Origin of the sequence: Planococcus plakortidis (assembly GCF_001687605.2) — a bacterium.
Taxonomy (GTDB): domain Bacteria; phylum Bacillota; class Bacilli; order Bacillales_A; family Planococcaceae; genus Planococcus; species Planococcus plakortidis.
On sequence record NZ_CP016539.2, the window covers coordinates 660,432 to 718,102 of the forward strand.

The window sequence follows — 57,671 nt, forward strand, 5'->3', positions numbered from 1 at the left end:
AATATATAGTTGTACAAAACTTTCTGAAAAAATGGAATGATAATCCTGAAATGGATATTAATACAGAAGACATAGATAAAAAGGTCTCAAGAAGAGTACTAGAGAAAATACCTTTATTTTTTATGGATGCACAAAGAGATATACAAGAGGATTTGAAAAATTCTTCTTCTTACTGGGGAAGACTAGCTTCCGATATCGGTTTAGATCTAGAATTAGTTGTAGAACTTGAAGGATCACTAAATGATGTGAATAGTAAAATAGTCGATGAAAGCGAAGTATTATCTCATATGAAAGAAGTTTTAGAGCAATTAAATCAATATACCAGTAGAAATGATAGTGGGATTCAAATATCTCCAATAACTAGAAAGATTCGCGATTTGAGTAGAGGCATGGATATCTTATTTAAAGATCATGGAAGTGAAAGCTTTCCTATATCTTTTCATGGTATGGGGACACGGAGTTGGGCAACCCTCTTAACTTTTCAGTCATACATATCTTGGTTAACTAAAAAGAATAGAAAAGAAAACGAAGAGTTCTTACCTATCCTTGCTCTAGAAGAGCCAGAGGCTCATTTACATCCTCAAGCTCAAAGAAACATTTATAACCAAATTAGTAAATTCGAAGGTCAAAGAATTATCAGCACACATTCACCTTACATACTTGGGTTAGCGGATCTCAAATCTATAAGACATTTCTATAAATTGTCGTCTGTCACTAGAGTGAAAGAAATAAGCTTAGAAGGAGTAGATGCGGAAGGGGAGAGAAAGATAAATAGAGAAGTATTAAATACAAGAGGAGAGATATTGTTCTCTAAAGCTATAATATTATTTGAAGGGGAAACTGAAGAACAAGCGTTACAATTATTTGCGCAAGAATATTGGGGATATCATCCATATGAATTAGGAATCAGCTTCATAGGTGTTGGTGGAGCGGGTAAATATTTACCTTTTATAAGGCTTGCGCAATTGTTAGAGATTAATTGGTTCATTTTTTCAGATGGCGAAGTACAACCTCTCCAAAGCGTTAATAGTGCTTTAATTCAGATTGGAAGAAGCATGGCAGATTCTAATATTATTATTTTGGAAGACGGATTAGATTTTGAAACGTATATTTTAAGAGATTATGAAACTGAACTTTCAGAAATGATAATAACAGAACATTGTAATGTTGCTTATAATGAACAGCATGCCGAAAGTATAAGAAGCAGAGGTATAGATAAAGAAGGCGTCTTAAGGGAGCTGAAAAATGGTAAAACTAAGTATGGACCTTTAATTGCCGAAAAGTTAATAGATATTACCGATAAAGAGAGAAGGATACCACAAAAAATTGATGATTTATTTAGAGAAGTATCTTCTGCTATAAACATTGAACGGAAAGGTGATTAAAGGATATGCAATACACTCTGACACGCAACCAAAAAGAAATTGTAGAATTTAATGAAGGAAGTTTATTAGTAATAGCAGGTGCAGGAAGTGGCAAAACTCATATTTTGACTGAAAGAGTACGTAAATTAATCTATGACAAAAGAGGTCATTATAGAGTCCTAGCCCTCACATTTACAAATAAAGCGGCTCAAGAAATGAAAGAGCGCTTAAATGACGTTGAAGAACTCGAGAATAAAGCATTTATAGGTACGATTCACAACTTTTGTTTAGATGTATTGAGTGCAAAGGGTGATGTAATTGGAATTAAAAATGATTTTCATATTTTTGGGAGTGATTCAGATAAAATTGAAGTATTAAGACAAATTGTTGAATCTACTCCTCAATTACAAAAGTATGTTCGACAACATCCGAATTATAATAATTTTCTTAGGCTTACTATAGATTATATTACTAGACAAAAGAGGTCTTTAAAATCGTCATATTTGGCTGAAGTTAGTAGTGCGATTTTTGAAAGCGATGAAAAAGCTTTTTCATATTTATATAGAGAATATGATGACTTATTAAGGAGTCAAAATGCTTTGGATTATGATGACTTAATTTTTCTAACTTATCGAATTTTTACAGAAAGACCAGCTATAGCAAAGCTATATAAGAAACTCTATAAATATCTGTGTATTGATGAAGCTCAAGACTTAAATTTCTCCCAATACCAATTAATAAAGTCGTTCTGCGGGAAAGATTATAATAATACAATGCTAGTTGGTGACCCGAATCAAGCGATCTTTGGATTCATTGGTTCGAGTAGTAAATTTATGTGTGAACAATATATAGAAGACTTTAGGCCCGAAGTATTTTATCTTAAGGAAAATTTTAGATCTGCAGAAAATATAGTTAAGGTTGCCAAAAGATTAGAGCCCGCAATGGAAATTGAGGCAGTTTTACCAATCCAAGGAGAAGTTAGTTTACAAACTTTTACTACTGAACTGGAAGAAGCAAAATGGGTTTATGATAATATAAAAAATGTTTATAAAAATGGCCATCCTGAAATAGATGGTGTAATACCATATGAAAATATAGCAGTTTTGGGTAGAAACAGATATGTCTTATCAGATTTGGAAGAAATACTTGAAAAAGATGGAATACCATATTACACAAAATTAAGCGATACTTTTGAAAGTGAGTCTGAATTTGCAAAGGCATTCGAATTGGGGGTTCGATTAATTATTAATCCAGTTGATATGCTGCATTTACAGCAATTATTAAATTTATTAAATATTAGTCATTTAAATGAAAAAATTAATGGCTCTAATAATACTAATGGTATAGAGTTGCTTAACGAAATATCTAAAGAAATTACTGGAGAATGGAAATCCCATATAGATATTATTAATCACGTACTTAAAGACTTATCAATTAAAAATCCTAAATTCAATGTTTGTATTGATAAACTAACTGAGTATGCAAATAAAACATGGAATGAAAGCGATGAGAATTTTTCGTTAGTTATTAATGATTTAAATATGTGGAAGGAAAAGTGGAGGTATTACGTTAAACAGACTAATTTAGATTCAAGAAATTTAATTCAATTTAGAAATCAAATATCTATGGGTATAACTCAAAAGCCAAGAGAAGGCGTGGCATTATTAACAGTGCATACAGCTAAAGGTTTGGAGTTCGATGTAGTATATATTATGGGGATGTGCGATGGAACATTCCCGGATTATCGTGCAATCAAAAAGGGAGAAGAAAGTTTACTTGAAGAAAAACACAATGCCTTTGTAGCTATTACAAGAGCTAAAAGGGTTGCTTATTTGACATATCCGTTAGAAAAGCAGTTTAAGTGGGGTACAAAAAAACAAATACCTTCTAGATTTTTAAAAACTATGGGTTTTATTTAAGGAATGGATATTAGGAATCTTGAAGTATTTAACATGTAGACTTGCAAATTAGGCTCAAGAGTCTAAAAGATAATTGCTTGAGGAAGTAAAGGGAGAATCAATATATAGGTGAGGATGCCAATACTTAAGTAAAAAATTTGAAATCGACTAATCGAGCTTTTGTTCCTTCATTATTTTCTGGCTTATCATGTTTTAGAGAGCTATGACATACTCAAAAGGAATACACATTCGATGGAAGGAGAGAGGTGTGTGCATATTGCAACTTGTAAACTATGCAACAAAGAAAGTGAACTTCAATTAAGTCATATAGTTCCCAAATTTATAGGGAAATGGCTTAAGCAAACTTCGGCTGCTGGATATATGAGAAATATAGTAAATCCTAATATACGAATACAAGATCTTCCAAAAGAATATTTACTTTGTAAAAGTTGTGAATTAAAATTTTCGGTATGGGAAAAACGTTTTGTAGAAGAAATCTTTCATCCCTATCAGAATGATGTGAAAAGAAAATTTGAATACAAATCTTGGTTAAAAAAGTTTGTTGTCTCACTTAATTGGAGGATAGGTATATCTCGATTTAATCGGAACTTTGACGCTAATCATGATAAATATCCGATCTTAGACAATACATTAGAAGAATGGCGAAAGTTTCTAAATGAAGAAACTAAGGAACCTGGACATGCAGAACACCATATACTTTTTATTGGGATGACGAATTTAGACGATTTTGGAAAAGTAGCTACAAATGGTTTTAATCATTTTATAAATATGAGGATATTAAGAAGTGTGGATCTGGCTACATATATTGACAGCAAAAACAGATTATTTATATACACATGTATTGCAGGAATTGCATTTGTTTCTCAAATTTCTCCTTATAGATTTGAGGGATGGACTAATCAAACGAGAATCAAAAAAATAGGTAGTACACAAACAATTCAAAAGAATGCTGATTTTATTTTTGCGGAATTTATTAGTGAGAGAATGGCAATTATGAATTATTTAATTGAAGAAAAGACTAGCTTAAAACAAGGAGAAATAATTAATAACGGTGTTCTAAATAATCTTGAAAAAACTTTGAACTCGAAATCTTTGGGAATAATGAATAAGTTGGGTAAACCCACTTAAATTGTATTCATAAATTTTTTAGAAACGGGACAATATTTATTACTTGATAAAATAGTCAATTGATGAAAAGTAAAATAATATAGCAAACTAATTGAGCAATGATAAAATCGCGTCCCTGGGAAAGAAACAATTCTAAACGATTTTGACAATACACTAAAATTTATACTCCATGCATGGCCACACCGTCTACATCAATATTTCGGTAGTGGTTTTTTCTGTTTATACATCTGTATAAATTGTTTGTGAATTGTGTCGCTCCCTGGGAAGCAAAGCTAAAACCAATTCTGCGGAAGATTGCGGAGTCGCTGTCGATTCCGATAGTAAACGGGAACGGTAATCCTTATAATACCCGGCAGCTTGATGCAGTGATTATTCGAGCGCTGCAGGTTGAGAAAGAAAGGTAGTTTAATTGTGTTGTTTTCTGGGAAGCGCAATTTCAAGCAGCTTTTAAAACGAACTTCCCTCAAGAAACAGATATGCAACAAATTGAAAGTGGGCTCAAGGTGAAGAAAACAGGGGAAGAAAAATTTATCAAACAGAATGCTGAAATGAGTATGCGTCTCCTGGAGTTTTGGCAATGGAGCCAATCTGATCTTTTGAATAATGCACTCCGGGGCACAATTGCGGAATTTATTGTGGCAAAAGCAGTGAATGCAACAAATGAAGTTAGAGTCGAATGGGATGCTTTTGACCTTATAACACCCGAGGGACTTAAGGTTGAAGTGAAATCGTCTGCCTATTTACAGTCGTGGAAACAAGATAGAGACTCCACTATTTCATTCAGTATCCGTTCTGCTAAAGGATGGGATGCCGCTACAAACATATCGTCTACCGAAAGCATTAGGAGTGCAGACGTCTATGTTTTTTGTCTCTTAAAGGAGAAGGACCGAAGTTTAGTAAATCCATTAAATTTAGATCAATGGCAATTCTTTATTCTTTCCACAGAGCAACTCAATCGGGAGAAAGGAACGCAGAAAACAATTGGCATTAACAGCTTGCTTAAAATGAATCCTATTGTTGCGGGGTATGATGAACTTGCATCAGCAGTCCAGCATGCAGTAGATAGATGAAGAGAGAATAGTTTCAAAATTGCGCCCTTTGGAAAGTAGCAATTCTAAACGATTTTGACAATACACTACAATTTATTTTCTATATACTACCACACCCGCTATATTAACAATTCGGGTGTGGCTTTTTCATTTTATTCATCTCTATAAATTGTGTGGGATTTGTGTTCAGCACATGGATAATATGGAGACTGCCGGAAAAACGTATCCATTATTAATGAACTGGTTGAAGAGACGATAAGAAAATTAATTTCTTAGTTCGGCTTTTTTTGTTTCTATAGTCCTTTTTCACCCGTTATTAATCAGGAGATTGTGGTAAAATTATGAAATAATGATAACTATTGTGCTTGTCTGAAATTATGCTTTCTTAAATATATAGAGGTGAGAAGATGAAACAAGAATTAGTCCATATGCGAGATAAATTGAATAATATCAGCAAGCGAAATCGCTCAATCGTATTGAAGAAGCTTTACGATAAATGGAGTTTTGATTTGACACGTAGTTCTGTTGAAATTACGGAATCAATTGTAGAAGGGTTAAAGAAGAATTCGACAAAGTCTTTTTCATTACTGACAAAAGATGAAGAGAAGGACGCTGCTAATACCCGTAAACTGACAACACTTTACAGAAATATAAAAGGCATTGTAAAATCGTCTCCCTAGGAAAGAAACAATTCTAAAAGATTTTGACAATACACTACAATTTATACTCCATACATTGCTACACCTGCTGTATCTACATTTCGGTTGTAGTTTTTTCTTTTTATTCATCTACATAAATTGTTTGGGAATTGTGTCGCTCCCTGGGAATCGAAATCAATAGGCCAGCAGCTGTTAAGATTATTTATCGTAGCGTCTTTTCATAACCTGAGATTTATTGTTTTGAACTGGAAATTTTATGTATTTCAAATTTCTCTTTTATGGTACTATTTACTCAATAGATGAAATAGTGAAAAAGTTTGGGTGGAAGAAAGGAGAGATTTTATTGACTAGCGTAAAAAAGATTCGCACAACTGCTCGGGAGGAAATTTTAACAGCTGTAAAAAGCATTACTGAGGAGCGGGAAGAAAAACACTTTCATTTAAGTGAGGTACTGCAATATATGAAGAATAGTGAAATAAGTTACAAAGAAAGTACGATCCGTACGCATGTAACTTCAAGATGTTGCTCTAATTCTCCAGATCATCACGGTTCAATTTTTAATGATTATGAAAGAATCGGTAAGGGTTTATACCGTCTGATTTTATAAATTTTAAAGACTGGGTTTGAAGTTGAAACTGCAAATGATTGCTGTTCATATTATTTCTTTTTAATGAACAGCAAGCTAAAAGGAAAGACTCCAAATTATTGTTGTAGTTTAATCGACTGCTGGCGGGTAATTTGACAGGATTTTTCCTGAAAGGGTTCGATAATTATATTGAACTCTGAGTGTCGGGAGCAATTGTATTATCTCAAATTTTATACGGAAAGCGGGACTGAATAATCATGGGTTTATCTGAAGGATTTAAAATGGGACTTGAACTCATGTGGGGGATAGTGACCGCGGAGCCTTTATTGACTGGTTTTCTTGTCTTATTTATTGCAGGTTCCCTATTGCTTACATTTATCATCAATACCTTAAGATACCAGAAACTGAAGAAATCAGGCATCTTGAAAGTTGATGAAATGACAGGAAGGGAATTTGAAGAGTACCTTCGGGTTCTATTCCGTGAAAGAGGGTACCAAGTACAATTAACACCAGCTACCGGTGATTACGGAGCTGATCTCATTTTATCGGCCAAAGGTCAAAAGGTTGTTGTGCAGGCAAAACGCTATAAAAAGAATGTGGGATTAAAGGCAGTACAGGAAATCTCGACTGCCAAAAACCACTTCAATGCAGATGAATGCTGGGTGGTTACAAACAGCCACTATACCGAACCAGCAAGAAAATTAGCTGCGTCCAACCGAGTGCGTTTGGTAGACCGTGAGCTGCTGATGAAATGGATGCTGGAGATGAAGAAGGATAATGAGACTCAAAGAACGGCTAGTGTGGGGAAAGTGGAATAGATAGGAAAAAAAGCGTCCCTCTGTCCCTCTGTCAAACACAATTCAACTTATACAATAAACCTGCATAAGAAATCCGCGTTATTCAACGATAGAGCGGATTTTTTTTACATGAATATCGAAAAAGTTAAGTAGTCATGATTGTTTTGAACGCAAGGAATATTCGGGAATCTGCTGGAAGTGAACGGAGCAACAAAAGATTTTTCTTCCAAATCTATATCAGGCTTCACAGCAAACCTCTCACCACTCAAAGTCTTCCGGATACTTCTCTTTAAAACGGATTTTCGATTCATGCGCATTTAATTCGCGAGCGGCATTTTGGACAGCCTCTTTGGCTCCAATATAGTTGTAATCCAGTTCGCCAAGTCGCTTTGCCATGATGTTGATGTTGGCCAGCCGTTTTTCCGGTTTCATTTTCAGGAATTTTGAAAATGTCGCTTTCCAAGGAATGAAAAAATTCCAAACGATTCTGAATATATATGACAATTTATGATTTATGAATTGACTATCTATAGAATCAACGTTTCTAACTATAACCGTTAAGTTTTATTCAGTTTTATAGATTGTTTGAGGATGGCGCCGCTCACAGGGATGCGAATTTACAGAACAGATGGCAATATAGATCACTTAATGCTGAGATCAATGTCGAATGCTGATATTACAATTGTCGGTTTCAATGTCAAAGAATATTACCACGATATCGAACTTAGCCAAGAGCAGAAAGCTGCACTGAAGAATGTATTGAATCCTTGTTTTGTACAGGTTGCAAAATATAAGTACAGGTTACTGAATTAATCTGTAAAGTATGTAGTCAGTAATTTTGGTGGTATGAGAAGAAAATTACCTATCTTAGAAATGGAGATTATTATGAAAAAAATACTGCTGTTCCTGTGTTTATTGATTGTCCTGACTATCGTTTCAGCTTGTTCCGATGAACCGGACCCTAATGTGTTGAAAATAAGTAAATCTTCTGACGAGATAGTTGGAGAAAATTTTGAAACAGTCATATCAGAACTGAAAGCAACAGGATTTACTAATGTTGAGACTGTGGTTCTGGATGATTTAATTACTGGTTGGCTAACTAAAGATGGAGAGATTGAAAAAATGGAAATTAGTGGGGAAGACGAGTTTAGTGCAGAGGACAGTTTTCAAAAAGACTCCAAAATAGTCATTACCTATCATACGTTTCCAGCAGATGAGAAAGAGGAAAAAGAAGCCACAGATGAAAAAAGTTCTGAGAAGGCTGAAGAGTCAGTCAAGGAATAAGTAGTAGAAGAAACTGATGAAAAAAAAGCTGGTGATGAGTCGAGCAAAGATAAATCAGATAAAGAAGCAAATGATAGTGCGTCAGATGAAAAAACAAAGGTAGAAAGCAATCAGCAAGTATTAACGACAGAAAATAATGAAGAACTGGCAGCACTTCTAGCAATAAAGGATGAATATGACCCGATTATCAGTGAATTTTCAAGCAAGTATGTTGGTAGAACAATTGAAATTGATGCGAATATAGTGAACTTGACGAATCATGGAAGTGCTAAAACCAGATATGACATCTTAATGTTTTCAGGAGATTATAGTGAAACTACATTTAGCGGACCTAATTTCAAGTTCGAAGATGTTAATATGAATGATTTAAATCTTACTGGCACTGATATACCGGATAGCTTAGGAATGGGGCAAAATCTTCGTATAAGAGCTGTAGTCGAAGAATTCGATGAAAACTTAGGAATTATCTTCCTTGATCCAATCGTTACTGAAATAAGATAGAAGTTTAGAATCGCCTCCTTATTCAAAGATATAAAAAGCACCTGCCTAGTTGGATGAATCCAATTAGGCAGGTGCAAATTGTTAAATTATCAAGCCCATGTTTTCTTCGCACGATCCAGTTCATAACGGATACGCTCAATATGCGGCTGTTTGGTCAACAGACTGACTACAATCGTTACGATTGCAGAGATGAAGATGGCAGGCAATGCTTCTGTCATGATCCAACTGATTTCAGGTGCAATACTCTTCCAAACAACTACAGTAATGAAGCCCGAAAGCATACCGGAAACCACTCCGGCATTGGTCAAGCGGTCCCAGTAAAGTGAAATTACTAATACTGGAGCAAATGTCGCTGCAAGCCCGGCGGATGCATACACCGTAATCCAGAAGATAGATGTTGTATTGGTAATCGCCACAACAGTTGACAGAATTCCGACAATGACGATGAAGAGGCGAGTGACCATTACGATTCGTTTATCTGAAGCATTTTTATCGATATACTTCTTATAGATGTCCTCTGCAAAAGTGGAACCGGCAGAAAGCAGCTGGGAATCGGCTGTAGACATCAATAATCCAAGGAACACGGAAATCATGAACCCAGCAAATAATGGGTGTGTCAATTCCACAAGGGCAATAGGGAAAATATATTCTGGGTTTTCAATGGCAGGGAAGATGACTCTGCCGGAGTAACCTACGAGGAATGCACCCCAGTAAGTGATACTTAAAGCAGTCAACGTAATTGCGAAAGACTTTTTAATTTCAGATGAACTTGAGATGGCAAAGAAACGGATCGTATCATGCGGACGGCCAATGATGGCAACTCCAAGTGTCAGGAATCCGAATATCATTCCGAATAATGTGGATCCGCCAGCTCCCATACTCGCTGTAGTGAGACTGGCGTCTGAAGCGGCAACTTGCGCTACGACTTCCGACCAGCCGCCGGCATGGATTATCATATAGATTCCAAGAATTGCCGTCCCTATTACCACTAGGATTCCTTGGAAATAGTCAGTAAGAGAAACACCCGCAAATCCACCAAACAGGCAGTAGAAGGTAACGACAATGCCCGCAATGATGATGGCGACCAGTGGGCTGACACCAAATACGGTTTCGATTGTCATACCGCCTGCAGCCAATTGGGAACCAACGTAAGCGGACATGAAAACTACGATAGAAAGTGCGGAAATAGCGCGAATGATATGTGCATTTCCTCTTACGCGTTTAACGAAATAGTCTGTATATGTGTAGGCTCCGACAATTTCCGAATAGTTTCGGATCCGTTTAGCGATGAACAGGTATGAAAAAGCAAATCCTAAATTATAACCGATTAATGTATAGAAGGAAGATGGCCCCATTGTATAGACCATGCCTACAAAACCAATTAGAACAAAAGCACTCATTCCGGAGAATGCATAACTGATGGCTGTTACCCAGCTGCTCATTTTTCTGCCGCCAAGATGGAAGCCTTCCCGGGAGTCGGTGAAGCGGTATGAGTAAACACCAATTCCGACAATAAAGACAAAATAAAGGATTATAGGGGCAAGAAGCATCCAGTTCATTGTTCATCCCTCTTTTCTGTAAGGTTATGCTGGACATCTTTATCGCCTTTCAGGTAAAACAGGATAGAAAACAAAGTAATAGCAAGTGGTACAATCACTACAACAAGCCAAGCACTTAAATCCCAACCCAACAACATATGAATCACTCCTCAATCTTTTTTCTTCGTTTAATTCTTCGGTTTACAAGAATGCGCAACTTCAGCAGGATTGGTTCAAGCGATAAGCTTGAACAATTCATCCAAGTTCTTTTCATCAATTTCCCGTTTGCCGTTCTCGATTTCCGTTATCAGCTGAACCAGTTGCTGGAGGAGTGGCATTTCGAAACCGAGCGCCTGTCCTTCCGCAATAATCGGATTCAATTGCTGCGGAACTTCTGTTTTCCTTTTTCTTACAGCCAGGTCGCGCCAAATTCCGGTGCGGGTTTTTGTATAGCTTCTAAGACGTGCAATCAGCGGAGCAAATGGATTATTTTCGGGATGATGCTCCGGGTACACACTGGAAGGTTTCCAGTCATCGAATTCTTCCGGCTCGACGCCTTTGCTATCAGCAACCTTTAAGACCTCCTGGCCAAGAGCTACGACAAGTGGGCGATATTCCATGTCTTCGATAAATTCTGCAATCGTCAGATTCGTGGTGGCTGAAGCGGTTAGGATGGAACCGTAAGCAAGCTTGCTCCATAAATAGCCGAGAATATTGTCGGTAATTTTTGCGTCTCCCCAGGACTGTAAAGCCTGATGGAGTTCCTGGATTCTTTCGGTTTTCTGGCCATCCAATTCACCGATATACAAGCTGCCGACGCCGCCATAGGAGATGACGCCAGGTTCCAGGTAATCTGCAAAAAGGTTGATGAAACAGCCCAGTGTGCGATGTTCCCCGATAATTTTCGCTATCAATTCTTCATTCAGGCCGTTTTGGAATGAAGCGACATAGCCGTCTTCATCCAATAGATCGGCGAATCCTTTTACAGCTTGTTCGGTATGCAGCGCTTTTACGGCCAGCAATACTTTCTTGAGCGTTTTTCCTTCTGCCCTGTATTGCTCCAGCGTATATGCTTTAGCGGAAACATTGAACTTATCGTCTTTTTCTTCGATGGTGATGCCTTGTTCATTGATTTTTTTGACATGTTCTTCATTTACATCGATGAATGTGACATCATGTCCCCTTTAATCAGATAAGCTCCAACGACGCCGCCGATGGCACCGGCTCCTACAATGGTCAATTCAATTGTTTCAGTCATGGGACTGCTCCTTTCAATATGCAAGATTGTAAACACCGGGCAGTTTAAGTTCAGCACCCAGTAGGGCAGCTGCTTCTTTCGTCCAATAAGGATTGCGGAGCATCCCTTTGCCAATGGAGATGAGGTCTGCCATTTCTTCCTGCAGGACCATCTCTGCAACTTTCGGATCCTGCAATTCACCGACGGAGATGACGGGAACGTTATATAAATCCTTCAGTTCTTTGGCGTAAGATGTCTGATAAGCAGGGTATACTTCCGGCCTGACCGGAGCATCTCCGCCCGTTGATACGTCGAGCATATCAACGCCGGCTTTCAGGAAACGGCCAGTAAATTCTTTTGCAAAGTCGAAGTCATACCCGCCGGCACCGTATTCTTTTGCTGAAATGCGAAGGATCAAAGGCATGTCCGCGGGCATTTCACTTTTCACTGCTTCAATCACGCGCAGCGGGAAGAGATAGGGATCACCATAGAGATCCTGCCGTTTATTTGATGCTGGTGACAGGAATTGATGTAATAGATAGCCGTGGGCACCATGTAGTTCAATAGTGTCGAAGCCGGCATCGACTGCAAGCTTTGTACTTTCTGCAAATCGTTCAATAATTTCGTCCACTTCGGAAGTTTCCAACTCTCTGGGAACCGGAGACGAATCTGAGAACGGAATCGGAGAAGGCGCTACGATATCACTGTTTTCAATAGTGGATTTCCTTCCGGCATGAGCGATTTGAATGGCACTTTTTGAACCATATTTATGGATTTCTTCATTAATTTCCTTGAATTTCTCCTGCTGCTGGACGTTGTACAGGCCGAGACAATTATCGGTGATTCTGCCGCGCTTTTCGACATTTGTCATTTCCGTCATCACAAGTCCGGTTCCTCCGATGGCACGTGAAGTCAGATGAACAAGATGCCAATTATTCGGTAGTCCGGTTCCGTCTTCTGCCTTATACTGGCACATGGGCGACAGGACACTGCGGTTCGGCAACTGAAGATTTTTTAGTGAAAATTCTTCGAAAAGTTTAACCATTTTGTATCTCCTCCCAATTCTTTAACGTTTGTTCGCTTAACTCCAATGCTTCACGCAAATTGAAATTCACTTCATTAATGTTACGACGAATAGTCGTTAGCAAACTGTAGTATGCAGGTGACGGCTCATGCTGTTCCAATTGTGAAATCTCCGCAAGCAGTGGAATAGGCATTTTCGGAGTCGCGGTGTCATGACTGAACCGATTGCCCCCGACATAATTCAGTCGTACGAGAATCCTGGAGAGCTGTTTATTCCAGTGGTTGTATGTTCGGATCGAGTGTGCTGAAGGGAAATCAGCTGCATGAACGAGATCCGTCAAGCGTTTGACGGTGGTGTCCAATTTTTCAAGCCTATTCAGTGCGATGCCGAGCCATTCAGGTTCAGGCAAAGAGCGCTGGTAATTTCTGATGAAACCGATGATTTCCTTTATCGCATTTTGCTGCTTGATTGGAAGGAGTGGGTTCGTGCATATTTCCAGTACTGTCGCCAAGTAGATTCGGCAATCTCTTTCAAGGAGTACCGGATCAAGCTTGTCAATTGTATCTTCAGTCGTATGCCACCACCAGCCAAAGCCGCCAGCTTTTCCGTCCCCGAATAACTTTGAAAAAGCCTGCGAAGCCGGATTATCGGATTTCACTTGTTCGGAAAGTCCCATCAGCAGGGAAGGGACACCCATCCCCCAAAATGACTGGTCGCCGGCTTTGCCATATCGCGTCGAATTGAATTCCTGATCGGCATATTTCAGGATAGGTTCTGCAACTATATCTTTTGTCTCCGCCATTGCATTTGCTTCAGACAGGACGGAGGAATTCTTGCCGCCGACTGAATCGATATTGAGGTGAAGCACACAATTATCATATAAATCTTCCCAGTGCTCATCGGCATATAGCGCAGATCCGGCGTAGCGGCCGTGGGAATGTCCGGACCAGAAAGCCAAGCGCAGCGAGCGGTGAAGCTTCGTTTTATTGGTTCCGATAATCCGGGCGACTTCCAGCATCGTTGCATTGGCACTGCCGTTATCCATCGCACCATGGTGCCAGGAATCGATATGCCCTGAAAACAGGACATAAGGATTTACATCTTCAGAGCCTTTATAATCTGCAATTAATGTAGGTATATCACGCCACGCAGTATCGACTTGGGTCATAATTTCTGCCAGCAGTTTTTCCTCCAACGAAAGTTTCGCTTTCAGTATTTCGCCATCTGCGAATGTAATGGATACTGCTGGGATTTTCGGATATTGCCCTAATTGATCGAATGCCGGATTGCCCCAGACAGTGGAGACGATCATCTCATGCGTATATTCTGCATTGATGAAAATCACTGCTTTGGGCATATGGGTTTGAGCTTGGAGCAATGCACCGGGCGTAGCCAATCCATCTGTTAGCAACACTTTGTCGGCTAAATCAGGATCCCTCTCCAGCGGGAATCCGTTTTCCATATAAACGATTTCACCTGAAACCCCTATTTCTGGCGTCGAGGGGGCCATAGAATGAGTAATAGATGTATAGCTTACTCCGTTGATTTGGAGTTTTGATTCCATTGGCAGGCTAATCAAAGCTTTTCGATGGTAGAGATTTGTTTCAAAGCCGAAAGATTTTAATTGTTGTTCGGCGTATCGGAAGGCTCGCAATTCCTCTTCTGAACCGGATAAACGTACTTCTTTTGAGATTTCTTCCGTAAATTCCATCAATGATTGTCGGCTGATTTGACCGAGCAATCTTTCATGTGATTCAGTCATTTAAACCGCCGCCCTTGCCGTAATGAATAAGGAGATGAGTCAGTAAAGCTGCCCGTTCACTCATCTTCTCCAATACAATTTGTTCGTCGATTGCGTGTGCCCCGCGACCCACTGCCCCAGACCATCCAAAGTCGGTGCGAGAGGTGCTGTGAGATTGCCGTCACTGCCACCGCCGGTCTCTTTCTCTGTCAGTTCAATATTTAATCGGGTTTTACCGATTTCTTGAGCGGTCTGGAATAATTCAAGGACGCGGTCATCTCTTTCAAGTGGAAAACGATTGACTCCGCCCCTAGTGATTACTTCAGTTCCTTTAAAATGAGGCTTCAGGTTCTGGATAATCGGAATGACACGGTCGAATTCGCTTTTTGTCTTCGCCCGGACATCTAGCGTTGCTTGGGATTTTTCTGCCACTACATTGTTCGCAGTGCCGCCGGAGACTTTACCGACATTGAATGTCGTCCCTTGTTCATAATCGTTTAATGAATTGAGGAACAAGGTTTGATAAGCCAGTTCCGTAATGGCGCTGCTGCCTTCTTCGGGCGCAATTCCTGCGTGGGCAGATATCCCATTGACTTCAATGTCATAAATCGCGACACCTTTTCGGGACGTCTTCAAACTGCCTTCATCGGATAATGCGGGTTCCAGGACAAAGACCGCATCACTCTTTTTAGCTTCTTCTTCTATATAAGTCCGGGAAGATGGATTACCGATTTCTTCGTCAGAATCAAAAAAGAAAACGACTTTCTTATCCAGCTCTATTCCTGCATCCTTCAATGCCTTTAAAGCGAACAGACCTTGAATAAGGCCGGATTTCATATCAAAAACTCCCGGTCCGTAAGCAATGCCGTTTTCTTTTTTGAAAGGCATCCTTTCCAATGTGCCTTTCGGCCAGACGGTGTCGAAATGACTGAGTATGAGAAGCTGGGAATCGCCTTGACCAAACTCGCAGCGTACATGGTTGCCATATTGATTATCCGGTATGATGGTGGTTGTTCCACCGGTCAAATCCTTGAATGTTTGAGATAGCCATTCCGCCACTTCATCAAGTGCTTCCTTATCGTGGGAAGGAGATTCCATCTCCACCAGAGTTTTTAAATAGTCTTCCATCAGCGATTGCTGGCTTTGCAAAGTTTGAAAAATTGGATCCATATGTTCTCCTCCTGTTGTCAAAGTGAATTCATTCTACTCGATAACGAAATTCGTATCGGTATAGTATTTATTGATCGAACGGACACGTTCGGAAATCTCATCTTCGTATTTGGATTCAATACCTGAGGTAATTAGGTTAATCAAACTCATCACGGATGAAATGGAAATCATCGCTTCCGAATGAATTCCGATGTCAGTAGTTAGGCAAATATCAGCTATGCGCCCGGTAGGTGAAAGCTTCCTATCCGTAATGGTTAAAATTTTTGCTCCCTGTTCCTTTGCGTGTTTGCCGATGTTCAATGTACTAACAACATAGCTCGGCATTGAAATTAGGATGAAGATCGTTTCTTCAGGTTCTGTCAGCAGCAAATTATCAAAAGAAGCATTAAGTTCATTCGATAACAAGGTGACATTCTCTCGCATCATGTTGAGCTTGAGATAAAACCAGTAAGCGGCAGCGTAGGAAGCCAAATTGCCCACAATTTTGACATGCTTGGTGTTCATCAATAAATCAGCGGTTTGCCAAAAAATTTTCCGGTCCATACCTTGCATTTGCTGTAAAATTTCCGTTTCCCTTGTAACAATCTTATTTATAAGATCATTATTTGGATCATCGAGCTGAAAGGATGATTCCTGTAAGCTTTCAGAATTTGGATCTGCCAGAAATTCCGCCTGAAAGCTTTTTTGCATATGTGAAAAACTTTTATAATTAAGTGCATAAGAAAAGCGAATCACTGTCGCTTCACTGACATCAATTCTTTTAGCAATCTGGGAAGCAGTCGAAATACTAAATTCTACGTGATTGCGCAGGAGGTATTCTGCTACTTTTTTCTGACCTTTCGGAAGTTTTTCGTAAATTTCAGTAACTAGGGATTCTACGCTCATTATTTTGCCGCCTTTAAAAATGATTTTTTTCATTCATTTTAAGTTATTAATGAATTTTTTGATTCTTTAAACTATAGAATAATAATTCTAATAATTCAAGGGAATTTTTAAACTATTTTAATTTTTATAAAATCTATTTAATGCAAAATGCTTTTATAAGCCGTTCAAATATTTAATTTGCGGTACGACTTACAAACAACGTATGCGAAATTCTTGCTCTTGGGACTGAAACAATTCTACAGAATGCTGACAACTCACTATGATTTCATGTGGAAAAGCTGCAGTCCACCGACACAAAGTTCCGTGAGCAGAAGGAATGATGTTTATACAGTAAATAGATTTGTAATGTATTGTGCCGCCCCACGGGACACACTTTATACATTGTTACAGCTGCTGCTTCAACATCACGGGAGTGGCTTTTTCATTTTAATCAGCCTTATTAATTGTGTGGGAATTGTGCGAAACACAGGGAATGTCTAATATCGGGTAAATTGGTTTGCTGGAATAGGGTTAAGGGAATGGTACGTTCACAAGGCAAGAGGATTCTATGGAAAAAAGATGATGCAGTTCAGGGAAAAGCTGTGGGTTTCAGGGGACTGATCCTTAATATATATTCAGTTCAATATTTTAGAAAAGGGAGGAAAACGATGACGAAAGTTTCGTGGTCCAGATTCATGTTCTTTACAATGCTGATCTTTCTATTGGCTCTGGCAGCATGTGGAGGCAATGATGAAACTTCAAACGAAGGATCAACGAATGACTCGGATGCTCCAACAGAAGAAAGTGCTGACGAGGGCACTGATGAAAGTACAAGTGCAGAACCTGCAGAAACTGAACCGAAAGTTACTGAGTTTGAGCCGGCATTTCCGGAACAGACAAGGGCACCTGCAGTAGAGACTGAAACAGAAATTAATGAGGAAGTTGTTGTTGAGGGTCTTGGCGTGACTTGGGGCATGGTGGAGTTTGAACCAAACCGCTTACTTGTTACGCAAAGGGATTCAGCGGAAGTTCTTATTGTAAACTTTGAAGATGGCTCTGTTTCAGATCCGATCGAAGGTACACCAGAAGTGAATAGCGAAGATCAGGGTGGTTTGCTTGATGTCACCATTGCACCTGATTTCGACGAATCAAGATTAGTTTTTCTGACGTTTTCTCAAGATGTTGAAGGTGGTACTGTTACTGCTCTCGGTAAAGGTGTTTTATCAGAAGATGAAGCCTCACTGGAAAATTTTGAAGTCATCTTCCAAGCGACACCAGCATATGATGGTACCTTGCACTATGGTGGACGTATTATCTTTGATGATGATGGCAACCTGTTCTTAACGACTGGTGAGCGTTCAGATGACGCAAGTCGTGACCGTGCACAAGAATTGGATGCTTATTTAGGTAAAGTCATTCATATTACACAAGATGGACAACCCGTAGAGACAAATCCATTTGTCGAAGATGAAGACGCACTGGATGGTATTTACAGCTACGGTCACCGTAATATTCAAGGTATAGACTTCAATCCTGAAACAGGAGACTTATGGATTGTTGAATTCGGTCCACAAGCTGGGGATGAACTGAATATCATTGAACCAGGCAATAACTATGGATGGCCGATTGTTTCTTATGGTATCGAGTACACCGGTGAATTAGTCAATGATGGTATTTCAGAACATGAGGCGCAAGGCTTTATTGAACCAAGATATTATTGGGATCCGACAAGTGCTCCAAGTGGTATGTCTTTCTATAATAACGACGCAATCCCTGAATGGGAGAATAACTTGTTCATCGGTGGATTAATGCCGAACTATATTGTACGTGTCGTTATTGAAGATGACATCATCGTTGGAGAAGAACGTCTATTGACTGACGAGGCCCAACGTTTCCGTGATATTCTTGTAACTGAGGATGGCGCGCTTATTGCAAGCACGGATGGCGGTCTGATTTATAAGCTTTCTGCAGCCAATTAAGGTGACGACGCTGAATAATTTATTGTTCTCTAATCCCGTTTGTCCATTTTTACGGAGGGTATACTCTTTATGAATGATAATTTAGAGGAGGGATTTTTCTAATGGGCCAAACTTTTGACGCATTAAAAGAAAAAATCAGCAATGCTGACATGGGAGAAGCGAAAGAAATCATCACTCAAGTCAAGCAGGCATATGACGATGGTAAGATTGATGAAAACGAAAAGGACGAATTGATGGATTTGGCAAAATCTAAACTTGGCGGAGGGCTCGGTGGCTTATTCTAGGAGCCGGAAGCCTAATCGAAAATAAGTTTCGGCTTCCTTATTGAAAGGTGCCGAAGCTTATTTTTTATGGTTGAAATTCTTTTATTGTCCAGTGACTGAAACGGCTGGATCCAATCGCTGCCAGGTCTTGAGCAGACATCCTAAGCGTCAAATAAAAATCGGCTGACATGAGCTCGGTGTAATACCGGACGCATCTCAGCCAATTCTCTGCATAAATAAAACTCTAACTAAAAAGGGACACTACCCTTTCAATTTAAACCGTAATTTTCGCTTTCTGAACAGTAAAATCGGTTTCGGGATAGTAGGCGTCTTTCACTAACAAATTCGGGCCGAGACATTTAGCCGCTGGGCAATGGCAGCCGATTGTTTTGGCTAATGGCCGCTCCAGCCAGCGGTCAAGCATTGCCGGCAGGGAATCGTGCTGGATATTGCCCATCGCGGGTGTGTCGCCGAAATCCGTGACGATAACTTCGCCAGTGAAGATGTTCACATTGAGCCGTGAGCGTCCGTCCGGGTCATTGCGGACGGTGACGTTTTTGCTTGCATGGATGCGGTTCAAAAGTTGAATGTCTTCGTCGTTTCGGCTGCACGGGTAAAACGGCAATGTACCAAAGAGCATCCAGACATTCTCATCGCGGGCATCCAGTAATTCGTGAATCGATGTTCTCGTTTCATCGAGCGACAGCACTTCCAATTGGCTGGCGAAATCGCTTGGGTACATCGGATGCACTTCGTGGCGTGCGCATTTCATTTCTTCGATGATTTGCTTATGTATGTTCTTCAGATGAGGCAATGTCCGCTTGTTCAGCATCGTTTCTGCCGAGACCATAACGCCTGCTTCTGCGAGTGCACGGCTGTTGTCGATCATGCGCTGGAACTGTTCAGCCCGGCGCTCGCGAGACGGCTTGCGTTCCATATTGGCAAATCCGCCATCGACAAAATCATCGATGGTGCCCCAGTTATGGGAAATGTGCAGGACGTCCAAATAAGGCGCGATTTCCATATAGCGGTCGAGCGGCATCGTCAGGTTTGAATTCATCTGGGTGCGGACGCCGCGTGCATGGGCGTATTTCAAGAGAGGCAAGACATAATTGGCGACCGATTTTTTCGAAAACATCGGTTCTCCGCCCGTCAAACTGATGGTCCGCAAATGAGGGATTTCATCGAGGCGCGAAACGAGCAGCTCGATCGGCAGTGCGTCCGGATCCTTATGCGCGAGCATATAGCCGACCGCACAATGTTCACAGCGCATATTGCATAAATAAGTCGTGGTGAATTCGATGCTGGAAAGCGTCAATTTCCCGTGGTCTTCGATATCCATATACGCTTCCCATGGATCGTATTGAGGGGTGATCTGTCTAAGTGTTGTTGCCTGGTTTTCCATATGTACCGAACTCCTAATCATTTTTTCGACTCTTAAGTATGCGCTTTTCCTGTGGCTCAAGCAAGTGCTTATTTTAACGCGCCATAAAGGGTGTGAACTAGTTTCATTTGTTCCTTTATCATTTTTTAACTAAAAATTCTATTTTTTTGAGCTTTTTACTAGTAATCAAACATTTGTTCTGGTATATTAAAAGCATATCACTATGGGATGAGGTGGATTTCGATGGTGCTAGCGATCAAAGAAGTGAACGGATTCGAAAAAGGTATGGAATACACGAGAGATCTTGAGTTTTTGTCATGCTTTACAAACGACGAACATCGGGTCGTCTCTTTAATAGATACAGAGGGCAATGTTTTTTACTGGACGACGACGGAAGATTCGCCTGAATATCGAAACTTCCGGTTAAAAGCGACTTATACATTTAAAGTGAGTTATATATCGACCATACTGGGCCCTTCCAGCCCGAAGGTCATTATTGCCGACTTGAAGGACGTATCAGCTAAGAAAAGTATGTATAACAAAGCAAAGCGCTTTAAATTAAATGCTTGATTCAAATAAATCGTCGCTCGGTGTCGAAATCGATTCAGGGTGTATATTGCAATTGCATATTAAATAAGCCGTATCCACTAACCACGGAGGTTTTTGGATACGGCTTTTTTGTGTATTTTCATAGTTGTCTCAAGCTCACTTCGCTCCAAACGCTTCGATCCCAAAAGACTCCAAATACATGTTCAGCACACGCAGCCATTGCCCATCAGTCGCAAGCGCCACGTGGCCATCCGGCCGAATCAGATACAGCGCATCTTGCTTGAATCCGGCGTCTTTCATGTTCGCTTCCCAAGGAAATTCGTGGAGTTCCATCGACTGTGAGCGGGCGAAGCCGATGAGTTCAGGAGTCGCTTTTCCGTAGACATGGATTTGCCAATCGATGGAACGCAGCGGCGCGAAATTATCGCTGTTTGCGGTTTCGATCCACGGCAAGCGCATGCCGGCGAAGATTTTGCCTGCTTTGCCTTTGCTCAGGAGACTGCTGCGATAATTGATGTGGATTTGAGATAAGATCCTAAATGCGTTTTTTGAGGCGAACGGAAATTTGAATACCGACGGCAAGACGTAAGGGACGGCATACTCCCGGAGTAAAGTCCCCGGCAGTTTCTGGTTGACGATTGTCTGGAATGCTTTGTCGGTCGTTGCGATCAAGCGGCGCGCAAAGGCGATGCGTTCTTGTTCGTAGGTGCTGAGTATTTTAGGGTCGGCTTTTTCTTGAACGACCGCTGCGAGTTTCCATCCGAGGTTAATGGCGTCCCCGATGCCGGTGTTCATGCCTTGTCCGCCGGTCGGGCTGTGCAAATGGCCGGCATCGCCCAGGATGAAGATACGCCCTTTCTGAAATCGCTCGCTGACGCGGTTATGGACGCGGTAAGTCGAGAACCAATTGACCTTGGCGGCGTTCACGCGGATTTTATTGACCACGTAATCGTTGATTTCCTCGTAAGTGACATCGCTGCGTTCGTAGAATTCTTCGGGCACGATGCCGAGGATCCGTTTCGTGTAGGCGTTGCGGACCGACATATACAGGATGAAGCCGTCCTCATCCATATACATGTCCATCTTTTCCATGTCATCTACCGGCTTCTCGGTTTCGACATCGGCGACAAAGAACAATTGCTTGTATGTGCCGCCGGGGAAGTCGAAGCCGAGCCCTTTCCGGATCATGCTGCCGGCGCCGTCGCATCCGCAAAGATAGGCGAATTCCGCTGTCTCTTCCGGCTGGCCTTGCTGCTGCAACACGGTCTTCACGCCATGTCCGGTATCTTCGAACGACAACAGGGACGTGTTCCATTCCACTTCGACGCCGATCTTATTCAATTCGTAAACGAGGATTTCTTCGTGTTCGTCTTGCGGCAAGCTCAGGATAAACGGGAATGGGCTTTGCCCTTTGCCGAGCTCGTGGAATTTGATGTGGGCCCGCACTTGTTTGCCATCGCTGACATCGAGCGACAAAACCGGGTGGCCGCGTTCGATATTGCGCTTGGCGAGACCGAGCTGGTCGTATTGTTCCAATATGCGCGCATGCACGGCGAGCGCACGCGAGGCGGTGCCGGGCCCTGCATTCCGGTCGATGATGCGGAACGGCACGCCTTGACGCGCCAAGCTATAGGCCAAAGCCAGGCCGGTGGGGCCCGCTCCGACGATTAAGATTTGTGGTTTCATCCTAGAGACCTCCTAATGGGTGTCACGTCTTCTGATGGAGCCTGGAATAAAGAATCGAGTAGAGGAAAAGTTCGAAGCGCGTGATCCCGGGCGAAATAATCTTGTACAGCTACTATATCCGTAATTGAGGGGTTTCAAGCATCAGCGTGGCCAATAAACTGAATACGTGAAAAGCGCATGCGATTTCCTCCGAAGGATTCCGCATACGCTTTATTCTGATATCTTGCCCATTTTTAGTTCGAAGTGGTTATTTATGGAAATCAAATGTAACGGCGGTCAGCTCTTCTGACACGTCCCACAGTTTCTCACGGGTGGCCGCGTCATTTACTGCCGGGTCCGGCTTCTCTAACGCCGGGTAGCCTCTCCGCTGGCCTTTGCCGTCCGGCCCGATGTATTCGCCGCCTGTGAGGCCTGGGTCCGTTGCGGCATAGACGGTGGGGAGTGCGCCCATCGCGGCAGGCTGCAAGTAGCGGTTCATGAGCCCTTTGAAAATGCGGGGCATTTCCCGGCCGCCGAGCTGGTGAGAAAATGTCCCTATGTACGGAACAATTCTAAACGATTCTGACAATACACGACAATTTATAGCGTATACACGGATGCAGCCGTTAGCGTTATAATCTACATATCAAATTTTCTTTTATGCAGCGTTATGAATTGTGTATAAATTGTGCGGTACACAGGGACAACCGCAAGAAAAAGAAAGGAGTTGGCGGAGTGAACAGAATGGTCGAACAGAAAATGAGCGAGATGACAGATGTCTTTAACAGGCTGCCGAATTGCCGGGTTGAAACGAGTGAGGACGGCAAAGTATGGATCGTCAGCGACAAGCCGGTTCCGTGGAGCGATGCGATGGATTCGAATGATGCGCTTTCTGCACACAAAATCGGTTCCATCACGCCCCATAAGTCGGCGCTCGGCTTGTATATCGACTTCCCGCATGGCCTTTTGGAGATTGACCAGCTGGACGACATCATCGACCCGGAGATGACCTTGACGTACTTTGAGCCGGGTGCCAAAACATCGACCGCGAAAAGCTGGTGGCGGTTCCGATCGGACGAGAAATTCGACAGCCTCCATATGGTTCTGAGAAAGACGGAACTGGAATTGTATGATTTCAAGCGGGATGAGTGGGTTCGGTTGATGGAAGAGATTACGGCGGTTCATAAGTGATTGCATTCGATGATGAAGAAGCGGGATCCGAAAAGGTGGAGCTTGGCGGGTGCCACTTTTAGCCGTTAGTCATCTGTACATATTCAGCAGGTGCAAACATGCCGCCCACGCCAGACGCTAGCAAGTTATCATCCACCTAGGGGGAATACTCATGAACTTAAGCAAGCTGGAAATGTACGTGCCGTCAAAGCTTTATAAACGCGGGCTTGATTATTTTGAGCGGGGTTTTGTAGAACAATTAACAGAAGATGCGCCGAACCGCTGGCATGCTTTGGTTTCGGGCACCCAGAATTACGAGGTGTCGATTAACCTGAAGAAAGGCGGGACGATTGTCGGTTCGTATTGTACCTGCCCGTTCGAATCGGATTCGCTGTGCAAGCATGAAGTGGCGGTGTGCCTGGCGATCGGTGAATATAAAGCGGTAAATGGCGCGGCTGCAGTGGATGTAGCGTCACAATTGAAGTCGCTGAAAAAAGCGCAGTTGCTGGAAATCCTGGAGGAGCTGGTGGAGCATCAGTCATCTGTCCATCATTATTTGACGGAGAAATTCTCGGAGACAGGTGACATGGATGAAGAAAAGGCGCGCCAGCTGATACGGATAGCTGCTTACCGTGCCGTCCGCAATGGCTTTATCGAATGGGACCGGACAGATCAAGCACTTGAAGGTGTTGAGGAAGTGCTCGAGTTTTTGGATGGTTTGGATCTACAGCAAGATGCCGAACAGATTATCCGACTCAGTTTGATCGTCATCAGAGAATGCACGGGCATGCTGCAAATTGCGGACGATTCATCCGGAGAGATCAGTTCAGCGATTTACGAAAGCTTGGAGAAGATCGACGAAGCTCTGAGAGATTGGCCGGGAGAAGTGGATGAAGCGGCCGTCGATAGGATGCTTGAACTGTTGTATCCGCATATCTTGTTTGGATTGGAGCAGGACATTACCGATACACCGAATGATTTGGTGGAATCTGTCTTGCGATGGAATGAAAAAGGAGAGTTCGGAGATAAGCTCTATAATTTCATTGAAAAACTGATTGCCAGTAAGGAAATGAAAAGCAAGACGTATCATTATTTAGAAGAGCGGTTCCGGGTGTACCAGCTATGGGTGCTGCAAAGAGACAGCGGGCAGCATGCTGTCGAAGCGTTTTATGCGAAGCATCATCGCTATCCGGCTATCCGTAAAGCCCAAGTTCTGCAGGCGCTGAGAGCCAGTGAATTCGAGAAGGCCCTTAAGCTATGCGAAGAGTCGGAAAAGTTAGATGAGGATTTTACTGGGCTTTTACATGAATGGGAAAAGCTGCGTTTTAAAGCTTACGAAGGGATGGGCAATACAGCGGAGATGATCGACCTTAGTGCCAAGTTTACACTGGATGGTGAGGAAGAGTATTACCATAAGCTGAAGAGTATGGTGGATGCCGAGCAATGGCCGAATAAGTTGGAGGCGCTTCTGGCCGAGATGAAAAACCATCCGCGGAGCCGGCCTTTGTATCTCGGGATTCTAATTGAAGAAAAGAGGATGGAAGACCTGCTGGAGTATTGCCGGAGGGATATCTCTGCAATCGAGCAGCTATATCCGCACCTGTTGGCGGATCATCCGCATGAAGTGAATGAAATCTATTCCGCCTATATTTACCGGCAAATCGATGGGGCTTCCAACCGTAAAGCCTATTGGACTGCTTGCCAAAAGATCAAGTCGTTCAAACACGCGCTCAGCACTCAAGCGGCGTCTCGGTTGGTCGAAGAAATCAAGTTCATGTATCCGAAACGGCCAGCGCTGTTGGATGAGGTGGGGAAGGTGAAGTTGGAATAACCATTTTGCTTCCTGATAAACGCAGTAAAAAAGCCGGATTCATTAATCTCACTTAAGGATTAATGGATCCGGCTTTAGTATGTTGAGTTAGAGTAAATGCTGTGCCAATAAATGATGGATTTTAAGCTTGCAACTCCGGCAAGGGTTTATCTTTTTTCATAATCGAAAACCCGCTCCAGGCGAATAGTGCAGAGGCGATATAGAAAATGCTTGATATTGTGAAGAAGTCCACTAAATAGCCGGTGGCAATGACCGCTGCCGCTGCAGCAATTGACGTCCAAATATGGTAATTGCCAATTTCCTTTCCGGCGCTTTCTTTTAAGACATGTCTGGCCAATACGGTTTTTTCAGAGTTTTTTTGGACTGCACCAAGCACTCCCATAAAGATTTGAAGAAGATAGACATGCCATATTTCGTTTGCCAGGGGGAAGACAAGCAATAGTAGCGCCATCCCCCAGGAATAGACGCTGAGCAGCACTTGGTCGCCCGCTTTGTCAGCGATTTTACCGATAAGCGGGTAGCAAATGGCAGCGGTCAACGCAAACAGCCCATAAGCCCAGCCAAATTGAGAGTAGGAATTTCCAACGTTTCTGAGCATCAAGATGTAAAACGGGAAGATTATGCTTGAGGCCATGACAATGGTTCCTTGATAGACGATGAATCTCTTATAGTTCATTCCTTGTACTCCTCATAGAAAATATTCACAAACCGCTCGCTTGGATCGTATTCTTTTTTCAAGTCGAAAAACTCGCTCGTCCGTGGGTAGGCTTCTGCCATTTGTTCTTTAGTGGGGTAGCCGAAATACGGCAAGTAATAGCTCCCGCCGTGGTCGAGCGTCACATCAATCATGTTGCGGACGACCCTTCCGGTATCTTCTATGCTCTGTGCATCGGTTCCTTGATTGATCAGGAGGACCAGCGAGAACATATCGTCTTTCGCATAAGACAGCACTGCTTTTTCATTTTCTTCAACATAGCGGATGGTGATATTCAATAAATTAAACTGGCCTTCATCGATTAAGGTTTCTCTTAAGTCGCCAATATACGCTTCAAAATTTTCCACAGGAACAAAATATTCCTGGAGGACTTCGGTGTTTTCAGGATGGCTGTATTCCATGAATTCGGAATCCGACCGCATGACGTTGTTTCGCGAAATCAATTTCCCATCAATCGAAGCGGAATAGGTTTTTTGGGTATTCCAGAACACTTTTTTCCCTTGCTCATTCAGCCGGGCAAGTCCAAGGAAAAATTTCGGAACAGCGATCAAGGTCTCCTGTTTTAATTTCTGGGGCTCCATGGGAAGGCTTTCCTGCTCGGTTTCCTGATAATTAATCACGTACATGTCTTCCAAAAACGAGTCAGGGGATAAGGAAATTCGCGCCAAATGCATTTTTGTCTTTTCATCTGCTCTGACGCTCTCGTTAAAATAATCACTGTATTCATCATACTGAAGCTGTTCAGAATGGATTTCGTACATTTCATCGTCTGTCAGCTTTAATGTCACGTCCAGAATGACACCGAATAAGCCGTAGCCTCCAACAACCGCTTGGAACAGCTCGGGGTTCTGCTCCGGACTGAGTGTTAGGATCTCGCCATTTTCATTTAGCAGGCGAAGTGATTCGACAGTGTCGATCAAGCTGCCTTGCCTGATATCAAGGCCGTGTGCATTGACGCTTAAAGAGCCGCCGACAGTAAAAATATTTTGGGACTGGCTGACTTTTAATGCCAGCCCGTATGGATTGATATAGTCCTGAATGTCACGCCAAGTCGCTCCGCTTTGGATCGTTATGGTTTTTTCGCGGGCATCGAACCTCAGAATTTTATTGTACGGTTTCATATCCAGCAAGATGCCGTCGGGATACACCGTATGTCCGCCTTGGCTATGCTGCATGCCGGCAATCGCGATGGAATCTCCTTGTGACTTGGCATCAAGAACCACTTGCCGGATTTCATCCGTGCTGTCGGTCGCTTTTATCGCTTTCATTTTTACTGGCAGCAAGCGGCTCTGGTCTTCTGCTATCGGTTCAGCGGATCGTTCAGTAACATAAAAAATCGATAGGAATAAGATAGTGATGTAAACAAAGAGCATCAAATAGCGATTCATAATAGGTTTTATGCACTTCCTTCTGGTCCGATATAACACTGCTTTTGATTTTACAATACCAAAGCTTTCTGGAAAATACTATGTTATTCAATATCTTATATGTTCGGTAAACAACGCCTAAGCGGCAGGTGAATAACTAATTGTTAAAATCGAGAAATGAAAGATGATTCATGAGTTTTTTTATCTTGTCGTAAATCATTAGCTTCCTCGCGCACAGGGGAGAGATTTAAAAGAGACTGAAAAGCTTCTTTTATCCTTTATGATCGGTTCTTTAGTAAAATATGAACTACCAAAGAAATGAGGCAGAGTTAATGGAATATATTTATTTCTTGATTGCGGCAATTTTAGTTATATTAGTTGGGGCCTTTATTTATTTCAGAAAGAATAAAGATGCATCTGTTCAAATAGAAGAAACGCCCAGTGAAGATGCGGCGGAGGGAATGGAAGCGGAGGAACCGGAGCCGGAAGACGACGATCGCCAGTGGAAACCGGTCGTGACGGAAGTGGAGGACGCGGAACTCGTCAAAAGCGGCTATAACCGCATTGAGATTCCGGCGAATTTGATTCCGGTCATCGCGGAGACCTTGAAAGACGGAGTGGTGATTTTCCAGCAAAGCCGGACCTTCCGCGTGGAGTTCAGCCCGGAAGTGGTCAAGGGCTTAAAGGATAAGAGCATGAGCTTGATCGAGCGGGTCAACGGCAAGGGCTATATGCCGGCGGTGAAAAAAGAGGGCGTGAAAGGGATATACGAGCAGGCGGTGTTGGTGAAGCGGGTGAATCCTGGGCTCGTGGCCCATGCGAGCATGAGCCTGTTGACGACGGTGGTCGGCCAGCAGCAACTCGTGGAAATCCAAAGCTCCTTGAAGAGCATGGAGAAAAAACTCGAGACGCTCATCCAACACCGCGAACACGATTTCGCCGGGAAGATCGACGCGCGCTTCGGCTATTTCAAGGAAGTCATCGAACGCTTCCGGAGAAACGGCATAACACTTGGCGGTGTGGAAGACGCGGAAATCGAAGGCTTCTACACGGCGACGCTGCAGGATTTGAAAGTGCTGACGAAAGACTTGAAAGCGATTGTCGCGGATGTTGAAAGTTTGAAAGAGCATGAAACGCTCAGGAAATGGGGGGAGGCCCCAGTGAAAAAAGAGTACGAGCAACTCATCGGGCGCTTCAACGCCAAACAGGAACTGGTGTTGTTGAATGTGCAGTTTATACAGGAATGCTACGAGCCATATCTCCGGACCATCCGGAATTACAAGGAAGCCGATGTGAAATCGCAGACTTTGGCAGAGATCGTGGCGGAAAATCATGCGTTGATCCAAAGCATTGAAGAGAAAGTGAAAAGCATTGAAGAAAACTATCAAGTGAAAATCAACTTCGGGATCAAGGCGCTGAAGTACCGCAATTTGGAGAGCTTGAAAGAATTGGCGCCTGTGAAGATTAACGAGCTAGAGGCTAAAGAGCAGGAGGTTCCGTCTGAAGTGTTGGTTGAAGTGACGGAAGATGAGAAGGCGTATGCGTATGTTCTGCGGAAAAAGTAAATGTCCCTGTGCTCCACACAATTCTTCGGATAAGAACCTTGATGTAGAAGGGAATGTCTAGCGTGGCGCCCCTGTGTAAGACACAATTTATTGCAAAAAATACCCTCCACCGGATCGCCCGGCATTTTTGCCAGCGTTTCAGTGGAGGGTGTTTTTTCGTGTCTAAAAAATTCAGTATGATTGCAGATCCGGTGCAACCCGCTTATGTGTCGCTTGTTCATAGGAATAAGCGAGCTCAATCAATCGGGCTTCGCTGAATGCCTGCGCACTGAACGTCACTCCGACCGGATGCCCGCTGCTCGTGTAGCCGGCTGGCACCGTGATCGATGGATAGCCTGCCCGTGCCGGTTTCGCTGCGCCGCGGTTGTTTTGGAATAATATTGCATCGAGCTCGTGTTCTTGCATGACGAGGTCGATGCCTTCTGTCGTGGAAGAGCGCCAATCGATTTCTCGGTGCTCGAGGTAAGTCGCGTCGTTCGAATCGTCACTTAAGCTTTGCGCTTTTTCGAGTTCCGCCTGGCCGAATTTCATGCGGCGCTCAGGGTCTTGCTGGTTGAAGGCGATGACGTCTGCGAGTGATTTGACCGGCACTTCGTCTGGTGTGGTGGCGAGGTAGTCGTTAACGCCGCGCTTGAACTCATACCATAAGACGTCCGATTCGAACTCCTGCTGTGGAATCGTCAATTCGACAACGGTCGCGCCAAGTGCCTTGATTTGCTCGATCGCCGCGTCCATGATGGCGCGTTCTTCCGGTGCTTCGTTGTTTAAGAACGACAAGTCGACGCCGATGCGCGCGCCTTTCAAGCCGTCCTTTTTCAGGTGCGGCGTGTAATCGGTGAGTGCCTGGCCTGCGCTTTTGAATGTCGCCAGGTCTTGTTCGTCGACGCCTGTCATGGCCCTAAGAGAATCGCCGCGTCTGTCACAGTGCGCGCCATCGGTCCTGCGGTGTCCTGGCTTTCAGCGATCGGGATGATGCGCGAGCGGCTGATGAGCCCGACAGTCGGTTTGATGCCGACGATGGAATTGGCGCTGGAGGGGCTAAGGATCGAACCGGATGTTTCCGTGCCGACCCCGACGACCGCGAAGTTCGACGCGATTGCAGCACCGGTCCCGGAACTCGAGCCGCCGACGTCTTCCGGTTCGAAGACATCGACGCCGTACGGATTTTTTACCTGTCCGGCGAGTGCGCTATAGCCGCTCGGGCCGTCTTTCGACATGAAATACGCCCATTCGCTCAAATTAACTTTGCCGAGGATGATGGCGCCTGCGTTACGCAGTTGCTTCGCAACGAACGCGTCGTCTTTCGCGAAATTGTGTTCGAGCGCGATGGCGCCGGCAGTCGTCGGCATAGGGTCTTTCGTTTCGATATTGTCTTTCAGCAACACGGGGATGCCGTAAAGCGGGCCTTGGCCATCCTGTCCGCGATTTGCGTCCAGCTCGGCTGCGATTTCGAGGGCATCCGGGTTGATGGCGCGCACAGCATTGATTTTCGGGCCGTTTTGGTCGAATGCTTCAATCCGGTCGAGATAGGCTTGCACCAATTCGACGGACGTCAGTTTTTGGTCACGGAACGCTTGCTGGATATCTTCGATCGTCGCTTCGATTAGTTGGAATGTGCTTGTCTCCATATGTAGGCTCCTCGCTAAAGTGATGTATTTTCTTTCATTGTACACGAATTGGGCATGCCCCTGTGTACGACACAATTCTGAAGGTGAAAACACTGTGGTAGCGGGGTTTGTGTGACGCGGTGTCCCTGTGCTCCGCACAATTTTTGATTCGCTGAAGAAAAATTTCAATAACTGGAATAAAGTCCTATTTTTAAGAATTAATCCTTTTGCCTACTTCGGATTACGAAATATTCTGTTATATTTAGAGCCAGCAATACAAATTTCAAGGTGAAGGGATGTTGAGTGGATGAAGAAAGTGTTTGCAGGATGGCTCTCGGCGGTGCTGGTAATTTCAGCATTTACGCCGACAATGGTCGCAAATGAAACGGGGGCTAGCGTGACTGAACAAGCGACTGCGCTTGAAGTGAGCCGTTCGGTCTTTTCGTTGACCGAAGCGCGCACCGTCGAAGTGTCGGCTGACCTGGGCGAAGGGGTCAATTTGGAAGATGTCGAATTCCGGTTTGGCGGAAAGCCGTTGTCTGAATGGCAGCAATGGACCCAAGGCCAAAGCTACAATGGCGATCCGTTCATCACCGTCGTGGAAGAGCCTTCTTTTGTGGAAGGCACGAACCAAATCACTGCAGTGCTGGAATTCGGTTTGCTGTACGGGACGGATGATTTGTCCAACCGGACGATCCGTACGCAATACCAGCAATTCATCGGCGATTATGAACTGGCGCTAGTGGATGCGGCAAGCGGCGAAAAAGCTGCAGCGACCGTCGAGTTGAATGTCTACGATGAGTTCAAGTTTTACGATGAATTAAAACCGGCGATCGATGAGATTTTTGAAGCCGCTGAACAAGATGAGGACAACGATCGCTACCTGGAGTACCAGACCGTCGGCAAAACGGTGGAAGGGCGGGATATTCATTTCGTCATTTTGGCTCGTGACGAAGAAGCGGTCGATCAATATTTGAATGAAACTTTGCCGACTGCACTCGAAGATCCGGAAAGTTTAATTGAAAAACTCGAGAACGACACGATGGGCGATTACCAAGTGCCGATCTGGTTCAATAATATCCACCCGGATGAAGTGGAAGGCGTGGATGTGCAAGTTGAGTTGTTGGAGAAATTCGCGTTGGAAGATGAAGTGAAATTCATGAATACAGACGGCGACACGGAATTCGAAGAGAACTTGAACGTGGACGAGGTGCTGGACGATGCGATTTTCCTCTATATGTTCACGAGCAACCCGGACGGCAGAGCAGCCAACACGCGCGCAAATGCCGAGGGCTTTGACTTGAACCGCGACAATGCGTACCAGACGCAAGTGGAAACGCAGCAAGTCAATGAAGTGCTGTCGAAATGGACGCCACTATCATTTGTGGATTTTCACGGCTATGTGGACGGGTTCTTGATCGAACCGGCAACACCGCCGCATAACCCGAACTTTGAATACGATTTGTTGATCGACAATATGATGGATCAAGCGAACGCGATGGGCCAGGCGGGCATCGCCAATTCCGAGCTGACGTCGTATTTCATTGCCAAAGACGGCTATGGTTCCGGTTGGGATGATATGACACCGGCATACACGGCGATTTATGCGATGCTCCACGGGGCGCTCGGCCATACGATCGAAGTGCCGACATTGAGCCAGGACGGCTATAACGCACTTGTCGGAAGTGGCCTTGGTGCGGCGAATTACGTGCACGACAATAAAGACCAATTGTACAAAGAGCAATTGGAGATTTTCAAACGCGGCGTGAACGGGGAAGATAACCGTGCCGTCGATGAATATTACGTCAATGCGGCAGGTGAAGTGATCGGCCGTGACCGCGGGGACAATGACAACTTCTTCCCGGATTATTACGTGATTCCGACAGATGACAAGAACCAGAAGAATGCGTTGGAAGCGTATGAGATGGCGGAGTATTTGATCCGCAACGGCGTGGAAGTCGAGAAGACCGTGAAACCTGTAAAAGCGGGTGGTGTGAACTACCCGAAAGGCACATTCATCGTCCCGATGGACCAGGCGAAACGCGGCTTGGCGAACGCCATGCTCTATGAAGGCGATAACGTCTCCGATTGGGATGCGATGTACGACCCGATCGTCGTCAACTTCTCCGATTTGAGAGGCTTTGATCTGGAAGAAGTGCGTGTTGAAAATGTGTTTGACGGAAAAACTCAGGAACTTGAAGAAGCGGTTGTTCCGGCAAGCACCGTAAAAGGAAATCCGCCGAAACAAATTCTCGAGAACTCGACGAACGATGCAATCCGCGTCGTCAATGCGCTACTTGCTGATGGCAAAACAGTGGAAGTGCTGACGGAAAGCAAAGGCAAAGCGGAAGCTGGCGATTTTGTCGTCGCGACGAACGACCTTCGCCCGTATGCCGATGATTATTATTTTGAAACGCAAGTGTTCGGCAACGGCAAAAACGCCGAAACCGAAGTGTTGGAGCAGCCGAGCGTTGCGGCAACCGGTTCTGCGCAATTGAACTTCTCGTTGCGCCAGCTTGGATTTGAACTGACGGACGCTGCAGATGCGGATGTCATCGTCAGCGATGGATCTTCATTTAATGCAGATCAAGTCACTGGCAAAACCTTTGTCGGAATCGGAGCACCTGCACTGAACGCAGTGAGCAAGAGCGGCTTGCTTCCAGGCTTTGCGTATACGAGCACCGGAAGCAGACACGAAGGGCTCGTGAAAGCGAATGTCGCGGAACATCCGCTGACAGCAGGGTACGAGCAAGAAGAGAATCTCTACGTCACGACCGGTTCGTGGATTTCTGGCGTCCCAGAAGGCGCAGACGTGCTCGCAAGTTTCCAGGACAGCGACGATTTCTACCTCGCCGGCTGGTGGCCTGGCTATGAACAGGCACAAGGCCAACCGATGGCCATCACGGCTGAAGCGGGTGAGACGACGTTCAATTTGTTCGCCAACTCTCTCGCGTTCCGTGCCCATACCGAACACAGCTACCGTTTCCTCGCAAACTCCATTTACGATGCGGTGAGCGTTGAAGCGGAAGTGGTGGAGAAGGGGAAAGGAAAAGGGAAGAAGAAACAGTAGTTGGTGTCCCTGTGCACCACACAATTCTCCGGGTAAGAAGCTTGATATAGCGGCGTTTGTGTGATGCGACGCCCCTGTGCACGACACAATTCGGGATCCGCTCCATTCGATAATGGAGCGGATCCCTTTTTGTTATCGGCTGAAATTTCGAGAGGCGAATTGTTTGAACTTGCGAAGATGCAAGAGTAATCTGAAAACAGACTCGAGAGGAGTGGAAGCAGATGGTAAAAGCAATTCCAGAAGTGACATTAAATGACGGCACGACTTTACCGGTGACAGGGCTCGGTACATACGGACTGTGGGGCAATGCCGGAGCGAACGCCGTCAGCAGCGGCATCAACGCGGGATACCGCTTGATCGACACGGCGTATAATTACGAAAACGAAGGCGCGGTCGGCGAAGGCATTCAGCGCAGCGGCATTCCCCGCGACGAGCTGTGGGTGACGTCCAAGCTGCCGGGGCGTTACCACACATACGACAAAGCCTTGGTGGCGATCCAGGAATCGCTGTACCGCGCCCAACTGGATTATTTCGACCTGTATTTGATTCACTGGCCGTTGCCGAATCAAGACACGTACGTGGAAGCGTGGCAAGCCTTGATCGATGCACAGAAATGGGGGCTCGTCCGCTCGATTGGCGTCAGCAATTTCCTGCCTGAGCATTTGGAGCGCATCATCAAAGAAACCGGCGTCACACCGAGCGTAAACCAAGTGGAATTGCATCCGTTTTTCAACCAGGCGCACCAGCGCAAAGTGCATACAGATCTCCATATCCAAACGCAGTCGTGGAGCCCAATCGCGAGGGCGAAGGACATCCTAACGAACGATACCATCCGCCAGATTGCCGAGGCCCATCACAAAACCATCGCGCAAGTCGTCTTGCGCTGGCAATACCAGATCGGTTCGGTGTCGATTCCGCGTTCCACCTCGCCAGAGCGCCAGCGCGAGAACTTGGCCATTTTCGATTTTGAATTGAGCGACAGCGAAATGACGGCGATTTCGGAGTTGTCCCGCCCGGATGGAAGATTGTTTGATATGGATCCGGCGACGCATGAGGAGTTTTAAGGGAAAGCTATTGGACAGTGATTTGTGCTGAAATTCATTCCAAAACTAGGTTCTGCAACTAACTAGAAGACCCGCCAATCCGTAAAGGGATGGGCGGGTCTTCTTTTTTAGAGAATTAATATTTCCCATACAACGCTGTCCACGTGCGGACCCCGACAATGCCATCAACTTTCAACCCTTTATCGGCCTGGTATTGCCGGACGTTCCGGTTGGTTTCGGGTCCGAAGATGCCATCCACCGAAGTTTTCAATCCGTAGTCGTTTAAGGTCCATTGCAGCAATTCGACTTCGATCCGTTTGCTTCCTTGGCGCAGCGTGAATTGATGCTCCGGTGCGATCGCCATTAAATTCTTCAGTCTTGTGGGAAGTTCGGTGCCGTCTGTGGGTTGTTGATGTTCGGCGTAAATGGCGACCCACGTATACATGCCGACGATGCCATCAACGACAAGGCCTTTCTCCTGCTGGTATTGCCGGACGTTCCGGTCGGTCTCCGCTTCGAAGATGCCATCGACTTCCGTTTTCAATCCGTAGTCGTTCAAGGTCCATTGCAGCAGTTCGACTTCGATTCGTTTGCTGCCTTGGCGCAGCGTGAATTGGTGCTCCGGGGCGATGACCATCAGGTTCTCGAGGTTTTCGGGCAGTTGGCCATCTGTTGCCGATCCATGGCTTGCGGCAGCGGCCGAATCAAAAGACAAGGGAAGTGCAGCGAACAAGCCGGATGCGAGAAGCAGTGGAAGCCAAACTTTCTTCATGGCGGATTCCTCCCGAATGATTAATTGCTTCATGTATACCCGCTTCATTGTCAAAAACAACGGAATATCAGCGAACTACTGATTCTCGAGCGGCTCCGCAAGGCCGATAAGAATCCCTTCCGGCCCGCGGATGTAACAGAGCCGGTACGCGTTTTCGTACTGCACCACTTCGCCGGCGAGTTTTGCGCCGTGCTTCATGAGACGGGCGACCATGCCGTCGATATCTTTGACGGCGAACATGACGCGCAAGTAACCGAGCGCATTGACAGGGGCCGTCCGGTGATCACTGGTAACAGCCGGTTTGAGAAAGCGCGATAGTTCGATCCGGCTGTGTCCGTCCGGCGTCGCCATCATGGCGATTTCGGCTTGCTGGTCGCCAAGCCCCGTGACGCGTCCTGCCCAATCGCCTTCGACCATGCCGCGGCCTTCGAGTTCCAAGCCGATTTCCTCGAAGAACGAAATGGTGTTATCGAGCGATTCGACGACGATGCCGACATTGTCCATTCGGAGCAGTTGATTATTTTGCATGGGAGTTCCTCCTTTTTATAAATGGTGGTTGCCCTAAAAGTTCTCGTTAAAGCGGTGGATTCCTTCCGAAAAAAAGGGAACGATGCTGGATCGGCATCGTTTCCGTTTTCATTTTCTATACAGATTTGCCCGGCTGCGCGGCATTTGATTGTGTAGCAACCGGCTGGGCATTCGTTTTAATGAAGACAAACAGCAGGCCAATCGCCGCGAAGGACAGGAATGCGATCGGGTAGGACAGGCCGTCGATCAAGACGCCCGCTGCGACCGACCCGATCGATTGCCCGATGCCGAGCGAGAAGAACGACAAGCTGACGCCGACAGAAGGGATGTCGGGGAAATGGCGCGTGCCCCAGACGATGAACAAGCCTGTCATGAAAATGAACGAGATGCCGAACAACACAGCTGACAAGTAGATGGCGGCAGGGTGCTGGATGGTCAAGGTGACGAGGGAGGCGGTCGCGACCAACACGCCCAGGCGATAAGACCAGCCGAGCCCGAGGCGTTGGATGATGGTCCCGGCGATGCGGCCAATAATGCCGGCGGCGCCCATGATGATCCAGAAGACCATGCTGCCGCCCGTCGAGAAATCCTGCGCTTCGGTCAGGTAGCTCCTTGAGAACGTCCAGTAGATGGAGGAGCTGAAGCCGATGCCGATCGCGGCAAGGATCATGAAGCGTACTTGTCCGAGCATGCCCAATTTAAACTGGGCTTCGCCGGCTTCTTTTGGCTTCTCTTTTGTGCGTTCGATCGCGCGCGCATTCCACCACAGCGTCAAGAATGCCAGGATCGCGAACAGCACATAGCCCCAGCGCCATTGTTCGGCAAATGCCAGTGCGACAGGGCCGCTCGCGACGACGCCGACGCTCGTGCCGGTATTGATCCACGTATTGCCCCTGTCACGCTCCTGGCTCTCGAGCGACTGTGCGACGACTTGGCTAAAGGCAGGCGAGATCCAGCCGCTGCCGAGCCCGGCGACAAACGCACTGATGGCGAGTGTGTAGAAACCTTGCGATGCCGCCATTCCGAGCATGCCGATAAAGGCGCTCGCCCCCAAATACAAGACGACGTGGCGGGCGCTCATCTTGTGAATGAAAATAGCGGCTGTCACCAAGGCGATTGTGTAGGCGGCATACGCCACCGAACCGATCAGCCCCGACTGGCTTTCAGAGAGGTTCAAGGCGCTGCTGATTTCCGGCAGGAACAAGCCGAAACTGTATCTGGCGAAGGCATAGGTGACGCCGATCATGGCGATGCCGGGTAACACGATTTTCCACATGCAAATCATCTCCTTTTATTAGATAGAACGGTCATTATATTTAATGGGTAAAAAAAGTAAGCGATCGCTTACTTATATTTTTTGGACCAATGCCATCAAAGCGTCTTCCACTTCATCCATCGGCGAGATTTCCGCAAGCGAGACAGCGCCTTCAAACAGCAGCGACAAGCGCGTCGCTTCAGCAGGCGTCAGCCCGTTCGACAAGAACAATCGCTTCGTGTCTTCTTTATGGGAGGTGACCAGCTGGACGATCGGATGATCCGGGACGCTCATGAATTCTTCTTTCGCGCGCAAGAACATGCAGCCATTGGAAGCGGTCTGCTTCAGCCAATTCAAATGGCCGGCCGCCAGCCGTTCCGCAACCGATCCCGTGCCTTGTTGTTTTCCTTGTTCGAGATAATCCATATAGACTTGCGATCGGCGGTTCAGGACCTCCAGGATTAGGTCGTCTTTGGAAGTGAAATGATTGTACAAGGTCATCAGCGCCACGCCCGCTTCCTGGACGATCGCCTTCAATCCGATGGCGTGGAAGCCGTGTTCGTAAAACAATTGTTCTGCAGCGGTAAGCAAATCTTCTTTTTTCGTGCTCATGGTCTCTATCCTCCATAGACTTAGATATAACGGTCACTCTAAAATTAACAGCTATGGGAGATGAGCGCAAGCGAAAGCCATTAACCCGAAAGCTCTTGCCGGTTTTGACGGTGAAGCGATAGGGAAAAGAATTGGATGAAGATGGAAGGGGTATGAAGCGAATGCATGGGCAGGGAAGAGAGCCACAATCGGATGATCGAGTGGCTGCGACTAACGAGGAGGGAACGTGATGAAACGGATCTTGGCCATCAGCGATATTCACGGGGAGCTGGAGCTGTTCAATAGATTGCTGGAGAAAGTGGGCTACGATGCTACAGAAGACCAACTGGTGCTGCTCGGGGATTATGTGGATCGGGGCCCCGATTCGAAAGGCGTGCTCGAGCGGGTCATCGAATTGAAAAAGCAAGGCGCAATCGTGCTGCGCGGCAATCACGACCAGATGATGCTGGACGCGGCGAAAGGCGAGACCGGCGCGGCAGGAAACTGGCTGCGCAACGGGGCGATTTCGACCTTGCAGAGCTATGACGCTTCCATCAAAGACATGAAGCTTCTAGCGGGCGAATTGTTTTGGGAACATGTGGAGTTTTTGAAAGGGACGGAGTTTTATTACGAAACGGATGGCTATATTTTCGTGCATGCAGGCGTACAGCCAGGAGTCCCGGTGCAAGAGACGGATCCTTATGTCTTGATGTGGATCCGCGATGAATTCCATGAAGGGTATATGGGAGACAAGAAAATCGTCTTCGGCCATACGCCGGCTTTCAAGCTGAGAGGGTCGAGAGATACGAGTATCTATTTCGGCGACAACCGGATCATCGGGATCGACGGTGGCGCGTTTTATGGTGGGCGTTTGAATTGCCTGGAGCTGCCGGGCGAGAAAATTCATTTTGTGGAGAAAGAATGAGCTCGTGTCCCTGTGCGAGACACAATTCGAGAGGCTTAATCCTTGCAGCTGCAGCATTTCAGGTGTGAAATGTCCCTGTGTTAGACACAATTTATTGGACAACACCCCATTTAGCCGCTGCGGGTGGCGCGGGCCTATTTCATTCATCCATAAACGCATGGGGCTCGTTCTCAAGAAATCAGCTGTTCGGTCTATCCGATGCCTGGGCTGCCGTTGCCAGGCCCCGGCTCAACCAGCCGATCACGAGCAGCAACAGCGCTGTGCTGATCATCAAGGCGAGGAGGTTCGGCGCGGCTTTCGTGTATAGCTCGCTGACACCGGTCACCGCCAGCCAGTCCATGAACGAAGCGCCGGCGAACGCCTGGTAAACGGCGAGCGCGTTGTTGGCGCTGTGCAATAAAATGGGCGCCAGCAAATTCCCGGTCTTTACATACAGCAAGGCCGCGATCAGCGCGAATACGAAAGCGCCGAGAAAATTGAGGTGGAAGATAGCGAAGATCAGGCTGGTGAAGCCGATGCCTTTCCACAGGCCGAACAGCTCGGCCATCTGATTGAGGATTACACCGCGGAAGACGAATTCTTCTGCAATCGGCGCGATGATGGCGATAATGAAACCGGTCGCGGCCAAATACCACCACACGTCGGGGAGCGGCTGTGGCGAGAGGAGCAAATCCACCAGAGCCGGAGCGGTCGCCATGAGCGCGCGCAGCAATAGCCAATAAATGCTGGTGGAAAACACCATCACGAGCATACTGATTCCGAGAATCGGCAGCAGCCAGCGGGCAATGCCGCGGAAGAACAAGACCTGGCGTATTTTCACGCCGCGCTTTCGGAAGTAATAGCTGCAAATCCAGCCAGGCAGGACAGTGTAGAACAGGAGCAACATGAAAATGCTATTGAGGAATGGGTTGCCGGCCGCCTGCAATATGAGGGAAACCGAGACGATGGCTGCGACTGTCATCAAACCGAGCACGAACCGTGGCTTCTTTTCCACGAACATCCTTATCGCCGCCTTTCGGTAAGGTGCAGAATGGATCGGATTTTGCTTTTATAGTAGCACGGATTTGTGTTGGGGATGGAAGAAATGAATGGATAAAAGCTTCGAAATATCAAGGCATGTCTGCCATGCGTTTACAAACCTTGCCCCCATTGATATATTGAGCGTGAATAGAGCATTTCATAAATAAAGATGGAAAAGGGGTTAAATAATGGATGTAAAATTTCCGATCGGGCAATTGCAAGTGCCGGAACAAGTGACAGCTGAAGATGTCGATAAGTGGCTCGGTGAAATCAATAGCTACACAACGCGACTTCGCGAAGTGGTGGATTCCTTGGACGATGAGGACTTGAACAAGACTTACCGGGAAGGCAGCTGGACGGTCCGCCAGCTCGTTCATCACATTGCGGACTCGCAAGTGGCGATGTATCAACGGCTGAAGTTGGCGCTGACGGAATACAACCCGGTTGTGAAGGGCTTTGATCAGGAAAAATGGGCCTATCTCCCGGACAACCGGCTGCCGGTGGAAAGTTCGATTCGCCTACTCGAAGGATTGAACGAACGCATCGTCGCACTCGGCAATTATGTGACGGGCACGCAATTGGAGCGCGTCTTCACCCATGAAACCGATGGCGAGATCCGCGTGGCGGAAAACCTGGCGAAACTGTCGTGGCACGAGGAGCATCATCTAGCGCATATCCGGATTGCTTTGGGGTTGGAGCTGTAGGTGTCTCTGTGTTTGTAGGCGTCCCTGTGTTAGACACAATTTTAGTGGCGAGAATGTTGGCGTGACGGGATTTTGGTTGCATGATGTCCCTATGCGCCACACAATTCAAATATGAAAAGGCCGTACTGGAGACTGATGAGTTTCCGGTGCGGTTTTTTAGCATGAATGAGAACTCAAATGAATTGCAAGACTACTCGACATAATCTGACAATAATAGGATACTGGAAGATGAAGGTTTCAATTTAAATACAGCTTGCAGACACACAACGTGTAGCGAGCGAAGGGAGAATACATATGGAAAATTCATTGATCCAGGCAGACGATCTGCTGACGCTTTGGGGCATTATCGTGATCGTCGCGGCGATGAGCATTGTGCTCGAGCAGAAATACAGCTGGGCCGGGAAGATTTCCGGCGCTGTCATTGCGCTCGTTTCTGCCATCATCTTATCGAATACCGGGATTATCCCAACGGCGTCGCCTGCGTATGACGCGGTGTGGGCATTTATCGTGCCGCTCGCAATTCCGCTGTTGTTGTTCCACGTGAACTTCAAGAAAATCTGGAAAGAAAGCGGGCGCATGCTGCTTATTTTCCTGATCAGTTCGATCGGGACCGTCGCCGGGACGATTCTCAGTTTCTTCTTATTAAAGGATACGATTCCGTTTCTTGACCGCATCGGCGGCATGATGGGCGCATCTTATGTCGGGGGCGGCGTCAATTTTGCCGCGATGACGGCGAAGTTCGATGCCCCGGAAGATTTGGTGTCTGCAACAGTCGTGGCGGACAATTTGATGATGGCGCTCGTGTTCATTACTTTGATGGCGATTCCGACATTCGGTTTCTTCCGGAAATTGTACCCGCATCCGCACGTTTTGCAAGTGGAGCGGGAAGCGGAGTCGAACGGCGGCAAGACCAACGCCGAAAACTTCTGGAAGCGCCAGGATATTTCATTGAAAGATATGGCGATGTCACTCGGGACAGCGTTTTTCCTTGTGGTGGTGGCGACGAAAATCGCTGAGTTTTTCGCGGGTATCATTCCATCAGGTGAAGAAGTCGCATTCGGCTGGAACTTGCTCAGCGGCTTGATCGGCGACCAGTATTTGGTGCTGACGACTTTGACCTTCCTTGCGCTCGCCTTGTTCCCACGTTATTTTGACGGCATCAACGGCAGCCAGGAAATCGGGACGTTCTTGATCTATCTATTCTTCGTGGTCATCGGCATTCCGGCATCAATTCCATTGATTGTACAAAACGCGCCGCTATTGCTGGTCTTTGTCGCGGTTATTGTCATCGTCAATTTGACGGTTTCACTGACAGCTGGGAAGTTATTGAAATACGATCTGGAAGAGATTTTATTGGTCGTTAACGCCAATGTCGGCGGCCCGACAACGGCTGCTGCAATGGCGATTGCAAAAGGCTGGCGCGAACTGATCGGTCCGATTTTGGTGGTCGGAACGATTGGCTACGTGATCGGCAATTACATCGGCACGACGCTTGGATTGTGGTTTGCGACGATGATGTAGGAGGCGGGGGGTGTCCCTGTGTTAGACACAATTCCAGTGGCGAGAATGTTGGCGTGACCGGATTTTGGTTGTATGATGTCCCTGTGTGCCACACAATTTGACTCAAAAAGGCCGTGCCGGAAACAGTTCAGTTTCCGGCACGGCCTTTTTCATTTTTATGATTTTATCGCTTCCTGCACGGCTTTTACGCTATTCGGGTCGAAAAACTTGTCGACCAAATCGTAGATGGTGATGAGTTCGTAGAGAATGGCGAATTCCGGCGGGAACAGGGAAGTGTTCGGTGCGTCGTTTGCCGGCACGCGCTTGCTGTTTTCCCAGAACAGGTCTGTGATGCTTTTGAGTTGGTCCTGGTGCTTTTTGTGGTCGAAATTGATGGAATGGCGAAGGTCGTCTGCCAGGGCGGTGACCGCTTGCATGATAAGGTCCCGCTCTTCTTTTGTCCATTTGATTTCTTCGAAAGAGACGCGAAGCAGGGCATTCAAATGGTATTCGAAATTGTCGAGGAACAGCAATTGCCGCTCCGCCATCTGCAGCTCGGCTTCCCGGTTGCGCACCCATGGGTACAGGCTCGCTTCGTCGCGCTGGTAATGGACCAATTTTTCGGTCTTGCGGATTTCGGTCGTCAACTGCTTCACGACTTTTTTATCTTCCTGGAGGTTGTCGTCCCCTTCATACAAAATGGTGCGGAACGTGTGCTCGAGCATGCTGCCGGCCCGCCCGCTGATGCTGTGGATGCTCTTCAATATATCGGTGCTGTAGTTCGGCGGAAAGACGAGCATGTTGACGGCGGTCGAGACGACAAGCCCGATCGTGGTCGTCCCGAGGCGAATGAAGAACGAAAACAGGAAATGGTCGTGGATGACTTCCACCATCGCGACGGAAGTCAAGGTCGCGACCAGCAAGCCCGCGTGAAGCTTGAGCCGGTAACAGACTAGAATCGTGGCGACCGCAGCGAGTGTATAAGTGATCGGGGAGTTCCCGAATAAGGTGATAAAGAGAACGGCGAAAGCCGACCCGATCGCCGATGCCGGAAAACGGACCAGCCCTTTTTTGATCGAGTCGCTGACTGTCGGCTCGACCGTCACGATGGCCGTGATGACCGCGAAGACCGGCGGCCAGTTGAACCAGACGCAGATCGTCGCGGTCAGGAAAATCGCGAGACCGGTTTTCACTATTCGGCTGCCGTTGAAACGTAGGGATCGCATCATAGAATAAGTACTGGCTCCTTTATGTAGAAAGTCTGTATTTTCAGTATATCATCCGTGTCGAGTGGTGGGCGGTGTATCCCTGTGTCAGACACAATTCGGAAGGCAGAAGCCTTGATAGAGCGGCATTTCAGTGCGCGAACGTCCCTGTGCACCACACAATTTGACGCATCCGCCAGCGCGGATGCGTCTTTTTTCTGCTTGTTGCAACGAATTGTGCGGGAATTGTGTGGAACACAGGGACAAACTGGTTGTGTGAACCAGCCTAAAACAGGGAACGCTTCTATATAGTAGCGTAATCCCTTGAACGGATTGGAAAAGGAGAATGTTAACATGCCAGAAAAACGAGATGAAATCATATTGCGAGGGCTTCGCGAAAATAATTTGAAGAATATCGATTTGAATATCCCGAAGGAGAAAATCAACGTGTTCACCGGCTTGTCGGGTTCCGGGAAAAGTTCGGTCGTGTTCGATACCTTGGCGACGGAAAGCAGACGGCAGATGACTTTGAACTATCCGTTATACATTCGCCACCAGATGCCGAGGTACGAGCGGCCGCATGCGGATTTGATGCAGCATTTGAGCCCGGTGGTGGTCGTGGAACAAAAGCCGGTCAGGGGCAATTCCCGTTCGACGGTCGGCACGTATATGGATATCGACCCGCTGATTCGGCTGTTGTTCTCGAGAATCGGCAGCCCGCCGATTGGCTCGGCGACGGAGTTTTCGAGTGAAAGTTCGTTCGGCAACTGCCCGGAATGCAATGGCTTCGGGGAAGTCGTGACGCCGGATATCCATAAATTGATCGACCATACGAAATCAATCCGGGAATCCGCAGTGCGCTTCAAGCCGCTTGCGCCTCCTGGCTGGCAGGGCAGGTGGATAAGGGACGGCGGATTATTCGACCCGGATCTCCCCATCAAAGATTACCCGGAAGAAAAATACAATCTGCTCGTGTACGGGCCGCCGGAAGGAGAACGGGCATTTAGCACTTATTATTACAAAGAAGGCAATCGCGACATCGAATGGGACGGCCTGCTCCCGAGGTTTATTCGCCTCTACATCAACCGAGACTTGACGAAACTGAAAGTCGTGTCCCAGGAAGACGTCTTGGCGCTGACGACGCGTACCCCGTGCCCGGTTTGTGAAGGTTCGGGGCTCAACCCGAGGGTGCTGGAGTGCAAAATCAACGGTTTGAACATTGCCCATTACGCCCGCTTGGAATTGACGGAACTGCTCGGTGAACTGGACAAAATCGACGATCCGATCGGCAAGTCGATTGCCCAGCAGGCGCATCCGAGCGTGAAGCAATTGGTCGGTTTGGGGCTCGGCTATTTGAGTTTGTCGCGCAAAATGGGCACTTTGTCCGGCGGCGAAGCGCAGCGCGTGAAGATCGCGCGCCACCTTGGCAGCAGCCTCAACAACATCACCTATATTTTCGATGAACCGAGTGCCGGGCTGCATCCCGAAGAAATCAATATGTTGACGCATATGCTGGCAAGTTTGCGGGATAACTACAATACCGTCGTCGTCATCGAACACAATCTGGCGGTCATCAAGACAGCGGATGAAATCATCGAAATGGGGCCGGGCGCAGGCAGAAGCGGCGGTGAAGTGGTCTATCAAGGCGGGCAGGAAGGCTTGAAGAAAGCTTCCGCCATCACGGATTTGGACCACACCGTAACGGTAAATGAACAGCCGAGAACAGCTGAAAACACGTTTTCGATCAAAAATGCATCGGATAATAATTTGAAAAATATCAGCGTGGAAATTCCACAGAATGCCCTCGTCTCGGTATGCGGCGTTTCCGGTTCCGGGAAAAGTTCATTGATGTTCGGTGCCTTTACCGGCAACTACCCCGAAACGATTGCGGTCGGCCAAAGCAGCATCGGCACATCCAGCCGTTCGACGCTCGCGACGTATATGGGCATCATGAGCGACATCCGGTCGATTCTCGCCAAACAAACCGGACAGCCGGCGGGCTTGTTCAGTTTTAATTCACTCGGGGCCTGCCCGGTCTGTGAAGGCAAAGGGATCACCACGCCGAACGTCGCGTTTGCGGATCCCGTGACGGTAACTTGTGAAGCGTGCAAGGGGACGCGGTATTCAGACGAGGCCTTGTCGTACCGCTACAAAGGAAAAAACATTGTAGAGATTTTGGAGCTGACGATCGACGAAACGAACGAGTATTTGGAAATGCCGAAAATCGTCAAGAAAGTGGATACGTTGAAAGATGTCGGACTCGGCTACCTGACACTCGGGCAGACGACCGGTTCACTGAGCGGCGGCGAAGTGCAGCGTTTGAAGCTCGCGAGCCATTTGAAAAAAGAAGGGCAGATCTATTTATTGGACGAACCGTCACTCGGTTTGCATACGCAGGACACTTCCCATCTCTTGGACGTCTTCCAACGGCTCGTCGATAAAGGCAATTCGGTCATCGTCATCGAGCACAACCTGGACTTGATCGCGGCGAGCGACTGGGTCATCGAAATGGGCCCGGAAGGCGGCAAAAAAGGCGGCGAAGTGCTGTTTGAAGGCACGCCGCAAGAGATGCTCGAAGCGGATACGCTGACTGCGAAATGGCTGAGAAAAGGGGTCGAGGGGTAGAGCGGGAGTGAGTTGTCCCTGTGTCAGACACAATTCGGAAGGCAGAAACCTTGATGCAGCGATGTTCTCTTGCTGGAATGTCCCTGTGTCAGACACAATTCCATGCGATTCATTGCGGAAAATCGTTTCACCGGTTGGCAAAATCGGGAAGATAGAAAGAAAGAGTCACATTTTGCCAGTGATTAATCTTTCGAAAGGATGAAGCCATCATGGATGAAGGCACAGTGAAAAAGACACAATTGTTGACGATCCTGAACCTGGTTGCTTATTTCGCGACGCTGGGCGTCAATTACCTCGGCTCATCGGGGTTCTTTAACGGCAACACGCAAAAGGACATTTCGGACAAATACATGACGCTCATTTCGCCGGCGCCGTTCACGTTTTCGATTTGGGGCGTCATTTACACGCTTGTCTTGGTGACGCTCGTTTATTTATTCATCAAGCGGAAAGACGAAAAGGCCAGCCGGCTGGTGCTGTTGATTTCGCCGCTGTTCCTCGCGAGTTCGCTGTTCAATATGGGCTGGATCGTCGCGTTTTCGTATGAAGCGCTTGGCATCTCGACCTTGTTGATCTTGGGGCTGCTGTTCTCCTTGCTTTTCATTGTCGAACGGATCTACAAGCATCGCTCTGAGTTGCCGTCGACGCTGGCGGGGCTTGCGTTCACCTTGTACGGAGCGTGGGTGTTCATCGCGACGATCGTCAATATTTCGCTGTGGTTGGTGCAGTTGGAATGGGACGGCTTCGGCATTTCGGATTCGGTGTGGACGCTGATTGTCCTCGGGCTTGCCATCGCGTTTGTGTTGTCCTACCTGTCGCGCTTCAAGAACGCCGCGTTTCCGATTCCGCTCGCCTGGGCGTTTTTCGGCATCTACAGCTCGTACGCGAACGGCCGGCTCGACCCGGAGATGGCGTCGGTCATCCAGGGTGTGCTGATTGCGGGCATCGCCCTATTCCTTTCGGCGGCCATCTGGCGGTTCATTAAAAACGGCAATGCGCTGTTCTTGAAACAAACTGCCCAGGAATGAAGGAAGCGTGGATTTGCGGGAATTGTCAATTTGTTTAAACGGGAAAACATTCGGGAACAACTAGTGTCAGAATGATTTTTCAGAGGAGGAACCATCAATGGCTAAAGTATTAGCAGTGCTATCAAGTGGACATAAAGATACAGAAAACAATTACGAAACCGGCTGGTGGGCAGAAGAACTGTTCGCGCCGATGGAAGTGTTGGAAAACGCGGGGCACCAAGTGGAACTCGCTTCGCCAAAAGGCGGCAAACCGACACTTGACGAAGTCAGCCTCAGTGAAGAGTATGACCCGGAAGGCAAGTACAAGAAAATGTACGAATCGGGGCGTGCGGATAACACGATGAAACTATCGGACGTCAATCCGGAAGAATACGACGCGATTTTCATCGTCGGCGGCCACGGGGCGATGTATGACCTCGCGGAAGACGAAACGCTTCACGGCATCATCAATTCCGTCTATGACAAGGGCAATATCGTATCGGCTGTCTGCCACGGACCGGCGCCGTTGATCTGGACGAAGCGCCCGGACGGCCAGAGCATCATCGCTGGACTCGACGTGACCGGCTATCCACAAGCCGTCGAACCGGAAGGCCTGCCGGAAATCCTGCCGTTCAGCCTCGAAGGCAAAATGAGCGAAGTGGCCAATTACACCGCTGACGAAAAAGTGGTATGGGGCAATGAACAGTTATTGACGGGCCGCGACCCGTTCGCATCCGAAGCCTTGGCCGAGGAATTGGTGAAGGCATTGGATCAGAAAAATAAATAAGTGATGGACAGGGCGTTGCAGCATCTAGCTGCAGCGCCTTGTTTTTTTATGGAATAAAAGCCGCCGCTAGCCAAAAATTTACACAAAAATTCAGACAACAAGTTGACAGCGCTTTCTTTTCCGTATACCTTTATAGATAACAAGTTAAGAGCTGTGTTGGAGACTGGAGATTCGCACATCGATGAGTCCTTCTTTAAGAAGGGCTGTCATTGATTGCGGATTTTTTTATGGCTTTTTTCACAGCTGTTAATTAATAAAAAAGGAGCAGTGGATGTCGGCGAAATAGGCCGGGGCAATTGGAGTTTCGGCAGGAATCAAAAGACCATTCGAGGAGGAATAGAGGATGAGCAAAAAGTACATTATGTCCATTGACCAAGGAACGACGAGTTCGCGCGCAGTATTGTTTAACCATAAAGGGGAGATCGTGGAAACCGCGCAGCAGGAATTCGAGCAGTTTTTCCCGAAACCGGGCTGGGTCGAGCACGATGCGAATGAAATCTGGACGTCCGTATTGGCGTGCATGGCCGGCGTCTTGCGAAAAGCGGACGTCGAGCCGAGCCAAATCGCGGGAATCGGCATCACCAACCAGCGTGAAACCGCTGTCGTCTGGGACCGCAATACGGGTAAGCCCATTTACAAGGCGATCGTCTGGCAGTCGCGCCAAACCGCTGATATTTGCGGCGAACTAAAAGCGCAAGGACACGAAGAATTGTTCCGCAAGAAAACCGGCCTGTTGATCGATGCGTATTTTTCCGGAACGAAAGTCAAATGGATCTTGGACAATGTCGAAGGCGCCCGGGAAAAAGCGGACAAGGGCGACTTGATGTTCGGGACGATCGATACGTGGCTCGTGTACAAACTATCCGGCGGCGCGGCGCATGTCACCGATTACAGCAACGCCTCGCGTACCTTGATGTACAATATTTACGATTTGGCATGGGACGAAGAATTGCTGGACATTTTGGACGTGCCGAAAAGCATGCTGCCGGAAGTCCGCCAGTCGTCAGAAGTCTACGCCAATACGGTCGACTACCATTTCTTCGGCTACAAAGTGCCGATTGCCGGAATCGCCGGAGACCAGCAGGCGGCGCTATTCGGCCAGGCGTGCTTCGAAAAAGGCATGGCGAAAAACACGTACGGCACCGGCTGCTTCATGCTGATGAACACAGGAGAGGAAGGCGTCGTTTCCGAACACGGCTTGCTCACGACCTTGGCATGGGGCATCGACGGCAAGGTGGAATATGCGCTCGAAGGCAGCATCTTTGTCGCGGGGTCCGCGATCCAATGGCTGCGCGACGGCTTGAAGATTTTGGATAACGCGCCGGAAAGCGAGCGTTATGCGACATCCGTCGACTCAACAGATGGCGTCTATATGGTCCCGGCATTCGTCGGGCTCGGCACGCCTTATTGGGATACGGACGCACGCGGCGCCGTGTTCGGCTTGACGCGCGGCACGACGAAAGCGCATTTCATCCGCGCGACGCTCGAGTCACTCGCTTACCAGACGAAAGATGTCGTCGACGTCATGATCGAGGACGCGGGCATCGAACTGAAAACCTTGCGCGTGGATGGCGGTGCCGTATCGAACGATTTCCTCATGCAATTCCAGAGCGATATTTTGGATGTCCCGGTGGAGCGCCCGGTCGTCCAGGAAACGACAGCACTCGGGGCCGCATATCTCGCAGGTCTCGCGGTAGGCTTCTGGAAAAGCAAGGAAGAAATCGCACAGCAATGGCAGATCGATAAGACCTTCACGAGCGACATGTCAGCGGAGCAAAGTGAAAAACTGTACGACGGCTGGAAACAAGCAGTCGCCGCGGCGCGGAAGTTTAAGTAGTGTCCCTGTGCACGAAACAATTCTAAACGATTCTGACTATTCACTACAATTTATGCTTTATGCATTCTCACACCTGGCAGCGAGTGGCTGTCGGGTGTTTTTGATGCGTGAATTGTGTGGCGCACAGGGACAAAAATCCCGACGCCCAAGAGAAACCCCGTGCTGCACCTCGCTTTCCGGTGAATTTCACGCTAGGAATTGTGTGGCGCACAGGGACACGGCGGGTGGTAGAATGAAAAGAGACAAGAAACAGAAAGGGATGAGCACATGCCACTGCAAATCGTGCGCAACGACATCACCAAAATGACTACCGACGCTATCGTCAATGCTGCCAATTCGAGCCTGAAGATGGGCGGCGGCGTATGCGGGGCGATTTTCCGGGCAGCGGGGCCGAAGCAGCTGCAGGAAGCGTGCGACCGGATTGAGTATTGCGCGGTCGGGGAAGCGGTTCATACCGATGGCTTCGCGCTGGATGCGAAGTTCGTCATCCATACGGTCGGCCCGGTATGGGAAGGCGGAGGTCACAATGAAGAGACCTTGTTGCGCAATTGCTACCGCAACTCGCTGGAACTTGCCGCAGAGCTTGGCTGTGAGTCGATCGCTTTTCCGCTCATCTCGACCGGTATCTTCGGCTATCCGAAAGAACCGGCGTTACGTGTGGCGACGGAAGAGATTGATACCTTTTTGAACTTGCGCGATATGGACGTCTATCTGGTCGTCTTGGACAAGCAGTCGTTCGGCATCAGCCAGAAGCTTTACGAATCGATCGAGACATTCATCAACGAACAGGAAGCCGAGGTCTTGGAAGAAAGGGCTGTCCGTTACCGCGACCGGCACCCGCTGGAAAGCCCGATGTACGAACCGAAAGAGATACTGGAACAGGAACTGAGCCTCGAAGAGTTTCTGGAAGAGGTGGACGAATCCTTCTCGCAGCGTCTGTTCAGGTTCATAGACGACCGAGGCATGACCGATGCCGAGACCTATAAAAAGGCGAATCTAGACAAGAAGCTGTTTTCCAAAATCAGAAACTCTCCAGGCTACACGCCGAAGAAAAAGACCATCCTGGCGTTTGCGATCGCGCTCGAACTGGATCTCGACGAGACGGAGGAACTGCTCGGGACGGCGGGCTACCGCTTGTCGAACAGCCATAAATTCGACTTGATCGTCCGTTATTTCATTGAGCGGGAACAATACAATATCTTTGAAATCAATGAAGCCTTGTTTGCATTTGATGAAGCGCTTCTTGGTTCGTAAAAGATTCTATACAGTTTCTAAATTAGAAACAGCCCTGTTCACGGAACGGGGCTGTTTTATATTTGCGAATTTATCGGACGAGGACTTTCTCCAAAAATTTCTTTGTACGTTCTTCTTGAGGAGATGAAAATAGAACTTCTGGTTTTCCTTCTTCAACAATATAGCCATCCGCGATAAAAACAACGCGGTCGGATACTTCGCGAGCGAAATGCATTTCATGTGTCACAATGATCATTGTCTGGCCTTCTTGCGCTAAATCTTTGATGACAGTTAATACTTCTCCGACAAGTTCAGGGTCTAGAGCCGATGTAGGTTCATCAAATAGCAATACATCTGGTTTTAAAGCGAGAATGCGAGCAATAGCGGCTCGCTGTTTCTGGCCTCCCGAAAGCTGTTCAGGATAGTGGTTTTTATGGGCTGATAAACCAACTTTTTTGAGTAGTTCCTCTGCTTCTGCTACAACTTCTTGCTTGTCTCGTTTTTGGACGATTAGTGGGGCTTCTATAATATTCTCGATAACCGTCTTATGCGGGAAGAGATGGAAGTGCTGAAACACCATTCCAGAGTATTGCTGTATATCGACTTTCTGCTTTTTTGATGGTGTCTTGCCGTTAAAAGTGACAACTACATCTTTAATTTTGAGTGATCCTGAAGTGGGAGATTCCAATAAGTTCAAACACCGAAGTAAGGTGGTCTTACCTGATCCGGACGGTCCGATGATGCTAAGTACTTCGCCTTTTTCAATTTCGAGGGAAATGGACTTTAAGACTTCATTGTCATTAAAGTTTTTGCTGAGCTGATCAACTTTAATCATTTTCAAAACTCCATTCATGTCACGACATAACGATTTGCTTTTTTCTCTAAATAATCCTGCAATACGGTGACAACAGAACAAATTGCCCAATAAATGAGTGCCACTAGAATATACAGCGTCAAGCTTTCATAAGTTTGTCCAACCACGACTTTCGCCCTGTAGAACATCTCGGAAACAGTGATGACCATTGCTAATGAGGTGCCTTTTATAATATCCATGAAAATACTGGATAAAGGAGGCAGAGCAATGCGTGTACCTTGTGGCAAAATGATACGGCGCATAGTCTGCCAGTAAGTCATTCTGAGAGTTTCCGCAGCTTCCCATTGACCTTTTGCTACCGATGAGATCGCCGACCGAATCACTTCTGCCGTATATGCGGAGAAGTGGATACTGATGCCGATGATGGCAGCTGTCAGTGGTTGCATATCGATACCGATCATGGGGAATCCGAAGTATAGGATGAATAGAATAACAAGAAGTGGTGTTCCGCGCATAAATGAGATGAATAGGCGGGCGGGAAAGGACAGCAAAGTTAGTTTATTCATGCGGGCAAGAGCGACGAACAACCCTAGAAATAGAGCAAGAAGCATGCTTACAATTGCGATTAATAAAGTATACCAAGCTCCTTCCAGGATAAACGGAAGAGCCTCTATTGCGACTTCTATGTTAAAAAGATATTCCCATTTAAAATCAGACATATTTTATCTCCTTTAGATGTGCAAGATAGAAAAAAGAGGAATCAAAGGATTCCCCCGGCAGGATTATTCAACATCAACTGGTTTTGTGACGTCAGCTCCTAAAAACTCAAGCGAAATTTCCGTTACGGTGCCGTCTTCAATTAATTCTGTTAGGGCGGCATCAAGTTGCTCTTTCAATTCCGGGCTGTCTTTTTGCATCACTAAACCACTGCTGTTAGGAGAAAACTTTACATTTTCAGCAAGCTTTAATCCAGGTTTATCAAATTGTTCCAGTGCTTGAATCAATACTAAATAATCATTGAGTGTAGCGTCAACGCGCCCTTGCACAATTTCAGGAAGCACAGTATCTGAACCGGTATAGACTACTACTTCAGCGCCTTGTTCTTTAGCATAATCCGAGTAATTGCTCGTCGCGGCTCCACCAACTTTTTTACCTGCTAAATCATCCACTGTGTTAATGCCAGAATCATCACTTTCCCGGACGATAGCTGATCCATAGGAATGCTTGACGGGAACTGTAAAATCAAATTTCTCGAGGCGTTCTTCTGTAATTGAAAAATCATTTGCTGCCACATCGATTTGGCCATTTCTTAATGCGGGCAGAAGACCGTCAAATTCCATCGTTTTAAATTCAACTTCAAGGCCCAGCTTATCTCCAATCGCCCGAACTACTTCCACATCAAATCCAGTCAACTCTTTCGTTGTTTCATCGAAGTAGGTAACCGGGAAATATAAACCTTCTGTACCCACCACTAATTTGCCTGAATCCTCAATTTGTTCCCAGGAATTCTGTTCGCCTGATTCAGAAGCGCTGGCAGAGCTATTGGACTCCTCATTTCCGCACGCAGCTGCAATCAATGCTGTTGTTGAGATCAGTGTGAAAAGCAAAAACTTTTTCGGCTTTTTCATATGTATGACACCATCCTTAATGAAATTAGCGCAACAGCAATGATTCTTCATGAAACCAAACAAAAAACCTCTTCAATAAGAAGAGGTTTGCATCTCAAAAAAAGATTTCAACTCTTCTTATCTCTCAAGCGATTCGCTTGCTGGATTTGGCACAGTACTCGAAAAGAGTCCGCTGCCGAGGTTTCGTAGGGCCAATCCCTCCACCTCTCATGATAAGAATGTATTAACTATTCAGCTATATTAGAACCATACCATCGACATTTAATTAGGTCAATATGTATTCCTATATATTTAGTGGGTTTTATTTTTTGAAAACATTTGAAGTATATAGCTGCTCTGATTTACGTGAATTGTGTTGTGGAATAAGGTGCTTGGTTCGTAAAAGGTCGCTTTCGAAGCGACCTTTTTTCTATGCGAAAATCGTATCCTTGGGGTAGCAAGTAACCCAAAGGAGGAAACGAAGATGAAAAATGAAACGACGGAATTGGTATTTATTCTCGACAAGAGCGGCTCGATGGCGGGGCTGGAACAAGATACGATCGGCGGCTTCAATGCCTTGATCGACAAGCAGCGAAAGCTCCCTGGCGAGGTCCGCGTGACGACGGTGCTGTTCAATCACGGATATGAATTGTTGCACGACCGGATTTCGCTCGAAGGCATTTCGCCGATGACCGATAGCGATTACGAAGTAGGCGGCATGACGGCTTTGCTCGATGCGGTCGGCTCGACGATCCAGAAAATCAGCAACGCGCAAAAAGGGACATTGGAAAAACACCGGGCCGGCCGGGTGATGTTCGTCATCACGACGGATGGCCTGGAAAACTCCAGCTGTGAATACACGTATAGGAAAATCCATGAAATGATTGCTTCCAAGAAGGCGAACGGCTGGGAATTCATGTTCCTCGGGGCGAATATCGACGCGGTCGCGACCGCAAAGAAATTCGGGGTCGATGAGGATTTTGCGGTGGATTACCATGCGGACGCGAAAGGGACGGAATTGAATTACCAAGTGTTGAGCGAAGCGGTGAGTTCGTTCCGGACCGGGAAAAAGATTAGTCGGGAATGGAAGCAGGAGATTGAACGGGATTATGAAGCTCGAGGAAAGAAATAAAGTGAAAAAAGAAAAGTGATTTGCATTTAAAATATTGAAGAATCCGTAATATACTCTGACCCATCGATAAAAGTTTTGATTAAATGCACTAAAAGCACTAATTTATATTTCGATATTAGGGAGTAATGTTATAATTGAGAAGGTTAATATTCGTTACTTAATAATCAAAGATATTACTCTTCTATGCTTTTAGTTTTAAAACTAATCTAAAATACTTTTAATTGAGTGAGATGGGAGATTTCCATAGTGGCAAAAGTTGTAGGGAGAAAAGCTTTAGAGTTTGCATTAGAAACTGCACAAACTGATGCGCTTAAAAAAGGTTTAAAAGGCGAATTAACCTTATTGAAGGTCCTGGAGTCAAAGTTAACAGCTAGCTCAATAGTGATCTGGGATCCTAAATTTCTAGAATTTAAGCCAGACATTTTAATTATCGATCCGAATTTAGGCTTTGTGTTTGTAGAAGTAAAGAATTGGTCACTAGCTTTCGTAGATCAATTTTTTAGCAACGGTAAGTCAGCAACAAAAAAAGGAATGAAATATCCTCTTGGGCAAACAGATAATTATATAAATGAACTTCAGAGATATATTAATACGTTAAGAAAAGATCAGTTAGACATTTATCGTTTGACATCTTCTTTGGTAGTTTATACTGGCTTTTCGAAAGAAGAATTTGAAAAAAGAATAGAAGTGAAAAGTTGGAAAGAGGAAGACTTTCAAAACTATTATAAAAAACATCTGTTTTTAGAGGACTTTGAATACGCTGCATTTCGTAAATTACAATCATCAAAGAAGTTCAATAAAAGTGTCACTCAGGATTTTACCATTGGAGAATTGAGATATATTGCCGATTCACTGGGAGATGATGATGAAGAATTTGAAATGAAAAAAGTTCAGAGTAGGTACTCTGAGAATGGAGTTGCAAATCAAAAATTTATAAGGAGGCATGAAAATAAGGTCACTAAAAAAGTAAGAAAGCTGACCTATTCATTGTCTGCTTTAGCGATTTTTTCTCTACTTATGTTCCTTATTATCCCTCTCGGTGCTGATAGTAATGAAAGCTACGATAAGGCGGTTGAAGATGCTAAATTCGCTATGGCGAATGGGGAATACCAAAAAGCTTTGGGTTTATATGAACTGGCTGTGAATGAAAAACCAGATGACCATGAGACAAAGTTTTTGTATTGGTCTTTACGTTTATTGAACGAATTAACTTTAATAGCTGAAAATGGAGATCAAGATAAGGTCATAGAAAAAATTGATAAATTAAGAGAGACAGATAAAATACCACACCATTTAGAAAGGCATTATCAGGAGTTGTATACAGTAAGTGTCGAAAAGCAGGAGCACGAAAACAAAGTAAAAGAAGGAATAGAGGAGATTGGAATTCTCGTTGCTAGTCAGAAGTTTGATCAAGCTCAATCTTCACTAGATAACTTGAAGACAGATCAATTAACGAAAGAAGAGTTGGATGAAAAAGAAATCAAACTTCTTGCCCTAGCTGAACAAATTGAACAGGGGCAAAAAGAATTGTTAAGGAAACAAGAGGTAGCCGCTGAATCTGAAATTTTAAAAAATCCGATAAAAACAGAAGGGCTAAGTAATAAAAGTGTCTATATGGATAAATTAGGGGGAATTGAAGCTGGATTGGCAGATTTGAATTACTTATACCAAGCTGGCGTCACTTCAAATATTTTAGAAGCGGAATATGAAACTTTGAAAAGATGGGATGATGCTTTAAATGAAATATACGGGGTGTTAAAAACTACCTTAAGTCTTGGGGAGATGGATAGATTAAGAGTTGCGCAGAGAGAATGGATAGTATACAGAGATTATGAAGCGGAGCTTGCTTCCCAAGCATTCGAGGGAGGCACTTTTGAAGAGGTGACACTCGTGTCAGTAAAGCATCAAATAACACGCGATCGTTGCTATAGCTTGGTAGAAAATTTTATGAAATGAGGAGATGGATGTGGCAAACAGAAACTGGAAGTGCAATGAAAAGGTCGAAGCGATTTTCGATAGTTCAAGTGAGTTGGATTGCAAATATCGGTATCTTTTGAAATGTGATTGGGATATTAGTTTGCCCAAAGTGACTTTTGTTATGCTGAATCCTAGTGTAGCTGATACAAATATATGTGACCCAACTTTAAGTAGGTGCATAAATTATGCTAAGAAGTGGGGGTACGGAGGAATTAATGCTGTGAATTTATTTGCTTACATTTCTACGGACCCTAAACAGTTGAAGAAAAAAACCGATCCAGTTGGAAAACTGAATGATAAATATATTATCGAAGCCGTAGAAGATTCGAAACTTGTAGTTTTTGCTTGGGGAACAGAGTATGGAAAGCTAAATAATCGTAATCGGAAAGTTGTTGCTTTATTAAAGACCTATAAGCCACACTGTCTCAAGAAAACAAAAGATGGTGATCCATCGCATCCCCTATATTTAAGTAAAGATTTAACCCCGATTTCTTATTAAAACAAAGCGAGTTGAGCATCTGACATATAAAATTTAAATGAAAAAAGATGAGCCCAAGCAAACATGCTAGAGCTCATCTTTTTTTATTTAAACAGCCTCAACTTCCGAATCCACCTGCTTCGCAGCGCGGTATTTCACAATCTGCGCCACATACCACAGGGCAACAGCCAAGGTGATGACCGAGCCGATCATGGCGGCGATGTGGTATTCCATGTTTAAGCCTTCAGGTGCATAGAAGATGTACATGGAGATGACGCCTGTCATGAACATGGCCGGCACACCGCTGATCCAGTGCATTTTGTAGTTCTTGAGCAAATACATCGTCGCGGTCCACAGCATGAAGGTCGCGACGACTTGGTTGGTCCAGCCGACATAGCGCCACAGGAAGGTGTAGTCGATCGTCGCCATGTAGAACGTCGGGATGGCGAGTGGGATGGTGATCAATAGGATTCTGACGGTGCCGTCGGTCTTGGTGAATTTCGACAGCAGGTCAGATAGGATCATGCGCGACGAGCGCAGTGCGGTATCGCCCGTCGTGATCGGCAAGATGATGACGCCGAAGATCGCGAGGATGCCGCCAAGCGTGC

General features: G+C 46.1%; 50 protein-coding genes, 2 pseudogenes and 1 riboswitch (2 of these 53 cut by a window edge). Of the genes and pseudogenes, 28 read left to right on the top strand and 24 right to left on the bottom strand.

Features of this window, described 5'->3' with window-relative positions; translation table 11 throughout:
• From BBI15_RS03465 to BBI15_RS03495, 7 genes are all read left to right on the top strand, one after another.
• Window positions 1-1,385 carry the 3' portion of an ATP-dependent nuclease gene (locus tag BBI15_RS03465; RefSeq protein ID WP_068872246.1) on the top strand. 385 nt of this gene lie to the left of the window's left edge, so the window shows 1,385 of its 1,770 coding nt (coding positions 386-1,770); its start codon lies off the left edge, out of view; it ends in the stop codon at window positions 1,383-1,385.
• Window positions 1,386-1,390: 5 nt separating this feature from the next.
• On the top strand, window positions 1,391-3,283 hold the full coding sequence (locus BBI15_RS03470; RefSeq protein ID WP_068872247.1) for an ATP-dependent helicase: 1,893 nt from the start codon (window positions 1,391-1,393) through the stop codon (window positions 3,281-3,283).
• A gap of 249 nt (window positions 3,284-3,532) precedes the next feature.
• A complete protein-coding gene (locus tag BBI15_RS03475; RefSeq protein WP_068872248.1) occupies window positions 3,533-4,411 on the top strand; it encodes a hypothetical protein in 879 nt (292 codons plus the stop codon).
• Window positions 4,412-4,914: 503 nt separating this feature from the next.
• Window positions 4,915-5,481 (top strand): hypothetical protein, encoded by a 567-nt coding sequence (locus tag BBI15_RS03480; RefSeq protein WP_157101617.1) that lies wholly within the window; start codon window positions 4,915-4,917, stop codon window positions 5,479-5,481.
• 386 nt (window positions 5,482-5,867) lie between these two features.
• Window positions 5,868-6,140: a hypothetical protein gene (locus tag BBI15_RS03485; RefSeq protein ID WP_068872250.1), complete on the top strand. Its 273-nt coding sequence runs from the start codon at window positions 5,868-5,870 to the stop codon at window positions 6,138-6,140.
• Between the two features lie 322 nt (window positions 6,141-6,462).
• A complete protein-coding gene (locus BBI15_RS03490) occupies window positions 6,463-6,726 on the top strand; it encodes a DUF7669 domain-containing protein (RefSeq protein WP_157101618.1) in 264 nt (87 codons plus the stop codon).
• A gap of 236 nt (window positions 6,727-6,962) precedes the next feature.
• Window positions 6,963-7,523, top strand: coding sequence for a restriction endonuclease (locus tag BBI15_RS03495; RefSeq protein ID WP_237150905.1), 561 nt, complete (start codon window positions 6,963-6,965; stop codon window positions 7,521-7,523).
• A gap of 237 nt (window positions 7,524-7,760) precedes the next feature.
• On the opposite strand, the gene BBI15_RS03500 is transcribed toward BBI15_RS03495, so the two are convergent.
• Window positions 7,761-7,934 carry a DUF6904 family protein gene (locus BBI15_RS03500; protein ID WP_208599441.1) on the bottom strand — a complete coding sequence of 58 codons (174 nt, stop codon included), beginning with the start codon at window positions 7,932-7,934 and terminating at the stop codon, window positions 7,761-7,763.
• A 453-nt stretch (window positions 7,935-8,387) separates the two neighbouring features.
• Here BBI15_RS03500 and BBI15_RS03510 point away from each other — a divergent pair, with 453 nt between their 5' ends.
• Window positions 8,388-8,786, top strand: a complete 399-nt coding sequence (locus tag BBI15_RS03510) for a hypothetical protein (RefSeq protein ID WP_068872258.1) — start codon at window positions 8,388-8,390, stop codon at window positions 8,784-8,786.
• A 141-nt stretch (window positions 8,787-8,927) separates the two neighbouring features.
• Window positions 8,928-9,287: pseudogene (locus tag BBI15_RS16225) on the top strand (DUF4839 domain-containing protein); the annotation flags it as partial.
• An 89-nt stretch (window positions 9,288-9,376) separates the two neighbouring features.
• On the opposite strand, the gene BBI15_RS03520 reads toward BBI15_RS16225, so the two are convergent.
• From BBI15_RS03520 to BBI15_RS03545, 7 genes are all read right to left on the bottom strand, one after another.
• Window positions 9,377-10,846, bottom strand: a complete 1,470-nt coding sequence (locus BBI15_RS03520; RefSeq protein WP_068872260.1) for a sodium/proline symporter — start codon at window positions 10,844-10,846, stop codon at window positions 9,377-9,379.
• Entirely contained in the window at window positions 10,843-10,983 is a 141-nt protein-coding gene (locus BBI15_RS16375) for a hypothetical protein (RefSeq protein WP_157101619.1), read from the bottom strand. The genes BBI15_RS03520 and BBI15_RS16375 overlap by 4 nt, the downstream gene beginning before the upstream one ends.
• 75 nt (window positions 10,984-11,058) lie before the next feature.
• A complete protein-coding gene (locus tag BBI15_RS03525) occupies window positions 11,059-11,988 on the bottom strand; it encodes a ketopantoate reductase family protein (protein ID WP_084632728.1) in 930 nt (309 codons plus the stop codon).
• A 108-nt stretch (window positions 11,989-12,096) separates the two neighbouring features.
• The gene (locus tag BBI15_RS03530) at window positions 12,097-13,107 is read right to left on the bottom strand and encodes an NADH:flavin oxidoreductase/NADH oxidase (protein ID WP_068872262.1); all 1,011 of its coding nucleotides are present in this window, start codon (window positions 13,105-13,107) and stop codon (window positions 12,097-12,099) included.
• On the bottom strand, window positions 13,100-14,848 hold the full coding sequence (locus tag BBI15_RS03535; RefSeq protein ID WP_068872264.1) for a M28 family metallopeptidase: 1,749 nt from the start codon (window positions 14,846-14,848) through the stop codon (window positions 13,100-13,102). The genes BBI15_RS03530 and BBI15_RS03535 overlap by 8 nt, the downstream gene beginning before the upstream one ends.
• 60 nt (window positions 14,849-14,908) lie before the next feature.
• Window positions 14,909-15,997 carry a M20 family metallopeptidase gene (locus BBI15_RS03540; protein ID WP_084632729.1) on the bottom strand — a complete coding sequence of 363 codons (1,089 nt, stop codon included), beginning with the start codon at window positions 15,995-15,997 and terminating at the stop codon, window positions 14,909-14,911.
• A gap of 33 nt (window positions 15,998-16,030) precedes the next feature.
• On the bottom strand, window positions 16,031-16,882 hold the full coding sequence (locus BBI15_RS03545) for a MurR/RpiR family transcriptional regulator (RefSeq protein ID WP_068872266.1): 852 nt from the start codon (window positions 16,880-16,882) through the stop codon (window positions 16,031-16,033).
• 647 nt (window positions 16,883-17,529) lie between these two features.
• Here BBI15_RS03545 and BBI15_RS03550 point away from each other — a divergent pair.
• Complete coding sequence (locus tag BBI15_RS03550; RefSeq protein ID WP_068872687.1) at window positions 17,530-18,840, top strand: PQQ-dependent sugar dehydrogenase; 1,311 nt, start codon at window positions 17,530-17,532, stop codon at window positions 18,838-18,840.
• Window positions 18,841-18,941: 101 nt separating this feature from the next.
• Window positions 18,942-19,124 (top strand): hypothetical protein, encoded by a 183-nt coding sequence (locus tag BBI15_RS03555; protein ID WP_068872267.1) that lies wholly within the window; start codon window positions 18,942-18,944, stop codon window positions 19,122-19,124.
• A 253-nt stretch (window positions 19,125-19,377) separates the two neighbouring features.
• Here the strand turns inward: BBI15_RS03555 and yfkAB are convergent, their stop codons facing one another.
• A complete protein-coding gene (gene yfkAB / locus BBI15_RS03560) occupies window positions 19,378-20,508 on the bottom strand; it encodes a radical SAM/CxCxxxxC motif protein YfkAB (protein ID WP_068872268.1) in 1,131 nt (376 codons plus the stop codon).
• A 222-nt stretch (window positions 20,509-20,730) separates the two neighbouring features.
• On the opposite strand from yfkAB, the gene BBI15_RS03565 reads away from it, so the two are divergent.
• Window positions 20,731-21,057 carry a hypothetical protein gene (locus BBI15_RS03565; RefSeq protein WP_068872270.1) on the top strand — a complete coding sequence of 109 codons (327 nt, stop codon included), beginning with the start codon at window positions 20,731-20,733 and terminating at the stop codon, window positions 21,055-21,057.
• A 135-nt stretch (window positions 21,058-21,192) separates the two neighbouring features.
• On the opposite strand, the gene BBI15_RS03570 is transcribed toward BBI15_RS03565, so the two are convergent.
• Window positions 21,193-22,722: an FAD-dependent monooxygenase gene (locus BBI15_RS03570; RefSeq protein ID WP_068872272.1), complete on the bottom strand. Its 1,530-nt coding sequence runs from the start codon at window positions 22,720-22,722 to the stop codon at window positions 21,193-21,195.
• A gap of 247 nt (window positions 22,723-22,969) precedes the next feature.
• Window positions 22,970-23,224: an SDR family NAD(P)-dependent oxidoreductase gene (locus BBI15_RS03575; RefSeq protein WP_068872273.1), complete on the bottom strand. Its 255-nt coding sequence runs from the start codon at window positions 23,222-23,224 to the stop codon at window positions 22,970-22,972.
• A gap of 221 nt (window positions 23,225-23,445) precedes the next feature.
• Between BBI15_RS03575 and BBI15_RS03580 the strand changes: the two genes are divergently transcribed.
• A complete protein-coding gene (locus BBI15_RS03580; protein WP_237150931.1) occupies window positions 23,446-23,892 on the top strand; it encodes a hypothetical protein in 447 nt (148 codons plus the stop codon).
• Window positions 23,893-24,043: 151 nt separating this feature from the next.
• A complete protein-coding gene (locus BBI15_RS03585) occupies window positions 24,044-25,702 on the top strand; it encodes an SWIM zinc finger family protein (RefSeq protein ID WP_068872276.1) in 1,659 nt (552 codons plus the stop codon).
• A gap of 121 nt (window positions 25,703-25,823) precedes the next feature.
• Here the strand turns inward: BBI15_RS03585 and BBI15_RS03590 are convergent, their stop codons facing one another.
• Both BBI15_RS03590 and BBI15_RS03595 read right to left on the bottom strand, forming a co-directional pair.
• A complete protein-coding gene (locus BBI15_RS03590) occupies window positions 25,824-26,378 on the bottom strand; it encodes an MFS transporter (protein WP_068872277.1) in 555 nt (184 codons plus the stop codon).
• On the bottom strand, window positions 26,375-27,805 hold the full coding sequence (locus BBI15_RS03595; protein WP_068872278.1) for an FAD-binding protein: 1,431 nt from the start codon (window positions 27,803-27,805) through the stop codon (window positions 26,375-26,377). Before BBI15_RS03595 ends, BBI15_RS03590 begins: the two co-directional genes overlap by 4 nt.
• Before the next feature lie 311 nt (window positions 27,806-28,116).
• Between BBI15_RS03595 and BBI15_RS03600 the strand changes: the two genes are divergently transcribed.
• On the top strand, window positions 28,117-29,349 hold the full coding sequence (locus tag BBI15_RS03600) for a DUF1572 domain-containing protein (RefSeq protein WP_068872280.1): 1,233 nt from the start codon (window positions 28,117-28,119) through the stop codon (window positions 29,347-29,349).
• Window positions 29,350-29,520: 171 nt separating this feature from the next.
• Here the strand turns inward: BBI15_RS03600 and BBI15_RS16795 are convergent.
• Window positions 29,521-30,977: pseudogene (locus tag BBI15_RS16795) on the bottom strand (amidase family protein).
• 286 nt (window positions 30,978-31,263) lie between these two features.
• Here BBI15_RS16795 and BBI15_RS03610 point away from each other — a divergent pair.
• Complete coding sequence (locus tag BBI15_RS03610) at window positions 31,264-34,026, top strand: M14 family metallopeptidase (RefSeq protein ID WP_068872282.1); 2,763 nt, start codon at window positions 31,264-31,266, stop codon at window positions 34,024-34,026.
• Between the two features lie 221 nt (window positions 34,027-34,247).
• A complete protein-coding gene (locus BBI15_RS03615) occupies window positions 34,248-35,090 on the top strand; it encodes an aldo/keto reductase (protein WP_068872283.1) in 843 nt (280 codons plus the stop codon).
• A 115-nt stretch (window positions 35,091-35,205) separates the two neighbouring features.
• Here the strand turns inward: BBI15_RS03615 and BBI15_RS03620 are convergent, their stop codons facing one another.
• The 4 genes from BBI15_RS03620 to BBI15_RS03635 all read right to left on the bottom strand — a co-directional run bounded on the left by BBI15_RS03620 (window position 35,206) and on the right by BBI15_RS03635 (window position 38,236).
• On the bottom strand, window positions 35,206-35,841 hold the full coding sequence (locus tag BBI15_RS03620; RefSeq protein WP_068872285.1) for a peptidoglycan-binding domain-containing protein: 636 nt from the start codon (window positions 35,839-35,841) through the stop codon (window positions 35,206-35,208).
• A 75-nt stretch (window positions 35,842-35,916) separates the two neighbouring features.
• A complete protein-coding gene (locus tag BBI15_RS03625; RefSeq protein ID WP_068872287.1) occupies window positions 35,917-36,369 on the bottom strand; it encodes a VOC family protein in 453 nt (150 codons plus the stop codon).
• A gap of 115 nt (window positions 36,370-36,484) precedes the next feature.
• Window positions 36,485-37,645, bottom strand: coding sequence for an MFS transporter (locus tag BBI15_RS03630; protein ID WP_068872289.1), 1,161 nt, complete (start codon window positions 37,643-37,645; stop codon window positions 36,485-36,487).
• A gap of 72 nt (window positions 37,646-37,717) precedes the next feature.
• The gene (locus tag BBI15_RS03635) at window positions 37,718-38,236 is read right to left on the bottom strand and encodes a TetR/AcrR family transcriptional regulator (RefSeq protein ID WP_068872290.1); all 519 of its coding nucleotides are present in this window, start codon (window positions 38,234-38,236) and stop codon (window positions 37,718-37,720) included.
• Window positions 38,237-38,465: 229 nt separating this feature from the next.
• On the opposite strand from BBI15_RS03635, the gene BBI15_RS03640 reads away from it, so the two are divergent.
• The gene (locus BBI15_RS03640) at window positions 38,466-39,140 is read left to right on the top strand and encodes a metallophosphoesterase family protein (protein WP_068872292.1); all 675 of its coding nucleotides are present in this window, start codon (window positions 38,466-38,468) and stop codon (window positions 39,138-39,140) included.
• 178 nt (window positions 39,141-39,318) lie between these two features.
• Here BBI15_RS03640 and BBI15_RS03645 read toward each other — a convergent pair whose 3' ends face one another.
• Window positions 39,319-40,140 carry a CPBP family intramembrane glutamic endopeptidase gene (locus BBI15_RS03645; RefSeq protein WP_068872294.1) on the bottom strand — a complete coding sequence of 274 codons (822 nt, stop codon included), beginning with the start codon at window positions 40,138-40,140 and terminating at the stop codon, window positions 39,319-39,321.
• A 208-nt stretch (window positions 40,141-40,348) separates the two neighbouring features.
• Between BBI15_RS03645 and BBI15_RS03650 the strand changes: the two genes are divergently transcribed.
• Both BBI15_RS03650 and BBI15_RS03655 read left to right on the top strand, forming a co-directional pair.
• Complete coding sequence (locus BBI15_RS03650; RefSeq protein WP_068872296.1) at window positions 40,349-40,864, top strand: YfiT family bacillithiol transferase; 516 nt, start codon at window positions 40,349-40,351, stop codon at window positions 40,862-40,864.
• A gap of 294 nt (window positions 40,865-41,158) precedes the next feature.
• The gene (locus BBI15_RS03655) at window positions 41,159-42,385 is read left to right on the top strand and encodes a DUF819 family protein (RefSeq protein ID WP_068872298.1); all 1,227 of its coding nucleotides are present in this window, start codon (window positions 41,159-41,161) and stop codon (window positions 42,383-42,385) included.
• 155 nt (window positions 42,386-42,540) lie between these two features.
• On the opposite strand, the gene BBI15_RS03660 is transcribed toward BBI15_RS03655, so the two are convergent.
• Window positions 42,541-43,590: an aromatic acid exporter family protein gene (locus tag BBI15_RS03660; RefSeq protein WP_068872688.1), complete on the bottom strand. Its 1,050-nt coding sequence runs from the start codon at window positions 43,588-43,590 to the stop codon at window positions 42,541-42,543.
• A gap of 333 nt (window positions 43,591-43,923) precedes the next feature.
• On the opposite strand from BBI15_RS03660, the gene BBI15_RS03665 reads away from it, so the two are divergent.
• From BBI15_RS03665 to BBI15_RS03685, 5 genes are all read left to right on the top strand, one after another.
• A complete protein-coding gene (locus tag BBI15_RS03665) occupies window positions 43,924-46,194 on the top strand; it encodes an ATP-binding cassette domain-containing protein (RefSeq protein WP_068872300.1) in 2,271 nt (756 codons plus the stop codon).
• Window positions 46,195-46,403: 209 nt separating this feature from the next.
• Complete coding sequence (locus BBI15_RS03670; protein ID WP_068872302.1) at window positions 46,404-47,219, top strand: tryptophan-rich sensory protein; 816 nt, start codon at window positions 46,404-46,406, stop codon at window positions 47,217-47,219.
• A 97-nt stretch (window positions 47,220-47,316) separates the two neighbouring features.
• Window positions 47,317-47,985, top strand: coding sequence for a type 1 glutamine amidotransferase domain-containing protein (locus BBI15_RS03675; protein WP_068872305.1), 669 nt, complete (start codon window positions 47,317-47,319; stop codon window positions 47,983-47,985).
• Window positions 47,986-48,328: 343 nt separating this feature from the next.
• Window positions 48,329-49,822 (top strand): glycerol kinase GlpK, encoded by a 1,494-nt coding sequence (gene glpK, locus BBI15_RS03680; RefSeq protein ID WP_068872306.1) that lies wholly within the window; start codon window positions 48,329-48,331, stop codon window positions 49,820-49,822.
• Between the two features lie 267 nt (window positions 49,823-50,089).
• On the top strand, window positions 50,090-51,076 hold the full coding sequence (locus tag BBI15_RS03685; RefSeq protein ID WP_068872307.1) for a macro domain-containing protein: 987 nt from the start codon (window positions 50,090-50,092) through the stop codon (window positions 51,074-51,076).
• A gap of 70 nt (window positions 51,077-51,146) precedes the next feature.
• On the opposite strand, the gene BBI15_RS03690 is transcribed toward BBI15_RS03685, so the two are convergent.
• From BBI15_RS03690 to BBI15_RS03700, 3 genes are all read right to left on the bottom strand, one after another.
• Entirely contained in the window at window positions 51,147-51,890 is a 744-nt protein-coding gene (locus BBI15_RS03690; protein ID WP_068872308.1) for an amino acid ABC transporter ATP-binding protein, read from the bottom strand.
• Between the two features lie 14 nt (window positions 51,891-51,904).
• Window positions 51,905-52,588: an amino acid ABC transporter permease gene (locus BBI15_RS03695; protein WP_068872310.1), complete on the bottom strand. Its 684-nt coding sequence runs from the start codon at window positions 52,586-52,588 to the stop codon at window positions 51,905-51,907.
• Window positions 52,589-52,651: 63 nt separating this feature from the next.
• The gene (locus tag BBI15_RS03700) at window positions 52,652-53,497 is read right to left on the bottom strand and encodes a transporter substrate-binding domain-containing protein (protein WP_068872312.1); all 846 of its coding nucleotides are present in this window, start codon (window positions 53,495-53,497) and stop codon (window positions 52,652-52,654) included.
• Window positions 53,498-53,611: 114 nt separating this feature from the next.
• Window positions 53,612-53,716, bottom strand: a riboswitch (SAM riboswitch).
• Window positions 53,717-53,960: 244 nt separating this feature from the next.
• Between BBI15_RS03700 and BBI15_RS03705 the strand changes: the two genes are divergently transcribed.
• From BBI15_RS03705 to BBI15_RS03715, 3 genes are all read left to right on the top strand, one after another.
• Window positions 53,961-54,608, top strand: coding sequence for a vWA domain-containing protein (locus tag BBI15_RS03705; protein WP_068872313.1), 648 nt, complete (start codon window positions 53,961-53,963; stop codon window positions 54,606-54,608).
• A 246-nt stretch (window positions 54,609-54,854) separates the two neighbouring features.
• Window positions 54,855-56,564 (top strand): lysozyme inhibitor LprI family protein, encoded by a 1,710-nt coding sequence (locus BBI15_RS03710; protein WP_068872315.1) that lies wholly within the window; start codon window positions 54,855-54,857, stop codon window positions 56,562-56,564.
• A gap of 10 nt (window positions 56,565-56,574) precedes the next feature.
• The gene (locus BBI15_RS03715; RefSeq protein WP_208599442.1) at window positions 56,575-57,084 is read left to right on the top strand and encodes a DUF1643 domain-containing protein; all 510 of its coding nucleotides are present in this window, start codon (window positions 56,575-56,577) and stop codon (window positions 57,082-57,084) included.
• 87 nt (window positions 57,085-57,171) lie between these two features.
• On the opposite strand, the gene BBI15_RS03720 is transcribed toward BBI15_RS03715, so the two are convergent.
• On the bottom strand, window positions 57,172-57,671 hold the end of the coding sequence (locus BBI15_RS03720; protein ID WP_068872317.1) for a carbon starvation CstA family protein. The gene runs 937 nt beyond the window's last position; the window shows 500 of its 1,437 coding nt (coding positions 938-1,437); the start codon falls outside the window, past its right edge; the stop codon is at window positions 57,172-57,174.

Excerpts from the sequence above, each read along its gene's own strand:
- BBI15_RS03470 (WP_068872247.1), top strand. The coding sequence starts at position 1,391 with ATGCAATACACTCTGACACGCAACCAAAAAGAAATTGTAGAATTTAAT.
- BBI15_RS03485 (WP_068872250.1), top strand. The coding sequence starts at position 5,868 with ATGAAACAAGAATTAGTCCATATGCGAGATAAATTGAATAATATCAGC.
- BBI15_RS03495 (WP_237150905.1), top strand. The coding sequence starts at position 6,963 with ATGGGTTTATCTGAAGGATTTAAAATGGGACTTGAACTCATGTGGGGG.
- BBI15_RS03500 (WP_208599441.1), bottom strand. The coding sequence starts at position 7,934 with ATGAAACCGGAAAAACGGCTGGCCAACATCAACATCATGGCAAAGCGA.
- BBI15_RS03510 (WP_068872258.1), top strand. The coding sequence starts at position 8,388 with ATGAAAAAAATACTGCTGTTCCTGTGTTTATTGATTGTCCTGACTATC.
- BBI15_RS03520 (WP_068872260.1), bottom strand. The coding sequence starts at position 10,846 with ATGAACTGGATGCTTCTTGCCCCTATAATCCTTTATTTTGTCTTTATT.
- BBI15_RS16375 (WP_157101619.1), bottom strand. The coding sequence starts at position 10,983 with ATGTTGTTGGGTTGGGATTTAAGTGCTTGGCTTGTTGTAGTGATTGTA.
- BBI15_RS03530 (WP_068872262.1), bottom strand. The coding sequence starts at position 13,107 with ATGGTTAAACTTTTCGAAGAATTTTCACTAAAAAATCTTCAGTTGCCG.
- BBI15_RS03535 (WP_068872264.1), bottom strand. The coding sequence starts at position 14,848 with ATGACTGAATCACATGAAAGATTGCTCGGTCAAATCAGCCGACAATCA.
- BBI15_RS03540 (WP_084632729.1), bottom strand. The coding sequence starts at position 15,997 with ATGGATCCAATTTTTCAAACTTTGCAAAGCCAGCAATCGCTGATGGAA.
- BBI15_RS03545 (WP_068872266.1), bottom strand. The coding sequence starts at position 16,882 with ATGAGCGTAGAATCCCTAGTTACTGAAATTTACGAAAAACTTCCGAAA.
- BBI15_RS03550 (WP_068872687.1), top strand. The coding sequence starts at position 17,530 with ATGACGAAAGTTTCGTGGTCCAGATTCATGTTCTTTACAATGCTGATC.
- BBI15_RS03555 (WP_068872267.1), top strand. The coding sequence starts at position 18,942 with ATGGGCCAAACTTTTGACGCATTAAAAGAAAAAATCAGCAATGCTGAC.
- yfkAB (WP_068872268.1), bottom strand. The coding sequence starts at position 20,508 with ATGGAAAACCAGGCAACAACACTTAGACAGATCACCCCTCAATACGAT.
- BBI15_RS03565 (WP_068872270.1), top strand. The coding sequence starts at position 20,731 with ATGGTGCTAGCGATCAAAGAAGTGAACGGATTCGAAAAAGGTATGGAA.
- BBI15_RS03570 (WP_068872272.1), bottom strand. The coding sequence starts at position 22,722 with ATGAAACCACAAATCTTAATCGTCGGAGCGGGCCCCACCGGCCTGGCT.
- BBI15_RS03575 (WP_068872273.1), bottom strand. The coding sequence starts at position 23,224 with ATGCCCCGCATTTTCAAAGGGCTCATGAACCGCTACTTGCAGCCTGCC.
- BBI15_RS03580 (WP_237150931.1), top strand. The coding sequence starts at position 23,446 with ATGGTCGAACAGAAAATGAGCGAGATGACAGATGTCTTTAACAGGCTG.
- BBI15_RS03585 (WP_068872276.1), top strand. The coding sequence starts at position 24,044 with ATGAACTTAAGCAAGCTGGAAATGTACGTGCCGTCAAAGCTTTATAAA.
- BBI15_RS03590 (WP_068872277.1), bottom strand. The coding sequence starts at position 26,378 with ATGAACTATAAGAGATTCATCGTCTATCAAGGAACCATTGTCATGGCC.
- BBI15_RS03595 (WP_068872278.1), bottom strand. The coding sequence starts at position 27,805 with ATGAATCGCTATTTGATGCTCTTTGTTTACATCACTATCTTATTCCTA.
- BBI15_RS03600 (WP_068872280.1), top strand. The coding sequence starts at position 28,117 with ATGGAATATATTTATTTCTTGATTGCGGCAATTTTAGTTATATTAGTT.
- BBI15_RS03610 (WP_068872282.1), top strand. The coding sequence starts at position 31,264 with ATGAAGAAAGTGTTTGCAGGATGGCTCTCGGCGGTGCTGGTAATTTCA.
- BBI15_RS03615 (WP_068872283.1), top strand. The coding sequence starts at position 34,248 with ATGGTAAAAGCAATTCCAGAAGTGACATTAAATGACGGCACGACTTTA.
- BBI15_RS03620 (WP_068872285.1), bottom strand. The coding sequence starts at position 35,841 with ATGAAGAAAGTTTGGCTTCCACTGCTTCTCGCATCCGGCTTGTTCGCT.
- BBI15_RS03625 (WP_068872287.1), bottom strand. The coding sequence starts at position 36,369 with ATGCAAAATAATCAACTGCTCCGAATGGACAATGTCGGCATCGTCGTC.
- BBI15_RS03630 (WP_068872289.1), bottom strand. The coding sequence starts at position 37,645 with ATGTGGAAAATCGTGTTACCCGGCATCGCCATGATCGGCGTCACCTAT.
- BBI15_RS03635 (WP_068872290.1), bottom strand. The coding sequence starts at position 38,236 with ATGAGCACGAAAAAAGAAGATTTGCTTACCGCTGCAGAACAATTGTTT.
- BBI15_RS03640 (WP_068872292.1), top strand. The coding sequence starts at position 38,466 with ATGAAACGGATCTTGGCCATCAGCGATATTCACGGGGAGCTGGAGCTG.
- BBI15_RS03645 (WP_068872294.1), bottom strand. The coding sequence starts at position 40,140 with ATGTTCGTGGAAAAGAAGCCACGGTTCGTGCTCGGTTTGATGACAGTC.
- BBI15_RS03650 (WP_068872296.1), top strand. The coding sequence starts at position 40,349 with ATGGATGTAAAATTTCCGATCGGGCAATTGCAAGTGCCGGAACAAGTG.
- BBI15_RS03655 (WP_068872298.1), top strand. The coding sequence starts at position 41,159 with ATGGAAAATTCATTGATCCAGGCAGACGATCTGCTGACGCTTTGGGGC.
- BBI15_RS03660 (WP_068872688.1), bottom strand. The coding sequence starts at position 43,590 with ATGCGATCCCTACGTTTCAACGGCAGCCGAATAGTGAAAACCGGTCTC.
- BBI15_RS03665 (WP_068872300.1), top strand. The coding sequence starts at position 43,924 with ATGCCAGAAAAACGAGATGAAATCATATTGCGAGGGCTTCGCGAAAAT.
- BBI15_RS03670 (WP_068872302.1), top strand. The coding sequence starts at position 46,404 with ATGGATGAAGGCACAGTGAAAAAGACACAATTGTTGACGATCCTGAAC.
- BBI15_RS03675 (WP_068872305.1), top strand. The coding sequence starts at position 47,317 with ATGGCTAAAGTATTAGCAGTGCTATCAAGTGGACATAAAGATACAGAA.
- glpK (WP_068872306.1), top strand. The coding sequence starts at position 48,329 with ATGAGCAAAAAGTACATTATGTCCATTGACCAAGGAACGACGAGTTCG.
- BBI15_RS03685 (WP_068872307.1), top strand. The coding sequence starts at position 50,090 with ATGCCACTGCAAATCGTGCGCAACGACATCACCAAAATGACTACCGAC.
- BBI15_RS03690 (WP_068872308.1), bottom strand. The coding sequence starts at position 51,890 with ATGATTAAAGTTGATCAGCTCAGCAAAAACTTTAATGACAATGAAGTC.
- BBI15_RS03695 (WP_068872310.1), bottom strand. The coding sequence starts at position 52,588 with ATGTCTGATTTTAAATGGGAATATCTTTTTAACATAGAAGTCGCAATA.
- BBI15_RS03700 (WP_068872312.1), bottom strand. The coding sequence starts at position 53,497 with ATGAAAAAGCCGAAAAAGTTTTTGCTTTTCACACTGATCTCAACAACA.
- BBI15_RS03705 (WP_068872313.1), top strand. The coding sequence starts at position 53,961 with ATGAAAAATGAAACGACGGAATTGGTATTTATTCTCGACAAGAGCGGC.